This window comes from Flavobacteriales bacterium, assembly GCA_021739695.1.
In the GTDB taxonomy this organism is placed as follows: domain Bacteria; phylum Bacteroidota; class Bacteroidia; order UBA10329; family UBA10329; genus UBA10329.
Map to the genome: position 1 here is coordinate 135,343 of JAIPBM010000008.1, position 45,429 is coordinate 180,771.

General features: G+C 43.7%; 39 protein-coding genes. 9 read left to right on the top strand and 30 right to left on the bottom strand.

The window, feature by feature from the left end; all coding sequences use genetic code 11:
* Positions 1-87: 87 nt before the first annotated feature.
* Positions 88-1,545: a hypothetical protein gene (locus tag K9J17_07120; GenBank protein ID MCF8276488.1), complete on the top strand. Its 1,458-nt coding sequence runs from the start codon at positions 88-90 to the stop codon at positions 1,543-1,545.
* Positions 1,546-1,602: 57 nt separating this feature from the next.
* Here K9J17_07120 and rplI read toward each other — a convergent pair whose 3' ends face one another.
* Genes rplI through rpsF form a run of 3 tightly spaced genes read right to left on the bottom strand, consistent with a single transcriptional unit; the run spans position 1,603 to position 2,687 of the window.
* Positions 1,603-2,052: a 50S ribosomal protein L9 gene (gene rplI, locus K9J17_07125; GenBank protein ID MCF8276489.1), complete on the bottom strand. Its 450-nt coding sequence runs from the start codon at positions 2,050-2,052 to the stop codon at positions 1,603-1,605.
* A gap of 6 nt (positions 2,053-2,058) precedes the next feature.
* Positions 2,059-2,331, bottom strand: a complete 273-nt coding sequence (rpsR, locus tag K9J17_07130) for a 30S ribosomal protein S18 (GenBank protein MCF8276490.1) — start codon at positions 2,329-2,331, stop codon at positions 2,059-2,061.
* 5 nt (positions 2,332-2,336) lie between these two features.
* A complete protein-coding gene (gene rpsF / locus K9J17_07135) occupies positions 2,337-2,687 on the bottom strand; it encodes a 30S ribosomal protein S6 (GenBank protein ID MCF8276491.1) in 351 nt (116 codons plus the stop codon).
* Positions 2,688-2,923: 236 nt separating this feature from the next.
* On the opposite strand from rpsF, the gene K9J17_07140 reads away from it, so the two are divergent.
* Complete coding sequence (locus tag K9J17_07140; protein MCF8276492.1) at positions 2,924-4,129, top strand: NAD(P)-dependent oxidoreductase; 1,206 nt, start codon at positions 2,924-2,926, stop codon at positions 4,127-4,129.
* 88 nt (positions 4,130-4,217) lie between these two features.
* Here the strand turns inward: K9J17_07140 and rpe are convergent, their stop codons facing one another.
* The 6 genes from rpe to K9J17_07170 form a co-directional block, all read right to left on the bottom strand.
* Positions 4,218-4,865, bottom strand: coding sequence for a ribulose-phosphate 3-epimerase (gene rpe, locus K9J17_07145; protein MCF8276493.1), 648 nt, complete (start codon positions 4,863-4,865; stop codon positions 4,218-4,220).
* An 87-nt stretch (positions 4,866-4,952) separates the two neighbouring features.
* The gene (locus tag K9J17_07150) at positions 4,953-7,079 is read right to left on the bottom strand and encodes a polyribonucleotide nucleotidyltransferase (protein ID MCF8276494.1); all 2,127 of its coding nucleotides are present in this window, start codon (positions 7,077-7,079) and stop codon (positions 4,953-4,955) included.
* Positions 7,080-7,217: 138 nt separating this feature from the next.
* Complete coding sequence (gene rpsO / locus K9J17_07155) at positions 7,218-7,487, bottom strand: 30S ribosomal protein S15 (protein ID MCF8276495.1); 270 nt, start codon at positions 7,485-7,487, stop codon at positions 7,218-7,220.
* A gap of 105 nt (positions 7,488-7,592) precedes the next feature.
* Positions 7,593-8,444 (bottom strand): acetyl-CoA carboxylase, carboxyltransferase subunit beta, encoded by an 852-nt coding sequence (gene accD / locus K9J17_07160; GenBank protein MCF8276496.1) that lies wholly within the window; start codon positions 8,442-8,444, stop codon positions 7,593-7,595.
* An 88-nt stretch (positions 8,445-8,532) separates the two neighbouring features.
* On the bottom strand, positions 8,533-9,591 hold the full coding sequence (locus K9J17_07165) for a class I fructose-bisphosphate aldolase (protein ID MCF8276497.1): 1,059 nt from the start codon (positions 9,589-9,591) through the stop codon (positions 8,533-8,535).
* Positions 9,592-9,827: 236 nt separating this feature from the next.
* Entirely contained in the window at positions 9,828-12,230 is a 2,403-nt protein-coding gene (locus K9J17_07170; GenBank protein MCF8276498.1) for a BamA/TamA family outer membrane protein, read from the bottom strand.
* A 22-nt stretch (positions 12,231-12,252) separates the two neighbouring features.
* Here K9J17_07170 and K9J17_07175 point away from each other — a divergent pair, with 22 nt between their 5' ends.
* Together K9J17_07175 and ruvC are read left to right on the top strand one after the other, a co-directional pair.
* Positions 12,253-13,053: an RNA methyltransferase gene (locus K9J17_07175; protein MCF8276499.1), complete on the top strand. Its 801-nt coding sequence runs from the start codon at positions 12,253-12,255 to the stop codon at positions 13,051-13,053.
* Positions 13,050-13,604, top strand: a complete 555-nt coding sequence (gene ruvC, locus K9J17_07180; GenBank protein MCF8276500.1) for a crossover junction endodeoxyribonuclease RuvC — start codon at positions 13,050-13,052, stop codon at positions 13,602-13,604. The genes K9J17_07175 and ruvC overlap by 4 nt, the downstream gene beginning before the upstream one ends.
* Position 13,605: 1 nt before the next feature.
* Here the strand turns inward: ruvC and K9J17_07185 are convergent, their stop codons facing one another.
* The 7 genes from K9J17_07185 to K9J17_07215 all read right to left on the bottom strand — a co-directional run bounded on the left by K9J17_07185 (position 13,606) and on the right by K9J17_07215 (position 24,332).
* Complete coding sequence (locus K9J17_07185) at positions 13,606-14,001, bottom strand: HIT family protein (protein ID MCF8276501.1); 396 nt, start codon at positions 13,999-14,001, stop codon at positions 13,606-13,608.
* Positions 14,001-14,468 carry a transcription elongation factor GreA gene (greA, locus tag K9J17_07190; protein MCF8276502.1) on the bottom strand — a complete coding sequence of 156 codons (468 nt, stop codon included), beginning with the start codon at positions 14,466-14,468 and terminating at the stop codon, positions 14,001-14,003. The genes K9J17_07185 and greA overlap by 1 nt, the downstream gene beginning before the upstream one ends.
* An 81-nt stretch (positions 14,469-14,549) precedes the next feature.
* On the bottom strand, positions 14,550-15,635 hold the full coding sequence (locus K9J17_07195) for a PorV/PorQ family protein (GenBank protein ID MCF8276503.1): 1,086 nt from the start codon (positions 15,633-15,635) through the stop codon (positions 14,550-14,552).
* A 36-nt stretch (positions 15,636-15,671) separates the two neighbouring features.
* Entirely contained in the window at positions 15,672-19,727 is a 4,056-nt protein-coding gene (locus K9J17_07200) for a T9SS type A sorting domain-containing protein (GenBank protein MCF8276504.1), read from the bottom strand.
* A gap of 24 nt (positions 19,728-19,751) precedes the next feature.
* Positions 19,752-23,480 carry a carboxypeptidase regulatory-like domain-containing protein gene (locus tag K9J17_07205; GenBank protein ID MCF8276505.1) on the bottom strand — a complete coding sequence of 1,243 codons (3,729 nt, stop codon included), beginning with the start codon at positions 23,478-23,480 and terminating at the stop codon, positions 19,752-19,754.
* A 107-nt stretch (positions 23,481-23,587) separates the two neighbouring features.
* The gene (locus tag K9J17_07210; protein ID MCF8276506.1) at positions 23,588-24,058 is read right to left on the bottom strand and encodes a hypothetical protein; all 471 of its coding nucleotides are present in this window, start codon (positions 24,056-24,058) and stop codon (positions 23,588-23,590) included.
* Position 24,059: 1 nt separating this feature from the next.
* A complete protein-coding gene (locus tag K9J17_07215; protein MCF8276507.1) occupies positions 24,060-24,332 on the bottom strand; it encodes a hypothetical protein in 273 nt (90 codons plus the stop codon).
* Positions 24,333-24,503: 171 nt separating this feature from the next.
* Between K9J17_07215 and K9J17_07220 the strand changes: the two genes are divergently transcribed.
* On the top strand, positions 24,504-24,935 hold the full coding sequence (locus K9J17_07220) for a hypothetical protein (protein MCF8276508.1): 432 nt from the start codon (positions 24,504-24,506) through the stop codon (positions 24,933-24,935).
* On the top strand, positions 24,936-25,901 hold the full coding sequence (gene rfaD / locus K9J17_07225; GenBank protein ID MCF8276509.1) for an ADP-glyceromanno-heptose 6-epimerase: 966 nt from the start codon (positions 24,936-24,938) through the stop codon (positions 25,899-25,901).
* Between the two features lie 70 nt (positions 25,902-25,971).
* Here rfaD and K9J17_07230 read toward each other — a convergent pair whose 3' ends face one another.
* Positions 25,972-26,460, bottom strand: coding sequence for a T9SS type A sorting domain-containing protein (locus K9J17_07230; protein ID MCF8276510.1), 489 nt, complete (start codon positions 26,458-26,460; stop codon positions 25,972-25,974).
* A gap of 471 nt (positions 26,461-26,931) precedes the next feature.
* Between K9J17_07230 and K9J17_07235 the strand changes: the two genes are divergently transcribed.
* A complete protein-coding gene (locus K9J17_07235) occupies positions 26,932-28,485 on the top strand; it encodes a hypothetical protein (GenBank protein MCF8276511.1) in 1,554 nt (517 codons plus the stop codon).
* On the opposite strand, the gene K9J17_07240 is transcribed toward K9J17_07235, so the two are convergent.
* Both K9J17_07240 and K9J17_07245 read right to left on the bottom strand, forming a co-directional pair.
* Positions 28,486-28,821, bottom strand: coding sequence for a MerR family transcriptional regulator (locus K9J17_07240; protein ID MCF8276512.1), 336 nt, complete (start codon positions 28,819-28,821; stop codon positions 28,486-28,488). It abuts the gene before it with no gap.
* Between the two features lie 4 nt (positions 28,822-28,825).
* On the bottom strand, positions 28,826-29,797 hold the full coding sequence (locus K9J17_07245) for a M23 family metallopeptidase (protein MCF8276513.1): 972 nt from the start codon (positions 29,795-29,797) through the stop codon (positions 28,826-28,828).
* Positions 29,798-29,924: 127 nt separating this feature from the next.
* Here K9J17_07245 and alaS point away from each other — a divergent pair, with 127 nt between their 5' ends.
* A complete protein-coding gene (gene alaS / locus K9J17_07250) occupies positions 29,925-32,537 on the top strand; it encodes an alanine--tRNA ligase (protein ID MCF8276514.1) in 2,613 nt (870 codons plus the stop codon).
* A gap of 6 nt (positions 32,538-32,543) precedes the next feature.
* On the opposite strand, the gene K9J17_07255 is transcribed toward alaS, so the two are convergent.
* Positions 32,544-33,518, bottom strand: coding sequence for an alkaline phosphatase family protein (locus K9J17_07255; protein ID MCF8276515.1), 975 nt, complete (start codon positions 33,516-33,518; stop codon positions 32,544-32,546).
* A 50-nt stretch (positions 33,519-33,568) separates the two neighbouring features.
* Here K9J17_07255 and K9J17_07260 point away from each other — a divergent pair, with 50 nt between their 5' ends.
* On the top strand, positions 33,569-34,897 hold the full coding sequence (locus K9J17_07260; protein ID MCF8276516.1) for a dienelactone hydrolase family protein: 1,329 nt from the start codon (positions 33,569-33,571) through the stop codon (positions 34,895-34,897).
* 13 nt (positions 34,898-34,910) lie between these two features.
* On the opposite strand, the gene K9J17_07265 is transcribed toward K9J17_07260, so the two are convergent.
* The 10 genes from K9J17_07265 to K9J17_07310 form a co-directional block, all read right to left on the bottom strand.
* A complete protein-coding gene (locus tag K9J17_07265; protein ID MCF8276517.1) occupies positions 34,911-35,885 on the bottom strand; it encodes an alkaline phosphatase family protein in 975 nt (324 codons plus the stop codon).
* A 53-nt stretch (positions 35,886-35,938) separates the two neighbouring features.
* Positions 35,939-37,096: a sigma-54 dependent transcriptional regulator gene (locus K9J17_07270; protein MCF8276518.1), complete on the bottom strand. Its 1,158-nt coding sequence runs from the start codon at positions 37,094-37,096 to the stop codon at positions 35,939-35,941.
* A gap of 98 nt (positions 37,097-37,194) precedes the next feature.
* Positions 37,195-38,127, bottom strand: coding sequence for a hypothetical protein (locus K9J17_07275; GenBank protein ID MCF8276519.1), 933 nt, complete (start codon positions 38,125-38,127; stop codon positions 37,195-37,197).
* Between the two features lies 1 nt (position 38,128).
* Positions 38,129-39,469: an ABC transporter permease gene (locus K9J17_07280; protein ID MCF8276520.1), complete on the bottom strand. Its 1,341-nt coding sequence runs from the start codon at positions 39,467-39,469 to the stop codon at positions 38,129-38,131.
* Positions 39,466-40,395 (bottom strand): ATP-binding cassette domain-containing protein, encoded by a 930-nt coding sequence (locus tag K9J17_07285; protein MCF8276521.1) that lies wholly within the window; start codon positions 40,393-40,395, stop codon positions 39,466-39,468. Before K9J17_07285 ends, K9J17_07280 begins: the two co-directional genes overlap by 4 nt.
* Before the next feature lie 52 nt (positions 40,396-40,447).
* Positions 40,448-41,605, bottom strand: a complete 1,158-nt coding sequence (gene dnaJ / locus K9J17_07290) for a molecular chaperone DnaJ (GenBank protein MCF8276522.1) — start codon at positions 41,603-41,605, stop codon at positions 40,448-40,450.
* 10 nt (positions 41,606-41,615) lie between these two features.
* Positions 41,616-42,206, bottom strand: a complete 591-nt coding sequence (locus tag K9J17_07295; protein ID MCF8276523.1) for a nucleotide exchange factor GrpE — start codon at positions 42,204-42,206, stop codon at positions 41,616-41,618.
* Between the two features lie 302 nt (positions 42,207-42,508).
* Positions 42,509-42,835 (bottom strand): carboxypeptidase-like regulatory domain-containing protein, encoded by a 327-nt coding sequence (locus tag K9J17_07300; GenBank protein ID MCF8276524.1) that lies wholly within the window; start codon positions 42,833-42,835, stop codon positions 42,509-42,511.
* Between the two features lie 1,310 nt (positions 42,836-44,145).
* Positions 44,146-44,925, bottom strand: a complete 780-nt coding sequence (locus tag K9J17_07305; protein MCF8276525.1) for a DUF3050 domain-containing protein — start codon at positions 44,923-44,925, stop codon at positions 44,146-44,148.
* A gap of 12 nt (positions 44,926-44,937) precedes the next feature.
* The coding region (locus K9J17_07310) for a response regulator transcription factor (GenBank protein ID MCF8276526.1) at positions 44,938-45,429 on the bottom strand (492 nt) is incomplete at its 5' end.

Genomic DNA, 45,429 nt, shown 5'->3' on the forward strand with positions numbered 1-45,429 from the left:
TTTAATGGTTTATGTTCAGTTGCAGGCAAAATTGCGGCAGCTGCACACCTGAACACAAGGAGAAAAAACTAAACTTGTGATGAAATAATGTCAGAAAAAGGAAATAGAACCGTTGCGCTGGTCGCTTTGCTGAGCAATCAGGAAAGGAAAGCTTTCGGCAATCAGTTGCGTGATGCGAAACGGACTTCCCTCCCACTCCTTTTTGATGCTATCTGTTCAGGTCTGAAATCGTCAAGGTCTGATGGTTTCGAGAAGGAAATACTCTTCAAAAGGACATTTGCAACCAACTATTCCAAACACAAGGATTACCTGCTTCGCAATGAGTTTCGATTGTTGTCAAAAGAGCTGACAAATTTCCTCGCCATGGAGCAGACAAAAAAGGCGATTCGTGACAGTCCGCTTGAGGAAAAGCACTTGCTTTTGCAATCGTTCATCGATCGGAATGCCTTCGATCTTTTTGACCGTGAATGGGAAAAAGTGGTCAACGAAGCCAAGGGCCAATTAGAATTGGAGGTTGCTCTGGAAATTCAAAAACTCGCCATCAATCACCTGATCTCAACACGACAAGCTACAATTGAGAATTACAAGCTGATCTTAGAATTGCTGACCGATTATCAGGAAACGTTGAAACGGTACTTCACCCACCAACATCTGTTCGGGAGACATAAGCAGGCTTTTGCGGAAAGAACGCTTCAGGCGATCGGATCAGACATTCAGGTTGCTCCCTTGGAAACCGTTTCGATCGATCCTTCGGATATCGAACGGAATGATGTCTTATCAAATCACTTTGCAGCTTTGACCAAAGCCTATGCACACCGAGGTGAAGAGAAAATTGGATTACTCAAAAACGCTGCGGGATTCGTATCAGAAATCAACTCAAAGTCGTTTGATCAGAATGCTGCGCTGGCGACCGTGAACGCTTCCATCGCTTTAGAGTATTTTCTGCTTCGCGAATTGGAAACCTCCCTGCCTTATCATCAAAAAGCGTTGGAGTTCGGTACAGGTTTGGAAGATGGAAAACTCATCAGTTTCGTATTCAATTACCTAAGCACTCTTATCCGTTTAGAGCGTCACGAACAGGCCATAGAGCTAATCACTGAATATACTTCCGTTTGGGAGAATCTACCTAGGATGCGAGACCGCTTTCTGTGCTTGAAAGCAATGTGCCACATTTTCGAAAATGACCCCAAAGCTGCAGAAAACTGCATTCCCGAAGACCGAAAGGCTTGCGGCCTGGACCACTATTATTATTATCGCTTCATTCAGATCATCATTCTTTTGCAAAAAGGAAAACCCGAGTTGGCAATGAACGAGGCAGAGAATTTTGAGCACACCGTTCGGTACAACGACAAGGACGAGGATTACCTAAAGTTGATACAAGCTATCAAAAAGTTCTTATCGTTGAAATCTGAACAAGCGGTTGTTTCCGAGGAAGTCTTTTCGGAGAAAGCCTATAAGTTGAAAGAATCACTGAATCAAGCCAACGAAAGCGCCTTTGCCGACCGAGCTCTTCTGTACAAGTGGATTCTGAAAAATTTGGAATAAAAAAGGGGCGATCAGACTAAGTCTGATCGCCCCTTTTCAAAATCTATCAGTTTCAGATTACTCTCCTACCACTTCGAAATCGAACTCTCCTTCCACTTCTTTGTGAAGTCGGATAGAAGCTTTGTAAGTTCCAAGTGTTTTAACAGTAGCTTCTTTCAAACCTACTTTCTTACGGTCAACTTCAACACCTGTTGCTGCTTTGATAGCATCAGCAACTTGAATACTGTTAACCGATCCGAAGATCTTATCTCCTTCTCCAGCCTTTGCTCCAACCTTAATGGCAGAACCTTGGATCTTGGCCAACAACTTAGTTGCCTCCTCAATCAATTTAGCTTCGCGGTGTGCTCGTTGGCGTAGGTCTTCTTCTCTTACCTTTTTTGCGCTTGAAGTTGCAGCAACTGCCAAGCCTTGAGGTACAAGATAATTACGCGCATATCCGTTCTTAACCGTTACAAGATCATTCTTGTAACCTAGGTTGTCTACGTCTTTTTTAAGTATAACTTCCATGGTCTCTTACTTTAAAAGGTCAGCCACGTAAGGCATGATTGCCAAATGACGGGCGCGCTTTACAGCTTGCGCCACCTTGCGTTGATACTTAAGTGATGTTCCTGTCAATCTTCGTGGAAGCAATTTTCCTTGCTCGTTGATGAAAGCCAACAGATAATCTGGGTCTTTGTAATCAATGAACTTGATGCCATACTTCTGAAAACGGCAATACTTATCTCTCGTTACTTCTACTGTAGGTGGATTCAGATATCTGATCTCTCCTTCTTTCTTTCCTGCCATGATCCTTAAGCTTTAGCTGGTTTAGGGTTCTTTAATCGATCTCTTCTTTTCACCGCATATTCAACATGGAACTTGTCCATTTTTACGGTTAGGAATCTGATCACACGCTCGTCACGCTTGAATTGCAATTCAAGATCAGCTATCAACGAAGGGTTGGCTTGGAATTCGAAAAGGTTGTAAAAGCCATTGGATTTCTTTTGGATCGGATACGCCAATTTGCGTAGCCCCCAATCTTCCGTAGAGACAATTTTGCCTCCATCAGCTTTTATGAACTTTTCGTAATCCTTTACCGCTTCCTTCATCTGAGCTTCAGACAAAACGGGAGTTAAAATGAAAACGGTTTCGTACTGGTTCATAAATTAATTATTTGTTTGTGTTTAAATACCCGCAAAAAAGCGGACGGCAAAAGTAGTGATTCGATTCATTTTTACAAACACCTTTTGAACTCAACTTTTCAGGGCGCTCCCGCAATGCTGCGCAAAGCGGTCGGGCTGTGCGCTGTATCTTTTTCTCGTTCCTCAAAAAAGGATGCCGCTTCCATCCCTAGCGCACGCGTACCGAAACCTCAGTTCGTAAATCCTAAATTCGCGGCATGAAGATCGGCATTATCAAAGAAGGCAAAACGCCACCAGACAAGCGAGTAGCACTTACACCAGAGCATTGCAAACATCTCGAAGGAGCGTATCCAGAATTAGAAATTCGTGTTCAGCGCAGTCCGATCCGATGTTTTGCAGACCAAGAATATGAGGCCATTGGCGTCCAATTGGTTGATTCCGTAAGCGATTGCGATGTCATTTTCGGAGTAAAAGAAGTGAAGTACGAAATGCTTGCCGAAGGAAAGACAATGCTCTTCTTTTCGCATACCATTAAAAAGCAACCATACAATCGAGACCTTCTTCGTGAAGTGTTGAAAAAGAACGTCCGACTCATCGATTACGAAACACTCACTTATTCCAACGGTGCGCGAGTTCTAGGTTTCGGTCGCTATGCAGGAATTGTTGGTGCTTACAATGCGCTCATCGCCTACGGAAAACGCTATGGAACTTTCGAAATGAAACCTGCTCATCTCTGTGCCGACATGAAGGAAATGGGCCGTGAGATGAAAAAGGTTCAACTCGGAAACGCCAAGATCATCATTTCTGGAGGCGGAAAAGTGGCAAATGGCGCCAAGGAAACCTTCAAAGAAGCCGGCATTCGACAGGTTTCCATTCCAGAATTCCTAAATCAAGAATTTGACGAGCCCGTTTACTGCAATGCCGATATTCTCGATTACCATGAAAAGGACGGAAATCCGCCAGCCAATTTTGCGGAATTCGTAAAAGACAGCACCGTTTGGGAGAACACCTTTACCAAGTTCACCAACGTAGCAGATATCTTTATTTCAGCGCACTTTTGGGACAACAAATCTGCTCACTTCTTCACGGAAGAAGATGTAAAGTCCGATGATTTTAAAGTGAAAGTGATAGCGGATATCACTTGCGATATTAAAGGTTCAGTTCCAACCACACTTCGTCCATCAACAATTGCTGATCCGATCTATGGTTATGACAGAACAACAGGTGAAGAAGCAGAACCTTACGCGGAAAACAGCATCACCATCATGGCGGTTGACAATCTACCATGCGAAGTTCCGAAAGATGCTTCAGAAGGTTTCGGGCAAGATCTGATTGAAAAGATCATTCCGTTGTTTTTAGGAAAAGATTCCGAGAAGATTTTGGAACGTGCCACTATTGCACAAGACGGAAAACTGACCCAATATTTCAGGTATTTGCAGGATTATGTAGATGGTAATTCCTAATTGTCATTCCGAGTGAGGAACGAGCCGAGGAATCTAATCTCAAATACGCATAGATTTCTCCACTTCGGTCGAAATGACGAAGGGCACCTTAAGCCTTCTTCAACCCAGCAATAACTGCTTCTGGGTTTTCAGCTTTGAAGACCGCATTTCCTGCAACCAGTGCATTCGCTCCTGCAGCAACAAGCTTTGGAGCGTTGTCCAAGTTCACGCCACCATCCACCTCAATGATCAGATCTGGATTGACCTTATCAGCCATCGCTCTCAGTTTGCGAACCTTGTCGTAGGTATTCTCTATGAATTTTTGTCCTCCAAAACCAGGGTTCACAGACATTATCAGAACCATATCTAGCTCAGGAAGCACATCTTCCAAGAGTGCAACGGACGTGTGCGGATTAAGCGAAACAGCCGCTTTCATTCCCAATTCCTTGATAGCACCAATGGTTCTATGAAGATGCGTGCACGCTTCGTAATGAACCGTCAGAATATCTGCCCCGCAATCTTTGAAGTACTGCAAGTATCGATCTGGATCAACTACCATCAAATGCACATCGAAAGGCTTCGTGCAAATCTTCTTCAATGGCTTCATCACGGGTTCACCAAACGAGATGTTCGGCACAAAAACGCCATCCATCACATCCACATGAAGCCAGTCGGCCTCACTCCTATTTATCATTTCAATTTCCTCACCAAGTTTGGTGAAGTCGGCTGCTAAAAGTGATGGTGCGATGATTGGCATTTGCTGGTCGTTTTGGTGCTACGAAGTAAAACAAAAAGCCCCGTCCACAAGAAGTAAACGGGGCTTTAATATCAACGGAGATCGTAATTACGATTCTGCTTTTTCTGGCTTAGGAAGCAACACTTTACGTGAAAGTTTCAACTTTCCAGTTTTCTCATCGATAGCGATCAATTTCACCTCGATGATATCTCCTTCTTTCAAAGCTTCTTCAACTTTCTCCAGTCTTCTGTGCTCAATTTCAGAGATATGAAGCAAACCATCTTTTCCTGGCATAATCTCTACAAAGGCTCCGAAAGGCATGATATTCTTCACTTTTCCTTTATAAACCTCTCCAATTTCTGGCTGAGCAGTGATTGCCTTGATGCGAGCAACAGCTCCTTCAACAGACTCCTTGTTTGTGCCCATGATCTGGATATGTCCCATTCCATCTACTTCTTCGATATTGATGGTTGCACCAGTTACAGCTTGCATCTCTTGAATGATCTTACCTCCAGGTCCGATTACCGCTCCGATCATATCCTTAGGAATGATCATGGCAACAATACGTGGCGCGTGTGGTTTGAAATCAGATTTTGCTTCAGAAATCGTCTTGTTCATCTCGTTCAAGATGTGAAGACGACCTTCTTTTGCTTGGTTCAATGCTTCAGCAAGAACTTCGTAAGGAAGTCCATCAACCTTCATGTCCATCTGAACAGCAGTGATACCATCCTTGGTTCCCGCTACTTTGAAGTCCATATCTCCCAAGAAATCCTCGTCACCAAGAATGTCAGAAAGGATGGCATATTTTCCTTCATCGTAAATCAATCCCATGGCGATACCAGAAACACCGCCTTTGATCTTCACACCAGCATCCATCAACGCAAGTGAACCTGCGCAAACTGTTGCCATTGATGATGAACCGTTTGATTCGAGAATTTCAGACACAACACGAACTGTGTAAGCATTATCTTTTGGAAGTGCTTTTTTCAAAGCTCTTTCTGCTAAGTTTCCGTGTCCTACTTCTCTACGACCAACTCCTCTAAGGAATTTAGCTTCTCCTGTTGAAAACGGAGGGAAGTTGTAGTGTAAATAGAAGTTATCGAAACCTTCGTGCGTAACGCTATCAACGCGTTGCTCATCCAATTTACCACCAAGTGTAACGGTAGTTAACGATTGCGTTTCACCTCGTGTGAAAACAGAAGAACCATGAGCTGAAGGGATGTAATCGATCTCAGACCAGATTCCACGGACTTCATTCGTTTTTCTTCCATCCAAACGAACTCTTTCTGTCAGAATACACGCACGAACGGCTTTCTTCTGAGCATACTTGAAATATCCGCCCAACAATGGAAGCAATTCTTTTTCTTCCTCAGACAAGGTTTCAACAAACGCAGCTTTGATCTCGCTCAATTTATCAGAACGCTCTTGCTTTGCAGAACCTGATTTTGCCATTTCGTAAACCAACGGATAGCAGAAATCATATACTTTTTGTTTGAACGCTTCATCATTCTTCTCGTGAGAATATTCGCGCTTCACCTTTGATTTTTCAACCATAGAAGCCAGTTCGATCTGACCAGCAATTTGCTTTTTGATCGCTTCATGTCCAATACGGATGGCTTCCAACATCTGGTCTTCTGAACATTCGTTCATTTCGCCCTCAACCATGCTGATATCAGATGCTGTCCCTGCGATGATCATATCCATGTCGGCCGTTGCCAACGCACTTTTTGACGGGTTAACTATGAATTTACCATCAATCAAAGCCACTCGTACTTCAGAAATAGGTCCTCCGAAAGGAATGTCCGATATAGAGATGGCAGCACTTGCAGCCAATCCGGCCAAGGCATCAGGCATAACGTTATCATCATGAGATATCAGATTAATGATAACTTGAACTTCGGAGTGATAATCTGATGGGAACATTGGTCGCAAAGCACGGTCAACCAAACGGCTAACCAAGATCTCGGCATTCGATGGTCTTGCTTCTCTTTTAAAGAATCCGCCAGGGAATTTTCCTGCGGCATAATATTTTTCTTGATAATCAACTGATAGTGGAAGGAAGTCTGTTCCTTCTTTAGCACCTACGTTAGATACTACGGTTGCCATCAACATACAGTCTCCTGCACGAACGATAACGGCACCATCGGCCTGCTTGGCCAATCGGCCAGTTTCAATGGTAACGGGTACGCCATTACCTACATCAATTGTTGTTTTAATTGCTTCTGGAGCTTTCATTTTCCTCTTTATTTACGTCTATTTATTTTTCTTACAATCCGTCTTTTGCTTCACGCTGAGTTCGCCTAGAACCAAACATCTAAATACGCGAAAAGGCAACCATACAATTGCCTTTTCAACTTATACTTAACGATATGATTACTTTCTGAGGTCGAGTTCCTTGATCAACGCACGATATTTCTCAATATCCTGGTTCTTAAGGTAGGTCAGCAAGCTTCTTCTTTTTCCTACAAGGTCAAGAAGTGCTTTTTGAGTTCCGAAATCTTTTCGGTTCTTTTTCAAGTGCTCAGTCAAATGGCTGATGCGGTGAGAGAACAAAGCAATTTGTCCTTCTGTGCTGCCGGTATTGGTTTCAGAACCACCGTGCTGCTTGAATATTCCTTTCTTTACTTCTGATGTCAAATACATCTGCTTCTTTATTATAGTCTACAAAAATCGAGGCGCAAAGATAGAAATTGCTTTTAGTTCTGCAATCTACTCGGCCTGAAGTTTTTTATTGCTGTTTCAAACAGCTTAATTACCGAGCAACTGAAGCACCTGAGCCAACTTGGCTTTAAGGTTTTTCCGTTCGATGATCATGTCTAAAAAACCATGTTCGAGAACAAACTCAGAGGTCTGAAATCCAACTGGCAGTTCTTTCCCGATTGTTTCTTTGATCACTCGTGGGCCTGCAAAACCGATCAACGCACCTGGTTCGGCAATGTTCAGATCGCCAAGCATGGCATACGATGCGGTAACTCCACCTGTGGTCGGATCGGTCAGTAATGAGATGAACGGCAACTTGGCATTGGACAATTGAGCCAGTTTGGCTGAGGTCTTAGCCAACTGCATCAAACTGAAAGCAGCTTCCATCATGCGCGCACCACCAGATTTGGAGATGATCAATAATGGCAACTTCTCTTCCAAACAGCGGTCAACTGCTCTGGCAATTCTCTCACCAACCACTGAACCCATTGAACCACCGATGAACGAGAAATCCATACAGGCAACTACCGTACGTTGTCCTTCAATTGCGCCCACAGCTGTTCTAATAGCATCAGTGAGTTTCGTTTTCTCGATGGTTTCTTTCAGCCGCTGCGGATAAGGCTTGCTATCAACAAATTTAAGCGGGTCTGCAGATGTCAGGTTCTCACCGAAGATCTCAAACCTGCCTTCATCAAATAAAATGTGGAAATATTCTCGAGAGCCAATACGCTGATGATGACCACAGCTACTGCATACCCAAAGGTTGTCTTCGTTTTCGGCCGTAGGAATGATCTTTCCGCATTCCTTGCCTGGACATTTCACCCAAAGACCTTCAGGAGTTTCCTTCTTGTTTTTGGTTGAAGTGGTAATTCCTCCCTTGATGCGTTTAAACCAGCTCATCTTAAATCAATGAAAAATTAGGAATTAAGAACGTTGCAGCAATAGAGAAGAAGAAATCAATTCATAATCTCTAATTCCTCATTCCTAACTAGGCGATAGTGACCTTGTCTTCCAGATATACATCTTGGATGGCGTTCAACAACTCGATGCCTTGTGCCATCGGTTTTTGGAACGCTTTTCTACCTGAAATAAGTCCGTGACCACCAGCGCGCTTATTGATAACCGCTGTTTCCACTGCTTCTGCAAGGTCGGTTGCACCAGATGATGCGCCACCAGAATTGATAAGGCCGATTTTTCCCATATAGCAGTTAGCTGCTTGATAACGGCATAGATCGATCGGATTGTCAGTTGATAGTTCAGAATAAACCTTCGGATGTGTTTTTCCGAAACCAATAGCGTTAAAACCTCCGTTGTTCTCCGGTAGTTTCTGCTTGATGATATCAGCCTGAATGGTAACTCCAATATGATTGGCCTGACCAGTAAGATCTGCAGCTGTATGGTAATCTACTCCATCTTTCTTGAATCCAGGATTTCTGAGGTAGCACCAAAGCACGGTTGCCATTCCCAGCTCATGAGCACGCTCAAATGCTTTGGCTACTTCAACGATTTGACGACCGCTTTCTTCTGAACCGAAATAGATGGTTGCTCCGACAGCCTTCGCTCCCATGTTCCAAGCGCTTTCTACAGTACCGAACATGATTTGATCGAAGGTATTGGGATACGTCATCAACTCATTATGATTGATCTTCACGATGAAAGGGATCTGGTGTGCGTACTTTCTAGAACATGCAGCAAGAACTCCGTATGTAGATGCCACCGCATTGCAACCTCCTTCTATTGCCAACTTCACAATATTCTCTGGATCAAAATAGATAGGGTTTGGCGCAAAACTAGCTCCAGCAGAATGTTCGATTCCTTGATCGACCGGAAGAATGGAAACATATCCAGTTCCTCCCAATCGGCCATGACCGTAAATGGATTGCATGCTTCCCAACACTTGATTGTTTCGGTTGGTATCTGAAAATACGCGTCCAACAAAATCTCCTCCAGGAAGGGTAAGCGATTCTTTAGGAATAGCGGTGCTTTTGTGGTTCAGCAGTAAATCTGCATTCTTTCCAAGTAATTCTGCGATCTTATCGTAAGCCATTTTGCATTTTTTAAGCGTGCAAAGCTAAAAAATTCTGAAACGGTTTTTTCTCCGCGAACTGTGCTCAAAAATTGACAGCTCGTAGACCAGCTAGATATCGGAAAGCTTCGTAATGCAGTTGTGGCCTGATGATGCTTCGCGTTAAGGATGGTAGCGGCATCCCCCGATTTTTCATCGGGGATATAGCGGACAGCCTGACCCCGATCTTTTATCGGGGGAACGCCCAAATGATTTGTCTAGAACGGATAACCGATTCCGAGATTGAGGTTGACATCGGACCATTTGAAATACTTGATGGCCCAGCGGTCGTCTTCGGGCCGACCTGGATCGTGGAATGGCGTGGCAGCATCTACACGGATGATGAAAAAGCTAAAATCGAGTCGGATTCCGACCCCTGCACCAAGGGCGAATTCCTTGTAGAAGTTCTTAAAGGTGAAAAGCCCGCCCGGTCTGTCTTTGTCGTTTTTGACGAGCCAAACGTTGCCAGCATCGGCAAATAATGCGCCCTTGAACCAGCGATAGATATCAAAACGATATTCGAGATTGAATTCGATTTTCATGTCTCCGAACTGATCGAGAAGGTTGAGCGAATCTGGCAACGAACCCGGACCCAAGGAGCGCGCAGACCACGCTCTGATACCGTTGGCTCCTCCTCCAAAAAAACTGGCCTCGAAAGGAAGCGCACCTAAATTGAGCAGCGGATAACCGAAACCCTGATTGAGACGCACCACCAACTGACTGAAATTGGTGACCTGCCAATACCTTCGGAAATCGACCTCGTACTTTAAATACTGCGAAAATGGAATATTGAGAATACGGTAACTGTTATTGGTGTCTTTTTTGGCTCCAACCATGGCCATAACGCCTCGCAGAATGTTTCCTGAGCTTTCTATCCTAGCCTTGAAATAGCTGAAGTTTCCTTTCTTATTGAGCCGCTGATTGGAGAAGATGTAGGTATAATTGGTGGTTGTGGTTAAGTGAGATGCAAATGTGTTGGACAGCAATTTATCTCGAAGGCTACTTATCCGCACGAGGAATGAATCTGACTCGTTGTAGATGTTCACGAAATTGACCTCGATGGGATTGAGAAAGTGCTGCGCATTCTGGCTTTGCAACCATTGGTACCCAAACTTGGCATTGAAAATAGACCGCGTATAATCGGGTCTTTGCTGATAGTTGTATCCTAATGTGATCGTGGATTTTGGGTCGCCATACCTTATTACACGGAACGGCTTGAAAGGGACAAGCAATTTTGGAAAGCTGAGACTCAACTCCGGATTGATCTCAACAGTATTGAAAGGCAATACCTTATTGATGTTGTTGTCTTGAATGTTGCTTGCCACCACTTGAGACTCGAGACCTCCTGTAAACTTGAATTGAAGTATCTCTGCACCTCTGAACAGGTTTTTGTTCCTATAAGTGAACGAACCAGAAATACCCAGATTCCCCTCTGTATTTGTACCCTGCAATTCCACCGCATAAGATTGTCGTAATCCTGGTGTGAGGTTAATATGACAGTCTAAGACGTATTGTCCATCATCTTCAATGTCTTCTGTGTAAGAGATGTTGATGAACTTGTAGGCTCGCAGGCTCGAAAGATATCGGTAAGTGAGTTCACCCCGTTTTACCCGATAGATATCGCCCGATTTGAAGAAGACCTTATCGATCAGCATTTCTGGACGATACTTGAACTGCCCTTTGTAGATGAAATGAACTCCGTTGTAAACGAGCGTATCGTAATCCATCGTCCGGACCAATTTCGGGTCGTAATCTGTGTGCAGATAAATATTTCGAATGGTGTATATCTGATGCCCCACAGTCTTCACCAATGAGGTGTCTTTGATCTCGGGGTCCGTGATGAAAAGTTTCAGATCAACCTGATTAGATCCTAAATTGGAATCTATTTCAAAGCGCACATAATCATCCGTAAATGCGTAATAGCCGTTGCTTTTCAGAATCCGCTCAATCCGATCACGTTCTGCCTGAAACTTATCGACATCGTAGTCCATTCCGTCTTTCAATATCCGGTCTCTACCACGTGCTGGTTTGGTCAACCGTTCCAATCGATGATCGTTGATTGCATAGCTCACTTTCCGCACCGAGTATGGCTCTCCACTTACGATTGTGTATTGAACTTTTGCTTTTTTCTTCTTCTCATTCAGACGAACGGTGTCTGAAACCGCAGCATGAAAATGTCCTTTCCCTCGCAGGTATATTTCCAGTTGCTCAGAAGATTTATGAGTCATCAGCGCATCATATAAGACTGGCTCTTCCCCAATATCAGCAAGCCATTCCCAAAATGACCTTCTTCGTTCTTTTAATGTTTTGCCTTTTGCCTTCCTTCGGATGTTTCTCTGCTTGTTTTTCTCTTCTAGAACAAGAGCTCGTTCTTCCAATTTCTCCTGATTCACAAGGTTGTTTACCTGGAGATGGAACCGATAAAAGCCAAAAATCCTCCTATTCGGCTTCTGCCTAATAAAAGCTTCAAGATCTCCTTTAGACACCTTTTTACTATCGTTCTGAATCGCGTTTTTGGTCAGCAAATACTGTCCATCAGAAAGTTTGCGCGTAGGCGAACAGGACACCGCTAAAACGGAAAAGGCCAGTAAGAAATACCGTGCAGCGTTTTTGATGATCAATATTATTTTGAATTTCTGACCTTTGGCAAAGTTAGAACAGCTTTTCAACCCTTCACAAACATTACACCAACCATTGAATCTCTCTGCATCCGACATGAAGCGTATTCGTGCTTTGCAGCAGAAAAAATTCAGAAAGGAAACAGGTCTTTTTGTGGTTGAAGGTGTGAAAACCGTTCAGGAACTCGTTCATTCAGGCATTGAAATCGAGAGTATTTACAGCACAGAATCATTTGATTTCTTAAATGGATTAGCTCCAGAATCAGTGTTTCTGATTAAGGAAAATGAACTTGCTCGTATTTCAGGCCTATCCACACCGAATCGGATATTAGCTGTTGCTAAAATCCCAAAACAACCGTCCATTGACTGGAACTGTTCGTTGATAATTGTTCTCGATGGCATTAATGACCCAGGCAACTTGGGCACGATCATCCGCAGTGCAAAATGGTTTGGGGTAAACACAATTGTTTGTTCTGAAGATTGTGTTGATGCATTCGACCGAAAAGTGGTTCAGAGCACAATGGGCGCTCTCTTCCATGTGAACGTTCAATACAAAAGCCTTATTCCTTTCATTGAAGATTGTAAACGGAACGGATTTGTGGTGATTGGAGCTGCGATGAATGGTGAATCCATGTACCACCTTTCAAGGCCAGTAAAAACAGCGTTGGTCATCGGAAGTGAATCTCATGGAATAAGTGAATCTGTACTTAAATGTTGTGATCAGTTACTGACGATTCCAAATAATGAATCGCAGCAAAGAGTTGAATCGTTGAACGCTGGCGTGGCCACGTCCATTATACTATCTGAACTCACACGCCCAATATGACCACTGACAAAGTAATATTGGGAATCGACCCTGGCACGGTGATAATGGGTTACGGACTCATTCACATTCAGGGAAAGGAAATGAAGGTGCTGACGATGGGTGTGATCAAATTGGATAAGATGAAAGATCATCCAACTCGATTGAAGAAAATCTTTGACCGAACAGTGGAGATCATAAGAGAATATCATCCAGATGAAATGTCGATTGAAGCTCCGTTTTTTGGAAAGAATGTTCAATCCATGCTTAAACTAGGACGCGCGCAAGGAGTAGCCATTGCAGCAGCCCTTTCGCAGAATATTCCAATTGCTGAGTATTCGCCTCGAAAAATCAAGCAGTCTGTAACAGGCAATGGAAATGCAAGTAAAGAGCAAGTAAGCAGTATGCTCGAAACGCTTTTGAATACTAAACTGGATGGAATCACCTTAGATGCGACCGATGGATTGGCGGCAGCCGTTTGTCACCATTTCAACAGCTCCGGAAGATCGTCTAGCTCAAAAGCATATTCAGGGTGGGCTTCCTTTTTAAAGGAAAATCCAGACAGAAAGGCTTGAGCTAAGCTAGCTTGGAAGCAATCTTGCGGGCCAAAGCAGCAAGTTCATCTGGTGTCAAATCCAACTTTGGCTGCATGAAATTCATATCACTCAAACTATTGATAGGAATGAGATGCACATGAGCATGCGGTACTTCAAGACCAATTACCGTAACACCTATGCGTTTGCAGTCAACGACTTGTTCAATGGCTGCACTAACCTTCTTTGCAAAAAGCATCAGATCTGCATAAACTGCATCGTTCAGGTCAAAAATATAATCCACTTCCAACTTAGGAACAACCAAAGTATGCCCTTGTGCAAGTGGATTGATATCTAGGAAAGCAATGCAGGTTTCAGACTCGGCAACCTTATAGCAAGGAATTTCTCCGCTGATGATCCGTGTGAAAATGCTTGGCATTATCTACCTATTTCAACCACTTCAAACATCACGGTGCCGTTTGGCACTTGTATTTCAGCAATATCGCCCAACTTCTTTCCTAAAAGACCTTTTCCGATAGGCGACTCCACCGAAATCTTCTTTGCCTTCAGATCCGCTTCAGTTTCAGGAACCAAAGTATATTCCACAACCATTCCGTTGCCTTGATTCTTCAATTTCACCCTACTCAAGATCAAGACTTTATCCGTGTCCAGTTTCGATTCGTCAATAACAACAGCATCACTGAGCGTTGCCTCCATCTTTGAGATCTTCAATTCTAAGAGCCCTTGAGCTTCCTTGGCAGCATCATACTCCGCGTTCTCAGAAAGATCTCCCTTGTCTCTTGCTTCAGCTATCTGCGCTGAAATGGAAGGACGCTCAACCCGTTTCAAATGATCCAACTCTTTTTTAAGCTTATTTAAACCTTCCTGTGTTAAATATGTACTCATGGTACGTGATGTTTAGTAGTGTATAAAACAAAAGAATCCCGAATGAATCGGGACTCTTTGAACGAAGATATGATTTTTTACTTAGAGCGCCAGTCGGATGCCAATAGCATGTACACCAGAAAATGGATTGGTGGCACGGAACGAATAATCGATGCCCAATTTGGTTTTCTTATCCGCTCCTTTCTTTCCAAGACCAACCTCTACAGTTGCTCCAGCAGTTGGACCTGCCAAAGCAGACGTTGCAATATCATTTCCGCCTTTTCCGAACAACAATTGGTATCCTCCACGAAGCATGAACATCTCTTTGAATGAATACTCAACACCAAAGTTGAATTGGTCTTTCGAAAAACTATTTGAAGCGAAATTTCCCGCGGCAGTTATGCGATTCATTAACTTGTTATCTCTCCAATGATAAGTAACACCAATGTTAAGAGAAGACGGCATTTCGTATTTAGCTGAACGATATTCAAGCGTCAAGCTATTATCACTTCCAGGAACAGTTCCTCGCACAGAAAGACCATCGCCTTTATACTTCATTGGCGGTCCGACATTCTTAAGTGAGATACCAAATTGCAGGTTGTCCTTATTCTTTTCCTTGTCTCGGTTACCCAATCGTGTGGTATAGGAAATACCTGCATCGAAAGCGACTCCAGATGCGTGAAGGTTAGAAATACTCTGATTGATCACTCTTACTGTAATACCACCGTTGATGCTATTCGAAAAGTTCTTCGCATACGAGATACCGATGTTCAAATAGTTTGGAGAGAATGTTCCAATACCCCCGTCAGGAAGATCTGATGTGGTAATGTCGATATCTCCAAAATTCATATTCATGATTCCAACCCCGATAACACCTGCTTCTCCGATCTTTTGAGAAAGACCAAATGAATTGATCATCACCCCAGAGCCGACAAGCCACTGCGTATTGCTAAAAAGAATTTCCGTCTTCGTAGTGAATGCCAAACCAGCAACGTTCAAATACTGTGCTTCCAGGCCTCTAGCTGAGGCGGTATTGGCACTTGCGAACCCAGAACTACGGGCCCATGGATTGATCAGTAATTCGGTAGCACCAGCCTGACCAGCTCTATCTGAATTACCTCCGTGCGTATTAGCAACGGTCAATCCGCTGATCATCGCCACTAAACCTATCTTTAAAACTCTTCTCATATTTCCTTTATTCAATAGAATCAATCAGATTTAATCTTAGAACGAATTCAAGTCAAGCTGACGAACAGTTCCGAACCATTTGATGACCTTCTCTCCGATGCCAGGTGCATCCACATGAATCAGATAAACACCACTTGCAACTGGGATTCTCATGTGGTTATTCAAGTCCCAATCCAACGAAGTAATTGGGGAATCTTTCTTGAATTGACGCACAAGGATTCCATTCACACTATAGATGCTGACAGTACACGTCTGTGGTAAATTAATGATCTTAACCACATTGTCCAACTGAGTATCCTCATACCCAGAATGAGCATAGTACGGATTTGGAACCGCTCTGATCAGATCAAGCGCGTTTTCAGCCGTTGGGTTATCACCTCGCACTGTAGCAAAATCTCCTGTAGAGAAGGTGTACATCGGCAAATTATCATTCTCTGGCTGACCAGCTGCCCATCCTGGAGCGTAGCTCTGACGATATGGTTTGGTCACTCTTAAGTTGATGTTCACCACATTTTCAAGAAGATTTGAATTCGGTGCAAGCAATGGCACCCCTACCCACATAGCATCTTTGAAAATGCGTCTCTTCGAAGTAGTTGATGGATCAAAATTGTTCTCAGACAATTTGCTATAAATGAATGCTCCTTGATCGTATGCTGGAACATCATCATTAGGGCTGTCTCCATTGTGTCCAAAGACATAGATGTAGTGTCCACCACCGAAAATCGGATTCACAAACGGAGTTGCAAGGTCTGGATCGAAATTCCCATCAAACACTTCAGTGGTAGGATTCCAGATCATATCTGCACCATTGCTTTGTTGTAACCAAGAATTCTCTCCGAATGCCATGTTCAATCTTTCTCCAGTTTCCACATTTATTGCAAAACCAGGGAACCATCCCATTCCTGTGGTGCCTGAACCATCAGGCTTGCCGTCTTTTCCAACAGAAGGACTCATGCGAAGGTTAAACCTTTGAGCATCTCCAATTCTTGGAACGTAATCATCCCCGATTTCCAACACAGGACAACGAGTCCATTTGTCTTGATCGGCAGTAATCTCAATGTCAACACTAGCAAGTTCTGACAGCTTTACCAACGCTTTGAACTTATCCCAAGAAGGCGACATAACGCTATCTCGATGGCTGGCCAATTTATATGGAGCCCACGTTCCATTCAAAACAGTTTCATATACCTGTTCATCATCACCCACATAATCACTATTGGCAGGTACATTTTGATCGACAAGTGTTCCCGAACGAATCCAGTTTAAAGGAGATGTTCCATCCACATCTGGAATACCGGTCAACCAGAATTTCGAACCAGAGTATGAGATTCTACCATCAATAAATCCGTTTCCGCTTGCCTCATCTCCTGGGTCGATTGTTTGCTCCACGAAAACAGATAATCCCCATTCCGGAATCAATTGCTCATTCCCATTAGATAATCCCAACGACTTGGAAGACCAAACAGTATTATCTGTGAACGCTTGAACATCTGGACAACCATCACCAATACACTGTAGCGACCAATAAGCATCTGAAAGGTCATTTACATCAGTACTATCGTGCATTTTAAACACAAAATCAGCATTTGGAAGGTTCTTCGGGTTAATCACCTTAATGTCTACTGGTCCTTGACCGTATTCATACGTAATGGTATCGATACGACCCGTTGAACTAGCTAGGATATCTCGGATACTTTGACGCACCAAAGAAAGATCTCGCCCTCCATTTCCTTGACCTTCAATCCTTTTTAATCTTGGGCCATCACCATAAGCTGCAGCAAGAACAGTTCCTTCTTGTTCAGGCTCAGTTTTGTGCGGTATCCCGATGACTGGAACAATTGCTCCTCCAAAAGCATTCTTACGTCCTGCCAAGTATGGGTTCTTCTGACCATCCAATTGAAGTGGGTCATTCTGATCGTAAGGCTTGTAGTTGTTGTACGAGTAGGCAACTGCCATGTAGTAGTACTTCTTGTGATTTACTAAAGCTCTATCTGTTGTGGCAAATTGATCCTGAGTTATTTTAAAGGAGTGCTGTAAACCATCATTTGCACCATTCACCATTTCCACAGGAATACTAGCATTCAATTCGTCTGAGAATGTAAAGTTTATGAGTTGCGATATTGATGCACCAGTGGTAGAATCAGTGTTCTCGATGTCGCACTGTGCAACCAAACGAGCAACATCAGGATTAGTCAACTCAGACGAAGAAACACTTGAATTCTTCAATTGGAATATCTGATAACCTTCGAATCGAAAAACGTTTCTGCCGTCTCCACTGAATGCTGGCGGAATAAACGGATCAATCTGAGCATAATCTTCGTTCGCGTTATTGGAAGAAGAAGGATTCGAAAGAGTCAAAATAAGCTCCTTGTCCAACTCAACAATACCTAGTTCTGGGGCATCTGGACCATCAATTAGGACAAAGCAGTTGTCAAATAACGACTGTGCCTTATCGTCAACTACTCTCACTTTTTCAACTGATTCAAAAGGGTCTGTAGAATTACTCGCTCGAGCCCAAACCACCCCCACAGTGATATCATTTACTGCACCTGGTTCCAATGTAAAAGGACCTGCTGACTGCATAAACCTTCTATCAAACGGAACGTTGTTTGAGGTTTGCTCAGTCCAAATAGGTTGTGGTGTTCCTCCAGTTCCCCAACCACAAGGGTCAGAATCTCCAGGGAACATATATCCAGATAACGTTCCCACATCGCAACCACCACTTGGGTGACCGTTTTGTCCATAACACATTGGCGAACCATCTTTCCAAATACCACGCATATAGTTGTAATAATCAGCACCTGTTCGCGGATCCTGTGTGGCTTGATTTCCTTGACCTGAATTATTGTGGTAAACAAATCGTCTCATACCAAAACGCTCATTGTCAACTCGACCATCTCCATACCCTACCCCAATGCCACCGTAGACGATTCCTCCTTCACTTATTGCTTGAGCAACCTCACAGTTTGTGTAAAGCGGGTTGTCCATTCCATCGTTATCTTGATAAGGACCTTGGAAAAAGTCAACTCCAACTGCAGGGGGATTTGCTCCATATTGCTGAGGTCCGCCAGTTCCATCAATGGCAAAACCATTGTAGCAGTATCCAAGTCCTCTTCTAACATCACATCCGACATAGTCGTCTTGTGAATATCCAAGGTCCGGATCTACCCACTGCGCGAAATAAGTATTTGTAAGCGTAAACGAACCACGATTAATAAGCTCATAATTGTAAAAGGTCATGTCATTAATCTCATCGTTGGTTGAGAACGCAAAGGCCTGCCCACGAATTTCCATACCGATTGGATTTGCTCCTGTTTCGGTGTGAATATTTCCTTTATCATTGAAAACCCACCACAAAGTTTCATCACCGAAAAGCTTTACTTCTCGTTCTAAAAGACAGTTGAACTCAGTAGGATTAAGATCGTAGTAAGGGTAATCTCCACCATCCTCTGGATTGTAGTTTCCACTTCCATCAGCATCGTAATACGGTGCAAGATTATAATCCTGCCCCATGGATATGTCTCCGTGTGCAGGCCAATTCAGAATGGAGGCTGGAATGGAATATCCCGCATATTCTGTAGCCTCATCACAATCTGGATCATTAGTGCACAAGTACCAAGCTACAAACTCATCTACTTCGGTGCGGGTAATCTGGAAAAACCGATCATATTCCGAACAAGTAGCGGGGTCAATTTCAGCCGTAGTGGTATTTAATGGTCCAGGCCAAAAGTCATATCCAGTTTGACGAAATTGAATGGCCGCTACCTTAAGTTGATTATTAACGTCAACTCCTCCCATCCAAAGCGATCCTCTATAGAGCGCATGAACACCACCATCTTTTGGAACTTCATAAGCGGCAATATTGGTGGATAAATTCCCCCACATATCGCCTCCCGAATGAACCAACGTCCGAACATTGTTCAAATCGAGCTGTATAGACGTGCTTGGAGGCGCACAGTCGGCAGCAAGATCTTTTGGGCCTGCTGTTTTGTTGCTCGAATTTTCGAGTCCTTTAGTTTTCTCAGCGAAGGACAAATCGGAAATTCCGATAAGTACTGCTGCAATTGTGAATAATCTAACTTGTTTTAACATGACCTTAATTTTTTTCTATTCCAATCAGAAGTTTAACATTAGCCCCACTCTAAATCTCCTTGGACGGGAGTAGTTGAATGGATTGTTTACTGCCACTGCGTACAGGTCACGGAATGATTGTTCGTCAGTTTGGGATTGTATAGAGGTTTGGAATTCAGCTGCAGCCAAATATCCATCATCATCTGGATTTCCTGTTTTACGATAAACGCTCAGGATATTTTGGGTATTCAAGAGGTTTTGAAGATCGAGGTAGATATTGAGCATAGACGTCTTAGCCGGCTTTCCATCCTTTGGCTTGTTCCACTTGATCATTACGTCTTTGTCAATTCTCATATCAATCCTAAACTGCCATGGTTTGTTCGAACCATTAATGGATCCATCCAGGAACGAAGCTGTGCCTCCCAATGCTGTTGGAGTGGTGTTTCTTTGTCTCGTGTAAGGATTACCAGAACCAGCACGAATTATGGCATTCACCCCAAAGCTTTGCAACCAGTTGATTGTTTTTCCTCCTTTGGTGACCGTCTTAGGGCCGTTGTAATTATTACCTACTCCGAATCGATAATCAGCAGAAACGACAATATTGTGTCGCTGATCAAAATCCAAAGGCTGAATAACACGAAGATTTGGAAACCCTGAATTGACCAAGTTTACTCCAGTTTCGACACTAGAACCTGTTCCATCCGCGAATTGAAGGGTATAAGCCACACGAAGTTGCAAATTCTTGGTCCTTCTCATGTCATAAGAAACTGTTAATCCTTTTACCGTTCCAAAATCGATATTACCGAAAGTGGTATAAGTTCTTGGATATGCTTCAGCAACTCTAATCGTGGCAATCTGATTCCTCATTTCACGATAGAATCCGTTGAACTCAATCGCAGATCGTTTTCCGATGGTTTGCTTGAAACCGATTGCATATTCTATAGTTGTAGTAGGCTTCAAATCAGGATTGTTGACACGGTCGGTTCTATTGTTCAAGTACAAATAGTCTATGAGATCCAAACGGTTTCCGCTCAATGGTCGCTGGGTTAAAACATCATAGTTTGCGTAAAAGAGTGCATTATCTGATATCGGGAACGAAAATGAAATCCTTGGCATCACATTCACTTGTGGAACGTAATCCTTAAAAGCCGATGAAGAGATGACATTTTGGTCTGGATTCACCAAATAGGGCGCTATTCCATTTCCAGTTGCTAGTATAGAAGGGTCAGTTATTTCTGTTCCTTGAGCATTATACCAAACAGTTCCTTCACGATATCCAACAATTGCAGTAGGACTTGCAACATCGTTAACGTAGACAACTGCAGAATTACTGATGTTTCCAGGATGAGTGATTTCCTCTCCCCCTAAATTCGTCACATCTCCAGCAGTATAAGCCTCATACAGCAAGAACGGATCCTTTAGCACTTTTTGATTAGCATCATATCGGTCTACACGAACACCAACACGGAAGATAAGATCCTTGAAGGTAAACTCATCTTGAATGTAACCTGCCATGTATATAGGCTGAAACGCTCCGATCTTACGAGTGAGGTTTCCGTATGAATCTCTTTCAGTAAAAAAATCATCAAACGTAGGCTTGCTTTTGAGCTTCTTACCAGTATGGTCGAAACCATAATACTGAACAAGATTATTTCCGTTGTTCAATAGTTCATCTGCGCTAAACCAACTAACATCAAAGAAATCAGGATTATAAGAGTCAATGTCAATCCAATCTGTCCCTGTAGGATCAAGGCCAAGCGCCTCGCGGATGTTGTAGTCGATGTAGTATTGGCCTTCCCCGTGGATAGGATATTCATTATCAGCGGTATACAACTGATTGTAAGAAATCGTGTCAGTGTAATTTCCGTTTGAATCGAAATGAACAATCGGATTATCAGTATCCTGTTGTGAAAGGTGACTGTTCGCATACTGGCGAGTCAAAGTCCATAGTGAATATGGTGAATAGCCCACGTATGCATCACTTCGTTGCTCATACTCAAAACCTAATTGGATAGAGTGGTTTCCAATATCAAAAGAACCAGTAGCCATTACCCGAAATTGAGTTTGATCCAATTTACTGTAGCTGTTATACTGAGTTCCAGTGTTATCCCAAATCCCGTAAACAGATCTTGGAGAATCACCATTACGAAGAGCTCCACGGTCTTGCGATATCTGGGTCAAGTTCTCGTATTTTTCAGTTGGGTCAGGGTTTTGGTCATAAAACTGAGTCGTGTATGCAGAAAGGTACGGGTTAATGTCTGAGGATTCGAAACTCACCAACGTGTCACGGTCAGGTCCTTGAATAAAACCAGGCAATCCGGTAACACCATCAATACCAAAACCATAGGTTTTCTCTCGGTAAGTTGTGAATTTCCCTACATATCCATAACGGAACAATTCGTCCTTATGCTCATTATCCTGCGTGTTCTGTTGAAAGCTGGAATAATCAGCTTGGATACTATAGAACGCGTTACCGATTCCACTCTTTTTAGGCGTTTCGCCTTCTGCTGGAGCTTTTGGAGTGAACCGCTGCGTGAAACGCCCATACACCCTCCATGTCTTATTGATGATCTCTCCGTTATTGTCATAATTAAAGAGTGAACCTTCATAGTCATAGTTTCGCGCATCGTTGAAATCGATCGAACCACCAACCTTAAGAGTTACATCTGCCGGAAGATAGAAATCGAGGTTTCCAGAGGCCACAACACCACGGCTACGAACGTTCTTACGTTGAGCTGTCCATTCAAGATCGCTCTTTCTAATCAACTCTGATCTGAGAATTGAAGCACCGGATGATGACTGAACAATTGGGTTAGTCCGAAGGTCATTCAACACATCATCCTTCACGTAGTACGAACCAATTGCAGACGGACGTGGATCTTTAACATAATTAACCTCGCCAGCCAAAAAGTAACCCATGATAGGCTTTTTAGTATTTCCAGTAGGATCAGATTTATCCTTGATACTGATGAGAGGACCTGAAACGTTTCCTGCTACCAGTTGATATCCCTGAGGATCCAGAAAATACTGATTCTTACTATTTATTTTAAAACCACCAGAACTGACGACCTCTAATCCACCGTAGGTTTTACTTGAGGCGCCTTTAGTTGTAATTGAGATTACACCACCAGTAGCATCTCCATACTGAGCAGGTATACCTCCGGTGAGTACGCTCACTTGTTCGTACGCTGCCTGAGGCAAACTGGCAGAGCCTCTTACTTTCACACCATCGATGAAAGTATTGGTAGAGCCTTCTCTGGTACCACGGATACTACCTACGGCCCCATCATTATCTTGAACACCAGCTACTGTTGTTACCGCAGTTGAAGCTCCCCTACTTGGCATCTTTTCAATATCTGCTCCTGAAACAGTGGTCTTTGAGCCTCCGTCTTTTTCAATCAACGGAATGACATAAGCCACAACCTGTACTTCATCAAGTTTAACTCCAGCAGACATTTCGAACTTGACTTCAATGTTCTGCTCTGCCTTAATGATAACCCCGGTTCTTTCCTGAGCTGTAAAACCCACTACAGAAGCTTTCAAAACATAATTGTTGCCTGGTTTAATCGATTTTATCTTGTATCGACCATCAAAATCAGTGGTACTACCTGTAACCACCTGACCAGCTTGCATAACGGCAACGTTGGCAAATGGAATCGGTTCGCCCTTGTCGTCCACAACGGTTCCATACACACCACCAGTTCCGATTTGGGCTCTGGATACGCCTACTGCACTTATTATCAGTAAACTAAGAAGTAGAAGTCTTTTTGTCATACTTATTACGTTTCAATTGTGCTTCGCAAAAAGCGCGGCTAAAGTAGCAAAGATCAATTCGCGTGTCAAAATTTGTTAAACAATTGTTAAAGCCTGTTAATTCAGGTTCATTTATACGGTCTTTCTAGGATAGCATTCAACACTACGGCTTGCCTTAAATCGAATCCATTTGGCAGTATTTTATCTATCAAATTCTCTGTCTCTTCCTCAACCATTTCAGCACGTTTCACCTGCCTTTCTACCCGATGTCCTTGCATTTCTGTAACTGACATTCTGTAATCTTCCTTCAAATGTGAATGAGTAAGATCGCTATGCAGGAACTTATCTGCGTTATTTTGGCGTTCAGATTTAACTTTCAGAGGTTGTGGTTCTGGCTTTCCCGAAACCTGCTCGCGCATCATCTTTTCCAGCGACTCGAACGGATCGAGCTGACCTGTTGTAGATTCCATCTTCGGTCTTTTTCCAGAGCTTCCAGCAGGTTGTGGATTCGCACCCTTTTCCTGAGATTTTCTGTAAGCATTCCAGAAAAACCAGCCAATGGCTATCACTACGTAAACGATATTTCCTAGATCATCCATGTTATTCTTTCTTTCTCTTAACCGACCATTTTTTAGAACGTTGGTTCCTGGTTGATTTCTTCTTTGTTTGTTTCATTCGTTTCCTCGTCTCCTTATCCTGCCCTTTCCAATGCCGTTTGATGGCTTTATCTTGGGCTGCTTGAGACTCTTTTTTGAGAGCCTCCTGCTTTTTATCCGCCTCTTTTTGTGCTTTAGTTGCTGAACTTTGCGCTAAAGCCACATTGGCGATTACTGATAAGAAGAACAAAAAGATAAAATGCTTGACGTTTTTCATGGACGCTAAAAATGAATCGTGGATAACGGACCTAATGTATCTGAGCAGACAATTATCTAAACTCAATTTAAAAGGTTCTGAATTACGCAAAATACATCATCTGCAGGCATCGGACACAAACCATCGCAATAAAACCCTGACCAAACGAGTTGTATCCCCTAACTTTGAGGCATGAATTCAACACGAATTTCTCTTTTAACCACAGTTCTCGGTTGCATAGTAACGTTGAACGCTTGTACACGCGACAATCCGAGCGGAATCCCGTATGTACCTGTAAACTATCAACTTACGGTTTCCAATCCTCAATTTTCCCCGTTGCTTGCCGTTGGCGGTTGGGTCTATATCAACGGTGGTTCGAAGGGAATTATCGTTTATCGGTTTTCGCCAGAGGAATTCCGAGCTTACGATAGGCATTGCACGTTTCAGATCAATGATGGTTGTAGAGTAACGATGGACAATACTGCCATTACAGCTGTTGATAGCGAATGTTGTCACTCGAAATTTTTGATCATCGATGGTGCACCAATTGATGGACCTGCTGCTATTGGACTTCAGCAATACAACGCTCAGTTTGATGGAAATACGCTTCTCATTTTCAACTAGATGATCGTAGTTACCGGTGCAGCTGGGTTTATTGGAAGTTGCCTATTGGCAGGATTAAAGGATGCCGGATACAGCGACCTTGTTGCTGTTGATGACTTCAGCAATCCGACCAAAAACCTGAACCTCAATGGAAAAAAGCTTACGGCAACAGTTGACCGCAAAGACTTTTTCCGATGGGCTGAACAGAACCATCGATTCATCCAGTTTGTGTTTCATTTGGGTGCGAGAACAGACACCACCGAATTCGACAAGCAGATATTCCAGGAACTGAATGTCGATTACTCGAAACAAGTGTGGAAACTGTGTGCCGAATTCGGCCTTCCTTTAGTCTATGCTTCATCGGCAGCGACCTACGGTTTGGGAGAACTTGGATTTGAGGACAATCATTCCGTGATACAAAACCTCAAACCCTTAAACCCTTACGGAGAATCGAAAAACGAATTCGATCGATGGGCCGTTGACCAGAGAACCAAACCATACTTCTGGTCAGGGCTGAAATTCTTCAACGTGTACGGCCCAAACGAATATCATAAAGGAAGAATGGCATCTGTCATCCTTCACGCTTTCAACCAGATCTGCAGAACTGGCGAAATGAGACTTTTCCGCTCGCACAATTCGAACTACCAAGATGGCGAGCAGCTTCGCGATTTCATTTACGTGAAAGACATTATTGCAACCTGCATCTTTCTAATGGAAAACAGAAAGCATTCTGGCATCTACAATTTGGGAACTGGCACAGCCAGAACATTTCTTGATCTTACCAAAGCCACTTTTAAGGCAATGGGTAAAACAGAATCAATCCAATTCGTAGATACTCCAGAAGATATCAGAGACAAATACCAGTACTTCACTGAAGCCAATATGTCCAAACTGCGCGCTATCGGCTTTACCAAACCTTTCTACACGTTAGAAGAAGGTGTGGCCGATTACGTAGGCAACTATTTGTTGCACGGCAATTATCTCTGATTCTGAATAAACAGGCTACTGAATATTCTTCTTATCAGTATGTCAAAGAACGAGGTGTACGCAATACTTTTTATTTCTTGATGACCCGTTGGACCTTCGTCTTGTCTCCAATATGAAGTCGAACGATGTACATTCCAGCATCAAATCCCGAAAAGTCTATTGACTGAGAGCTAATGTTGGGCTCAAATGTGCCTTGCTTAGACAATCGTCCGAGCGGATCGAATACTTCGAACGGAATCGCTTGTCTTACAGTGAATTCGAAATCGAATACAAGCAGATCTTCTACAGGATTTGGCTTGACAACGAATTCATCTCCACCACCATCTTCTGTGGGAAGCCCATCATCTCCTTTACTTCCGTCTCCGGTTCTTAGAAGTGGCGCTTGTTGCTGACTATTTAATGATTGTAGCGATTGGAACTTGGCACTCATGGCATTCTGACCATAGATATTGCCTTTGTCTATAAGTATCCAAACCATTACTAATATAACGATGGCGGATACCCTGACCAGTCTATGAACCAATTTTCCGTCTTTGGACTCTTTGTAAATGTTGTTCATGATTTCTTGTTTTAAACGGTTTAACTAATGGTACTGCTCAATCTCTAGGCTAAAGTTAGGTAGGGTGTTCCGGATCGGCAAACCACGTGATAGGCCATTCTATACATCTCAAAACACCGATATTTCCAACTAAAAAATCATATCTATTTGATTAACAATCATTTAAAACCATTTTAAAGAAGCCTTGAGATTACATTTCCAAGGCTTTTCAACAAATCATCCAATTATTACACATCAAAGCTCCAAACTGGCAATCGACATTTGATTAATTACATGTCTAAGCAATGGTTTTGATGCATTACCTTAAAAGTAACGAAATGAACCCGTAGATGAAAACACTTTTACATACTGTATTCAGTTCAATCAAAGCAACGAAGGCAAGGAGGTCGGATAACGGCTTGGATGGGACTTTCGATAATTTATTACTTCTCTAAGCGATTTATTGGATACAAAACCGTTAATTTAAATTACATGTCTAAGACCTCTTCAGATAAAGTATTTCAGCTGATCAAGTCGCTGAGCAAGGCCGAGAAACGGTACTTCAAGGTCTACACGTCCAAACAGGCGGGAGACAAGAACAATCATCAGGTTTTGTTCGATGCCGTGGACAAACAGGACGATTATGACGAGGCCTTGATGAAGAAAAATCTCAAAAATCCTGCGCTGGTCAAGGCACTTCCCATTGCCAAAACACGGCTATATGACGTGATTCTGAGAGCCCTCGATTCTTACCACTCTAACAGTTCCATTGACGCTCAACTCAAACGCTCGCTTCACTGCGCAGAGATACTTTACAAGAAGGGTCTTTACGAACAAAGCCAAAAGCTTTTGGACGGTGCAAAAAAATTAGCCTATACCTACGACAAACACACTTCTCTGCTCGAAATTTTCATGTGGGAGAAACTGTTGATCGAAAAAGACAACTACGAAAACATCGGAGACCAGGAGTTGGAAGCCATGATGCACGAAAACACGCGCATCACCAAGATGATTGAGGTATATAATGACTTCTGGGGCATCAAGAGCCGACTGTTCAATATCCTGAACAAGCGCGGAAAGGCCAGAACAGAGGAAGGTCTGACCAAGTTGAAGTCAATCATTGATGATACACTCCTTAACCGGGATGCAGAGCACATCTTCCATCAATCGGAATACCTCTACAATCATATATACAGCGCCTACTATTTTGGGGTGGGCGATTACGCCAACTCATTCAAGTATCTGAAGGCGAATGTAGATCACATTGAGGCCAATCTTGAGAAATTCCAAGAGGAGCCGAACATCTATTTCTCCATTCTGACCAATATCGTGTATGTGGCCAGTCAGATGAAGGATTTCAAAGCGGTATTCTTCTATCTGAAGAAGCTGCGGGAGTTGCCTGAGACCATGGAGATCAAGAACAACGAAGATCTGGAGATCAAGCTTTTCTCCAGTGCCAACAGTATTGAGCTTACCATCTATTTCCTCACCGGTGAGTTTGAAAAAGGACTAGAGATCATCCCACAGATTGAAACTGGGCTGATGCTCTACGAGAACCAACTGAACAGCGTACGGAAAGCCTTCTTCTATTTCAACATTGCCATAATCTACTTTGGAGCTAAGAAGTACAACGATGCGCTGAAATGGACCAACCGCCTGCTGAACGACATCGACATCTCGAAGAGTTTGGACATCTACTGCTTCGGTCAATTACTGAACCTACTCATACACATTGAACTGAACAACAAGAACCTCCTCCCCTATGCGCTCCGTTCTACGCAGCGTTATTTGAGTACACGTAACCGCTACTTCAAGTTTGAGACCTCGTTCTTAGATCTTATTGGCAAGTTGCTGAAATCGCCCGATCAGATATCTGAAAATGAGCAATATGAAGTGTTCTTAGAGAAGATGCGTGAATTGAAGGACGACCAACTCGAAAGCAGTGCTTTCGAATATTTTGATTTCATCTCTTGGGCAGAAGCCAAAACTTCTGGACGGGAATTCGGTGTGGTGGTGAGGGAAAAGGCTACGATGCCGCAGGTGTAATCAAAGATTATCCCGCAACTCCACCAGAAACCCGCGTATCTCCTTCAAGCGTTCCACGATTTCTTCGTTGGGAGTGGAGTCGGACTTATTCTCGCGCAGTTTCTTCTTGGCGCCATCAAGGGTAAAACCGCGCTCCTTGACCAAGTGAAAGATGATCTTCAGATTATCAACATCCTTTTGGGTGAACAATCGATTGCCTTTGGCATTCTTCTTCGGTTTCAGAATATCAAATTCCTTCTCCCAAAAACGAACCAACGATGCATTTACATCGAACATTTTCGCTACTTCTCCGATAGAGTAATACAGCTTGGTTATTGGTTTTTCCTTGTAAGCCATAACATCAATCAAAAGATTGGTTGGACTGAGACGAAAGCTCAAGTACCTTTTCGTATTCCTCTGGAGAAAGATCATTGAAGAAGAAATTCATTGGATTGATCTTCTCTCCATTTTTAATCACTTCGTAATGACAATGCGGAGCAGTACTTGTTCCCGTGCTTCCAACGTAGCCGATCACATCGCCACGTTTTACTTTATCTCCTTTTTTCACCTTGAACTTGCTCATGTGAGCATACAACGTTTCATAGCCGAATCCATGGTCAATAACCACATGGTTTCCGTAGCCGCGACCTTTGACGATCACGTCTTCAACCACGCCATCACCAGTTGCATAGATTTCAGTTCCACGAGGTGCCGTAAAATCAATTCCCGTATGAAAATGACGCACTTTGTATATCGGATGGATTCGAAAATTGAATCCAGACGCTACTCGGGTCAGTTTATCATTTGAAATAGGTTGAATGGCCGGAATGCTCGCCAACATGGCTTCTTTATTCTTTGCCAACGCAATTACCTCATCAAACGACCGTGATTGAACCACCAACTTTTTGGTCAATTCATCCAAACGTTTTGTTGTTCCGATCACAATTTCAGAATTGGTCAATTGCTCCAAGTCTCTATATCGGTTTACTCCACCAAAGCCAGCATCTCGAACGGAATTCGGAATTGGTTCTGCCTCAAAGATCACACGATAAATATCATCGTCTTTTTCCTGCAATTCAGCCAACACTTGATCAACCCGAGCCATTCGGTTTCCGAGCAGTTTATATTGCAATTCCAGCTGCGCGATCTCGCGTTTCAGCTGCTTCTCCTTCGGGCTGTCAAAAAAGGTGGTAAACAGAACAATCACGATTACTGCAAAAACAGAAGCCGCAGCCAAATAGCCGAATACGCGAACCATGATCTGCTTGGTTCCGATCTCGACCTTTCTATAGGTAAGTGTACGTTTATCAAACTGGAATTTGACCTTAGACATTCCTCTTCTAATCCTTAATTTTGGCGGCCTTCAAACAAAGACTGAGGTGCGAATTTAACAAAATTGCTCAACGAGCTATTTTACAAGAACTTAAGGTAACTAACCTGACCAACAGATCAAACCGAACATGACCAGTAAGGACATCCGCCAGAAATTCCTCGATTTCTTCCAAGAAAAGCAGCATCGTATTGTGCCATCGGCACCGATGGTGGTAAAAGATGACCCAACGTTGATGTTCACCAACGCGGGCATGAACCAGTTCAAGGATATTTTCCTAGGAAACCGTCCTGCTAAAGATGTGCGTATTGCCGACACTCAAAAATGCTTACGCGTTTCGGGAAAGCACAATGACCTTGAGGAAGTTGGTGTTGACACTTACCATCACACCATGTTCGAAATGTTGGGCAACTGGAGTTTTGGCGACTATTTCAAAGTTGAAGCGATTGAATGGGCTTGGGAACTTTTGGTTGATGTTTATGGATTAGATCCAGAACGACTTTACGCAACCGTTTTTGAAGGTGATGAAGCCGACAAATTGGAAGCAGATACTGAAGCCGAAAACCTATGGAAAAAATTCCTTCCAGCCGATAGAATTCTGCGTGCCAACAAGAAGGATAATTTCTGGGAAATGGGCGATCAAGGGCCCTGCGGTCCGTGTTCTGAAATCCATGTTGACCTTCGTTCTGAGGCAGAACGTATCGCGAAGCCTGGCAGAGAACTCGTAAATAATGACCATCCGCAGGTTGTGGAAATCTGGAATCTGGTCTTCATTCAATTCAACCGAAAAGCTGATGGTTCGTTAGAGAATCTTCCTGCAAAACATGTTGACACAGGAATGGGTTTCGAACGACTTTGCATGGCTTTGCAAGGCAAGACATCCAATTACGATACGGACGTTTTCGGACCAATGATCTCTAAGATATCAGAACTCAGTGGTGTTAAATACAGTGCTTCAGATAGTCAAACTGACATTGCGATTCGAGTAATTGCCGACCATATTAGAGCGGTTTCATTCGCCATTTCAGACGGACAGATCCCTAGCAATTCCGGAGCTGGTTATGTGATCAAACGCATTCTGAGAAGAGCGATCAGATATGGTTATAGTTTCCTTGGCTTCAAAGAAGGATTCATTTACAAGTTGGTGCCAACATTGGCAGACCAAATGGGCGATGCTTTTCCAGAACTGAAAAAACAGCAGGAACTGATCACACGCGTTATTCAGGAAGAAGAAGCTTCTTTCTTGCGTACGCTCGAAAAGGGAATTGAGCGTTTCAACAACTATGTTGATTCACTTCACAGCAAAACCATCGATGGTGGATTCGCTTTTGAGCTATACGACACGTTCGGATTTCCGATTGACCTGACAGAATTGATGGCCCGCGAAAAAGGCCTTCATGTTGACATTCAAGGTTTCAACGAAGGACTAAACCAGCAGAAGGAACGTTCGCGTGCAGCCACCGTGACCGAAAGCTCAGATTGGACCGTTCTACGCCAAGATGACCGCGAAGAATTTGTCGGTTACGACCTTCTGGAAACGGACATTTTCATTACCCGCTACCGAAAAGTTTCTACCAAAGGCAAAGAGTTCTACCAACTCGTATTCAATATCACGCCTTTTTATGCCGAGAGTGGCGGACAGGTTGGCGATACTGGGTTTATCGAAGCTGGAGGAGAAAAAACCTACATCATCGACACCAAAAAGGAGAACGATCTGATTGTCCATTTCGCGGAGAAAATCCCAACAGACCCAAAAGCCACTTTCCGTGCAGTTGTAAATGCGGAGAAGCGAAAAGCCACGGCATTGAATCATTCAGCCACTCACCTACTTCATGCAGTGCTACGAGAAGTTCTCGGTACGCATGTGGAGCAAAAAGGCTCGTTGGTGAATTCTGATTATCTGCGTTTCGACTTTTCGCATTTCAGCAAAGTTTCTGATGAAGAATTGGTTGAAATTGAAACCAAGGTGAACGCGAAGATCCGTGAGAACATCGTTCTAGATGAGCAACGAAATGTCCCCATCAACAACGCCAAGGAAATGGGCGCGATGGCGCTTTTCGGAGAAAAGTATGGCGACCTTGTTCGGGTAATTACGTTTGACAGGAATTTTTCGGTTGAGCTTTGCGGTGGAATTCACGTGAATGCAACAGGAGACATTGGTCTGTTGAAAATCACTTCAGAAGGCTCCGTTGCTGCGGGAATCAGGAGGATTGAAGCCGTAACCGGCACCTCGGCCTTCAATGAGCTCAACTCGGCTTATTCTCAAGTAAACGAACTGAAAGGACTGCTGAAGACCAAAGATCCGTTGAAAATCGTGTTGCAATTGCAAACGCAGATCAAAGAATTGGAGCGAAAAATTGAAAGTCTAAATGCTCAGGCTGCGTCTGGAATAAAGGATGAATTAATTGCAAAAGCTGCTGATAAAGGTGGTTATAGATTGATTGCGGAGCGCATCTCAATGGACGATGCGAATGCCATCAAAAATCTCTGCTTCGATCTTAAAAAGGAAAGCGGATTGGTTGCACTTCTTGGAGTCATTTCCAATGGAAAACCTGGATTGCACTTGGTGATTTCTCAAGACCTAGTCGATACAAAAGGATGGAAAGCAGGGGAAATGATCAGACCATTGGCCGCAAATATCAATGGCGGTGGCGGTGGTCAACCAACGTATTCTTCTGCTGGTGGAACAGATTCGAATGGGATTGAAAAAGCGTTGAGCTCAATAAGCACTTTCCTGGTTTAAATCGCACTACCACCCCAATTCCGTAAACGGAATGGTGTGCTCAAAGCTCACCTTCTGATTCACCTTTCGATTTTGAAGAGTGATGGTTTCATTCTGCCAATCGAAAAGAATCATTCCGAAGTTGCGGTGATAATAGGTTTTACCACGCATCCGATGCGGATTCTTCTCAACCATCACGTTATTAGCGTGGGTTAGTCCGCTGCACATATAATCATATATCGGATATGGCAAATCGTCCCTTTTCAGCTTTGATAGCTCTGCAAAATGACGATCACCTGAAATGAATATCACTCCTTTCACTCCTGTGTCCTTAATGAGTTGGAGCATTCGCTCTCTCGCAGAAGGAAAATGTCCCCAAGTTTCGAATGGATGTTGATCTGAGATGAACTGAAAACTCGCTCCAACAAGAACAATTTTCGCAGTAGAAGATCTGAACTGATCCTCCAACCATTTCCATTGTGCTTCACCAAGTACATCTCCATCAGTATCTGGCTCATCGCGATGGTAACGCTGATCCAGCAATATCACTTTCACCTGTTTGTCGGCTGTACCATAATCGTAACTGGTATAAATACCTTCTTGTTTCCATCTAGGACTATTGCTTGGCTCTTCAAAGAAATCGAGAAACACTTTCTGACTTTCCGCTTTTCTTGGATATTCTTTTCCACCATCATTCACACCGTAATCGTGATCATCCCAAGTGGCAATGATCGGGCATTTAGCCTTTAACAACTGATAATTATAATTATCGCCCAATTGCTGATACTTTCTGCGGAGCACATCCATATCTTCCGTATCGCCATAGATATTATCGCCTAACCAAATCCATAATTCAGGGTTTGTAGCGATAACCGAATTCCAGATGAACTGTTCTCCTATCTGATGACCGCATGAGCCAAAAGCAATCCGTTCAATGGGGTTCTGACCATTTACGATTGAGGAAAAGCAGATAAAAATTAGACCAAGAATCAATTGTTTCATGAAACAAAGTTGGAGTTATTTGCTTAGGTTCGAGCCACAATCATATCATCATGAACAGACTATTACCCCTTTTATTCCTTTGTGCCACATCTAATGTATTTGCTCAGTTCTCTATCGGACACAGGTCAATAACCTACAACGATCCAGCCCGAAGCAACAGAGCCATTGCCTGCGAAGTTTATTATCCAGGCGTTTCAACGGGAGACGATGTGGCCGTAGCCAACGGAGAATTTCCGTTAGTTGTTTTAGGACATGGTTTTTCAATGACCGTAGGCGCTTACCAGAATTGGTGGGAAGAGTTTGTGCCAGACGGTTACATTTTTGTACTACCGACTACCGAAGGAGGTCTTTTTACGGTTAGTCATGGAGATTTTGGATTAGACATCGCTTTTGTAGCAGATCAAATGCAAGCCGCAAATTCCGACAACGGATCTCCATTCTTCGGCAAGGTAAAACCTCGTACCGCTTTGATGGGTCACAGTATGGGCGGAGGAGCAACCATATTAGCTGCTGCAAACAATACTTCAATCGACTGTATTGTCGGTCTGGCGCCAGCAGAGACCAATCCTTCCGCAGCTGCCGCAGGTGCCAATGTGAGTGTTCCTGCTCTGATCTTACATGGTACGGAAGACCAAGTAACTCCAGAGGCCGATCACGCACTCCTGATATACAATGGATTGACATCTTCTTGCAAATATTACGCACGACTTGACGAAGGCGCACACTGCTTTTTTGCCAACTACAATTTTTTCTGCGCTACGGGCGAAATGAACATTGGAACACTGACGCGTGAACAACAACAGGCGCTGAGCTACACCATTGTCAGCCCGTGGTTGGAGTACTTTCTTAAAGATGTTTGTCCAAGCTATGGCATGTTCACCGATGAATTCAACACGAATGCACAATTAGGTCCTAACTTGGAAAGTTGTTCGAATGATGCACCTGTGATTTCTGAAAACAACGGAACACTGGAAAGTGATGCGCAGAACAACTATCAGTGGTATTTGGACGGGAATGAGATTCCGAATGCTGATCAACAGACCTATGCGTACTCACAATCTGGAACGTATCAAGTAGGAACAGTGACTTTGGGTAATTGCCCAAGCTTATCGAACGAAATTGCGGTTCAAGTAACTGGAATTGTTGAAGCAGAAATTGGCATTCAGATTTTTGGAAATGATGTTCGTCTTCGAACCAGAGACCAACTGCAAAACGTGGCAATCGAATGGTTTGATCTTTCGGGAAGGCTGATTGATGCAAAGACCATTTCCTCCGTTGCCAGTAACGGAATCATCAGTCTTTCAAAACCAACATTTGAAGGAGTGAAGTTGCTTCGACTGAGAAGTGACGAGGCTTCTAAAGTTTGGAAGGTTTACTAAAAAGAGTTCTTCTTTACCAACCCAATTCTGAGAAAGGCACGTCTTGTTTAAATCTGGCTTTGCCTTTCGTATCAAACCCCGAAAAGGTTAGTTTATCCGCTTCCCAATCAATATCAATGAAACCGAAGTTGTGGCGACCATAACGCGAACCCTTGATACGATACGGATTCCGATTGATTCCGATCGTATTGTTACCATGCGTAAGTCCGCTTGATGTAAAATCGTAGATCGGATAATCCACCTGATCGTATTTACGCTTGGAGGCTTCCGTAAAATGCACATCACCGCTTATAAAGACCACTCCTTTTGCGTTGGTTTTTCCAATGAGATCTAGCATACGATTCTGTGCCGAAGGGAATTTATCCCAGTTCTCAAAACTTGGTACATCAGCCACAAACTGAATACTCGACCCAATAACGTTCAGTCTTGCATCTGAAGCGATAAGCTCCTTCTCAAGCCATTCCCATTGCGCATCTCCTAACATATCCGCCTCTGCGCTCGGATGTTGGCAACAGTACCGTGTATCAAGCAGAATCACTTTCACCTTTCGCTGTCCTTCACCATAGGTGTAGCTCGTATAAACTCCTTCCTGATTTCTGCGTGGGTCATCTTCCGGTGCTTTCAAAAAATCGAGAAAGATCTGTTTGTTCTCCTTCTTGTTCGCAAAATCTCCTAGCGAATTATTCCCACCGTAATCGTGGTCGTCCCACGTAGCAATGATGGGACAGGCCTGCTTGAGAAGGCCATAGTTAGGGTTGGAATCGGCCTGCTCAAATTTTTCGCTGAAGCTTTTCCCTGGGCCACCTATATCAGAATAAATGATGTCGCCAAGCCAAACCCAAAGCTGTGGATCCTTTGCCACCACGCTTTTCCAAATTTTTTGCTTCGCAAACTGAAAACTACATGAACCGAACGCCAAGCGATCGACCTGCTGCCCAAAAACAGATGAAACGATAACAATAAGAGGAAAGAGAAGCCAATTTTTCATACGGACAAATGTATTGTCCACTTGTGGATGCCAAAGTCAAAAAGTCGAATTCTTTACAATTTCACAAACTGCTCAACATCTCTTTTGGTGATGGTCTTTCCTGAAAGGATCACCAAGCGTTCAACCACGTTTCGAAGCTCACGGATATTTCCTGTCCAATTATAATCCTGTAGTTCTTTGATAGCATCCGCATCAATCACTTTTTTGGCAACGCCTTGCTCATCGCAGATCATTCCAAGGAAATGTTCAATCAAAAGCGGAATGTCATCTTTACGATCGTTCAAAGCAGGAACGTGGATAAGAATGACTCCTAAACGATGGTAAAGGTCTTCGCGGAAATTCCCTGCTTCAATCTCCTTTCGTAGGTCTTTGTTTGTTGCAGCTATTACGCGAACATCCACCACAATTTCCTTCTCTCCTCCTACTCTAGTGATCTTGTTTTCCTGCAACGCACGCAGCACTTTTGCTTGCGCGGAAAGGCTCATGTCACCAATCTCATCTAAGAAAAGTGTTCCACCTGTGGCTGTTTCAAAATTTCCTTTTTTCTGCTTGATGGCTGAGGTAAAAGCACCTTTCTCGTGACCGAACAATTCGCTTTCTATCAACTCTGATGGAATTGCCGCACAGTTCACTTCAATCAACGCGTTATCCGAACGCTCACTCTTTTCGTGAATGGCTCGTGCCACCAATTCCTTTCCCGTTCCATTCGGTCCGGTTACGAGCACGCGTGCATCAGTCGGAGCGACCTTTTCAATCATCTCTCGCACCTTATTGATACCAGCCGATTCTCCGATCATCTCGTAGCTCTTGCTCACTTTCTTACGGAGCTTTTTAGTCTCAGCAACAATTTCGGTCCGATCAAGTGCATTCCGCACAGAAACCAACAATCGGTTCAAATCGAGCGGCTTAGGGATGTAATCGTAAGCGCCCTCTTTTAGAAGATGAACAGCCGTTTCAATATCTCCATGACCAGAGATCATCACAACGGGAGTGTCGGGCGCCAAAAGCATGATACGCTCCAACACTTCCATGCCGTCCATTTTTGGCATTTTGATGTCGCAAAGAATGACGTCATATTTTCCGCCTTTCACTTTCACAACACCCGAAAGACCATCTTCGGCCTCATCTACCTGAAATTTCTCATACTCAAGTATTTCGCGGATCGCGTTGCGGATACTTCTCTCATCATCAATTATCAGAATCTTAGCCATTTTCTTCAGGTATGTGGTTTTAGGTATGAGGTTTTAGCAAATAACCGCTTACCAATTCAACAGATTTCGAATTTAACTTTTTCGTGCTTCGGAACTCTCTAAATGCGATTTTCCATCACTCGATGAAGTACGCCTTCCTTCAACGCATAGCTCGAAAGCAATAACCTTTCCAAAGCACAATTGCTCAGAACCCATTGCACCATGTAAGATGCCAAATGGATGGTATCAACACGCATTTCAACCAACCCGGGAATAGCTTTCCGAGTATCATAATCGTAGATGATCAATCTTTCATGCAGCTGTTTCAGATCATTCAAATCGAATTCTTCGCGAACAACTGAACTCGCCAATTTCGAACTGCCTTTCTCGGACCAGATCATCTCAATGAAGCTATCGAAACTGCCAGAAGACCCAATGAGTGTTTTGACGTTGAACTCTTGGCATTTTTCGAGCAACTCGGTAAGCTGCTCCGTAAAAAGCTGATTTAAATTCTGAATATCCAATTCTGTCACAGGGTCTTGAGGCTCCAGCATTTGTAAAATACGAGAGATTCCCAGTCGATAGCTTTTCATCCAAAGCACGCCTGTTTTGTCAGCAATAATGAATTCGGTGCTTCCTCCTCCAATATCCATGATCAACATTGGTTCGTCTCCAAACTGAATGGCAAGATCAACGCCTTCGTAGATCAGCTTTGCTTCTTCCAATCCATCAATAACCTTTATCTCAAGGCCAAGCTCTGTCTTTACCTCTGCCACAAATTGAGCTCCATTTGAAGTACTTCGAATACCCGAAGTGGCAAACGCCAAGGTCTTCTCGCAATCGTGTTCAGCGATGATGCCAAGATATTCTGAAAGTGCATTTTTAGCACGTTGCATTGGTTCTGGGAGCAAAACCCCCGCAATCATAGCGCCTTCACCGATTTTGACTGCCAACTTCGTATTGAACACCGCTTTGTATGTTCCCGAAGTCGATACATCTACAATAAGTAGGTTGAACGTGTTCGTTCCAAGATCGATGACTGCTACGCGCATCTCAATGATATCGCAGCCATTTCCACAATTCCTTGTAGCTGATCTTCTTACCATACATCAGAATTCCGGTGCGGTAAATACGACCAGCCAACCATGTTGTAGCTAGAAATCCTACGACCAACAGGAACATTGACAAGGCCAATTCCCAAGCTGGCACTCCAAACGGAATACGCACCATCATGATGATCGGTGATGTGAACGGAATCATGGAAAGCCAGAATGACATCGGACTTTCAGGATTGTTGATTACCACTTGTGCCATTACAAATGAAAAGATGATCGGAGCTGTGATCGGTAGCATGAACTGCTGCGAATCTGCTTCATTATCAACAGCAGAACCGACAGCGGCAAATAGCGCACTATAGATCAGGTATCCGCCCAAAAAGTAGAACAAAAAGCTTCCAAGGATCAATGGGAAATTGATCTGCCGAATGCTCGCAAAAACATCATCAATTGCTGCTTGATTGAGTTCTGCCGAAGCTGCTTCTTCCACTTCTGGCGCAACGTCTCCAGCAGAAGACATCGCCTGTTCGATACTGGTTGGAGTATCATTTGAGAACTGATCTTGAACCAATGCCTTTCCCCCTGAAACGAAAGCCGTAGAAAGTACGATCCAAAGCAAAAACTGCGTGAGTCCGACCAAGGCAATGCCAATGATCTTACCCATCATCAACTCAAATGGTTTAACAGACGAGATGATGACTTCGATGATGCGACTCGTTTTCTCCTCAATTACACCACGCATAACCTGCACACCATATAGGAATATGAACATGTAAATAAGAACTCCACTGAACATTCCAACGATCATGCTCAGCTCGGTGTTGCTTTTACTTTCCTCTCCTACTTCATCCAACTTGGTTGTGACGAGACGAATGTTGGTCTTTGCTGCCTCAATGGTTGCTTGATCAATGCCCGATTTGGCGAGTTTGAATTTCTCAATATCGTTCTCAATCGTGTTTTCGATGTAACGGATCACATTGATTCCCGGCTGCTTATCGTAGATGAGCTGAACACCACTTGGAGTTGACATGATATTCTTGTGGATGTAAAGCACCGCGTCAAAATCATCACTCGCCACCATCTGACTTTTGGCACTATCCAATCCATTCTCAGGAAAAAAGAAATGGATGTTTTCTGTATCCGTCATGCGATGATTGAACAGAAAGCTATCGTCAATCACAAGAATATTGGATTCGTCCTCGTCATTCATTGCCATCCAAACTGGCACGATCATCAAGGCAGCCATCAGAATTGGACCAAGAATCGTCATCACGATGAATGACTTCTTGCGAACTCGAGTTAAATACTCGCGCTGGATAATGAGACCGATCTTGTTCATAGCGTTACTTTCTCTTTGTTGTAGCGTTCAACGGCCTCAATAAAAATGTCGTTCATGCTAGGAATCACTTCGTGAAAACCTTGCACTTCCACTGTCCGCATAATGTTTCCCAGTAGCTGATTGGTTGATGCGCCATTCACAAGTCGAACAGTTGCGTCCATGTGGTCAGCTTCTGGGCCGTGACCCAACAATTCGCCATAAGTGCCGAGAGAATTTCCCAATTGCATGACCGAACCATGAAAATCGATGTTGTAAGTCTGCGTTCGGAATCGGTTTCGAACCTCCTTCACTTCTCCTTCCAGAATAACCCGTGCGTTATTGATGAGGGCAATATGATCACATAATTCCTCAACAGAACCCATATTGTGAGTAGAGAAAATGATGGTGGTTCCCTTTTTCTTCAACTCCAATATTTCGGACTTGATGAGATTGGTGTTGATCGGGTCAAAACCGCTGAAAGGTTCATCCAAGATCAACAGCTTTGGCTCATGCAAAACCGTTACGATGAACTGTACCTTTTGCGCCATACCTTTCGAAAGCTCTTCTACTTTCTTGTTCCACCACGCTTGAATTTCGAACTTCTCGAACCAATATTTCAAGCGTGCAAGGGCATCTTTTTTTGAAAGTCCTTTAAGCTGACACAGATAAAGTGCCTGCTCGCCAACCTTCATCTTTTTGTAAAGTCCGCGCTCTTCCGGTAAATAACCGATGTAACCTAAGTGTTTAGGCTGCAACCGTTCGCCATTGAACCAAAGTTCTCCAGAATCGGGACCTGTGATCTGATTGATGATGCGGATAAAAGTGGTTTTGCCAGCACCATTTGGCCCCAAAAGACCGAAAATAGAACCTGTGGGAACCGAAATGCTGATGTTTTCGATGGCCACATGACCTGCGTAGGCCTTGCTTACATTCTCAGCACGAAAAATGGGTGATTGATTCAATGGTAAATGTCAAAGTTCTAAACTCGATATCGAGTTCTCAATTGTGAAAATAGTCTTTCATCTTATCGAAAAAGCTCTTTTCACCTTTTCCTGGATCTGGTTGGAAATTCTCCGAATCGCGAAGTTTTTCCAGCGCAGCCTTTTCGTCTTTCGTCAACTTCTTCGGAATCCAAACATTGGTGTGAACCAGAATATCGCCTTTGCGGCCATAATCCAGATCAGGAATTCCTTTTCCGCGCAAGCGGAGAAGTTTGCCGCTTTGTGTGCCTGGCTCTACTTTAATGCGTGCCTTGCCTTCGATGGTCGGTACTTCAACAGAAGTTCCAAGTACGGCATCAACAAAACTCACGTACAATTCATAGTGCAAGTTGGTGCCATCGCGCTTCAGAAGTGGATGTTCTTCTTCTTCCACCAACACGATCAGATCCCCAGGAATTCCGCTTTGTGCACCAGCGTTTCCTTTACCACGAACGGATAATTGCATCTCGTTTCCAACTCCAGCAGGAATCTTCACTTCTATCACTTCCTCACCTTTCACAATTCCATCGCCATAGCAACTGGTGCATTTATGCTCAATGGTTTGTCCTTGACCGTTGCACGAAGGGCAAGTTGAAGACGTTTGCATCTGACCAAGTGGCGTGTTCATGACGCGTGTTACTTGGCCACGCCCGCCACACGTGTGACAGGTTTTCATGCTTCCACCTTCGGCACCGCTACCGCTGCATTTAGTACAACTGACGTATTTGTTGACTTTCAGCTTTTTGGTGACGCCATTGGCCACTTCTTCCAAATTCAACTTAACACGTACACGCAGGTTTGAACCTTTGTTGACGCGCGTTCTGCGACCTCCGCCACCGAAACCTCCGCCTCCGCCAAATCCACCACCGAAAATATCTCCGAACTGGCTGAAAATGTCATCCATGCTCATGCCGCCTCCGAAACCGCCTCCGCCTCCGAAACCGGCAGCACCACCCATTCCTGCATGGCCGAATTGATCGTAACGTGCTTTCTTGTCAGCATTGCTGAGCACTTCGTATGCTTCCGCAGCCTCTTTGAATTTGGATTCCGCGCTTGCATCATCCGGATTTTTGTCCGGGTGATATTTCACGGCCATCTTCCGATATGCCTTTTTTATTTCAGCAGCATCAGCGCCTTTGCTGATGCCGAGGATTTCATAATAATCTCGTTTTGCCATATTATTTCAACTATGCACCAACAACAACTTTGGCAAACCGAATCACCTTGTCGTTCATGAAATAACCTTTTTCCAATACGTCAACCACTTTGCCTTTCATGTCTTTAGAAGGTGCGGGAATCTGCGTAATGGCTTCATGAATTTCCGAATCAAACACCTCGCCCATACTTTGCATTGGCTTCAGTCCTTTGTTTTCGAGTTCCTTAACAAGTTTATGATGAATCAGTTCAACGCCAGCTTTCACACTCGGAACATCTGTAGCCGTTTCCATATTCTTGCTGGCGCGTTCAAAATCATCTACAATTGGCAACAGGATCTTGAACACATCTTCGCCTGCAGATTTCAGAAGATCCAATCTTTCTTTTGCCGTTCTTCTTCTGAAATTCTCGAAATCGGAATACAGCCTCAGGTACTTATCGTTCAATGCCCTGTAATCTTCCTGAAGCACTTCCAACGGATCAGCGCTTTCGGTCGGATCAGCTGATTCGTTCTCGTTTTCTGCCGTATCAGCATTCAAGTTATCTCCGTTTTCCATCGGTTCGTTCTGTTCCGATCCGGTCGGCCATTGAGCATTCAACTCTTCTTCCTTCGTACTTCCCATGTCAAATATGTTTTCAGCTTTAATAATTCCTATTGCCGTTTGGCACAGCCGCGCTTATCAAATAACCTGCCGTGGCCATCTTTTGGACAATTTGGCAGACACTTCCAATCTAAATGCGGCCGCAAAAGTAAAAAAGGCAGGGAGTTGCCCTGCCTTTTCCTAAAACCTAATGCCGTTCTTACCAAATCCTCTCCGCTTCTCTACACCTCTGGTAAAAGTTCTGAGCGACTATGCCGAGCTCGGTCGAAGTGTAGCGAATCTCTACACTTTCCCAACCTGCTCCATGTCCCCCTTTGGGGGATCTAGGGCGCTTGCTTCATCGGAACATCAATGGAATAGAAATGCCCTGCCGTCAGCTCGATGTCTCCCGACTCCGGCTCATAGCCATCCAGCGTGACCTCTCCTTGCAGCATCACCGTTGCATGAGGGGCATAGTCCACTATTTTCAGATTCAGCAGCCCATCGGCATTCGTCACCGCACTGATCACCGTCCCGTTGGGAGCATTCAGCACTGTGAACTGTGCGCCTTCCCGCGGCAGTTCCGTTTCTTCGTCATAGATATAGACCCCAAGCTCGATCACCGTGGAAGCCACCCCCGTTCCTGCACTTGGCCCTTTCACCAGCGCCAATATCCTATCGAAGGCGTCCGGTGGTTTATTGTATGGGGGTGTGTTAAAATGTAAGTCTCTTGGAGCCTGCCCTGAGCATGTCCATGTGTACTAGCTTATTGGCAGCTGCCGTGCGTTCCCTCCCAAAAATCAAAAGAATACATGTCAATCCTTGCCCTCACGAACACTCCTGGAAATCTATCACTGCATCATGAGAAAGTATCTACAGCACTATTTCAATGAGTTCTGGCACAAGATCAACCGCAGATATTTCGGTGAACAACTGCTCAATAGGCTCACCATCGCTGCGGCAACATGTTTTTTGCAAACAACCAGATTAGCATATTCCTTAATTCACTTACTCAGTCCCCGAAACCTACAAATTAAATGTATGAATCTGAGACCAGTAATTATTACAAAAAGCGCCCTGGTACTCTAAACGTATCGTGTAAAATTGTTTGTTATATTACTTACCTGTATGTCACAGCGTTAAATGATTAAAACGACATCAGCAAAAAAGGCTTGATACGCGGAAGGAAGAACGTTTCAGTTTCAACAGCACTTCTTAATCTGACATTATCACGTTATTGGACCAGCCTCGCTAATCATTTCTGATTACTATGTGGATTGAAATTGGTCAGTACGCATTAGTTGGATTTCAGGGATTTCTTGGATTTTTGAGACACAGCAATCTGGTAATTGGAACCGACAAATTACCGAGGTGGGATGGGAAGGTTTATTCAAACTGTTCTCATGGATGGATTTAATTACCCCGTTTTAACATATAGGGTAAATGTTTGAGTCAGACTCACCCATCCCACTTATTTTTCTTCAGCGCGAAAATCCACAAAGAGCTATTATTCGACCAAAGTCAAACATTGGTCATTAAGGCAAAACCTCGTAAGTAGGCTCTGAGCCATTAAAATATCGCAGGAAAAGCTCTAGGAATAAACGAATTCAGATGTTACGATCAAGAAGAAGGCACTTGCTGACCTCGTCAGTTGGGGTGCGCGCATGGTTAAAAAAGGGGCGAGTAGATTATGTGAACCAGAGCATGTAGAACCACCTAACCTACTCTAAATACTACCCGCCCCAAGCTCAATCTGCGTGCTAAGTTCCATAAATTGTGTATTGGCGGTATAACCAATCCGAACCAAATAATTGCAATTATATACTAATTCAAGCCGTAAGGGCATGATGAATAACACCGACACATTAACGTGGATGTTGGGTCAGCTTTGCTCCAGAAGGACAAGTACCACCGCCAAGAGCGTGTTCTTGAATAAATGCTAAGAATGATATATCACACTCCATACATCAAATTTATATTGCTATCGTAATTGAGTGTGGATGTAACTCCAGAGGTTGGCCCGGAAATGCAAGGCATTACAAGCTGTCTCTGATGCTTCTTCCCACTTCAATTCACTGTCGCCACATAAGGTTTGCAATAGGTTCCATGCTAGAGGGCCGTGATCTTCACCATCCAGTTCGATATGACGTTCGACATAATACTGGAATTTTGGTACTGGCAAGTGGAGAACATTATCGTTCAGTATTTTAGAAAACATCTTTGGTATCACGTCTTCTCTTCCCAAACTAAATGCGGCCGCCATGCAGTGTGTCTTTCCTGTTTCGATGGTTCTGAAAGTGAAGTTCAAAAATTCCTTAACGGCTGTTGGAAGATGAGAACATGATATGGCCACATGAATGGGAACGCCATTACGAATATCATTGATGAAGTTGGATATGAACGTTGTGTCTGCACCTATCTCCCTCATCGCCTCAAGATATAGCTCAAAATGCGATATGTATCGTCCTTCGGGGTCACGGTCTGTTTCTTCAGCAAGAACGATCTCCGTGATAAATCGTGATGCTTCCGAATTTCTTGGTGGTAGCCAAGGAATATCGGTATTGCAAAATTCTCGCTGCAATGCCTTTAACAACGACATGAAATCCCACACTGCGTAAACGTGAAACTCCATGAATTTCCGCACATCGGAAATGGTGTTCAATGATCCATAGACAGGATGGTTGACGACCCTTTCTGTAAACGGATTTACGTTACATAGAAGTCTATCTAACTGAGGAATGGCCTGTTGTACTTCGGTCATATCCTGCGCCTATCAGCTGAACTCAAGAGCAGGGATATTTCCAGACATGAGTTCAGCACGCGAATGCACGCCAAGTACTTTGTAAATACGCTGAACGTGTTGTCCTACGGTGTTTTTACTAACTCCTAAAGATTCGCCAATGTCTTGATAGCTTCTACCTTTCACTAGTTCGCGATACACCAGTTTTTGCGCGTTGGTAAGCTCATTGCTAACGAAAGAATGCAGTTCTGATGAATTGTTGGTGCCGGAATTCGGTGATTGCAGGTAATACACCAGACTATTTGCTGCGGCTGGACTGAGCACATGGTCAAATTTCATGCACTGATCCAAGTAACTACCCAAAGCAAGTACGGCATCTTCTTTTGCAAGGTACCCGTCTGCGCCATTCTTCAAGCACGAAATAACCGTTTTACTTGATACATCGGAAGAAAGCATCAATATCCTGTTATACGGATTTATTCGCTTCAGTTGGTTTATACTCTCAATGGTCTGTTCTCCGAAAAG

Bases quoted from the DNA above. Each gene is read 5' to 3' on its own strand.
- K9J17_07195 (MCF8276503.1), bottom strand. From the start codon at position 15,635: ATGAGAAGAGTTTTAAAGATAGGTTTAGTGGCGATGATCAGCGGATTG.
- K9J17_07245 (MCF8276513.1), bottom strand. From the start codon at position 29,797: ATGTCTAAGGTCAAATTCCAGTTTGATAAACGTACACTTACCTATAGA.
- rpsO (MCF8276495.1), bottom strand. From the start codon at position 7,487: ATGTATTTGACATCAGAAGTAAAGAAAGGAATATTCAAGCAGCACGGT.
- rpsF (MCF8276491.1), bottom strand. From the start codon at position 2,687: ATGAACCAGTACGAAACCGTTTTCATTTTAACTCCCGTTTTGTCTGAA.
- K9J17_07260 (MCF8276516.1), top strand. From the start codon at position 33,569: ATGAACAGACTATTACCCCTTTTATTCCTTTGTGCCACATCTAATGTA.
- greA (MCF8276502.1), bottom strand. From the start codon at position 14,468: ATGAGTACATATTTAACACAGGAAGGTTTAAATAAGCTTAAAAAAGAG.
- K9J17_07235 (MCF8276511.1), top strand. From the start codon at position 26,932: ATGTCTAAGACCTCTTCAGATAAAGTATTTCAGCTGATCAAGTCGCTG.
- K9J17_07240 (MCF8276512.1), bottom strand. From the start codon at position 28,821: ATGGCTTACAAGGAAAAACCAATAACCAAGCTGTATTACTCTATCGGA.
- K9J17_07165 (MCF8276497.1), bottom strand. From the start codon at position 9,591: ATGGCTTACGATAAGATCGCAGAATTACTTGGAAAGAATGCAGATTTA.
- rpe (MCF8276493.1), bottom strand. From the start codon at position 4,865: ATGCCAATCATCGCACCATCACTTTTAGCAGCCGACTTCACCAAACTT.
- K9J17_07220 (MCF8276508.1), top strand. From the start codon at position 24,504: ATGAATTCAACACGAATTTCTCTTTTAACCACAGTTCTCGGTTGCATA.
- alaS (MCF8276514.1), top strand. From the start codon at position 29,925: ATGACCAGTAAGGACATCCGCCAGAAATTCCTCGATTTCTTCCAAGAA.
- K9J17_07120 (MCF8276488.1), top strand. From the start codon at position 88: ATGTCAGAAAAAGGAAATAGAACCGTTGCGCTGGTCGCTTTGCTGAGC.
- K9J17_07210 (MCF8276506.1), bottom strand. From the start codon at position 24,058: ATGGATGATCTAGGAAATATCGTTTACGTAGTGATAGCCATTGGCTGG.
- K9J17_07150 (MCF8276494.1), bottom strand. From the start codon at position 7,079: ATGAAAGCTCCAGAAGCAATTAAAACAACAATTGATGTAGGTAATGGC.
- rfaD (MCF8276509.1), top strand. From the start codon at position 24,936: ATGATCGTAGTTACCGGTGCAGCTGGGTTTATTGGAAGTTGCCTATTG.
- ruvC (MCF8276500.1), top strand. From the start codon at position 13,050: ATGACCACTGACAAAGTAATATTGGGAATCGACCCTGGCACGGTGATA.
- K9J17_07255 (MCF8276515.1), bottom strand. From the start codon at position 33,518: ATGAAACAATTGATTCTTGGTCTAATTTTTATCTGCTTTTCCTCAATC.
- rpsR (MCF8276490.1), bottom strand. From the start codon at position 2,331: ATGGCAGGAAAGAAAGAAGGAGAGATCAGATATCTGAATCCACCTACA.
- dnaJ (MCF8276522.1), bottom strand. From the start codon at position 41,605: ATGGCAAAACGAGATTATTATGAAATCCTCGGCATCAGCAAAGGCGCT.
- K9J17_07215 (MCF8276507.1), bottom strand. From the start codon at position 24,332: ATGAAAAACGTCAAGCATTTTATCTTTTTGTTCTTCTTATCAGTAATC.
- K9J17_07280 (MCF8276520.1), bottom strand. From the start codon at position 39,469: ATGAACAAGATCGGTCTCATTATCCAGCGCGAGTATTTAACTCGAGTT.
- K9J17_07140 (MCF8276492.1), top strand. From the start codon at position 2,924: ATGAAGATCGGCATTATCAAAGAAGGCAAAACGCCACCAGACAAGCGA.
- K9J17_07185 (MCF8276501.1), bottom strand. From the start codon at position 14,001: ATGCCAAGCATTTTCACACGGATCATCAGCGGAGAAATTCCTTGCTAT.
- K9J17_07200 (MCF8276504.1), bottom strand. From the start codon at position 19,727: ATGTTAAAACAAGTTAGATTATTCACAATTGCAGCAGTACTTATCGGA.
- K9J17_07230 (MCF8276510.1), bottom strand. From the start codon at position 26,460: ATGAACAACATTTACAAAGAGTCCAAAGACGGAAAATTGGTTCATAGA.
- K9J17_07305 (MCF8276525.1), bottom strand. From the start codon at position 44,925: ATGACCGAAGTACAACAGGCCATTCCTCAGTTAGATAGACTTCTATGT.
- K9J17_07275 (MCF8276519.1), bottom strand. From the start codon at position 38,127: ATGCGCGTAGCAGTCATCGATCTTGGAACGAACACGTTCAACCTACTT.
- accD (MCF8276496.1), bottom strand. From the start codon at position 8,444: ATGAGCTGGTTTAAACGCATCAAGGGAGGAATTACCACTTCAACCAAA.
- K9J17_07270 (MCF8276518.1), bottom strand. From the start codon at position 37,096: ATGGCTAAGATTCTGATAATTGATGATGAGAGAAGTATCCGCAACGCG.
- K9J17_07265 (MCF8276517.1), bottom strand. From the start codon at position 35,885: ATGAAAAATTGGCTTCTCTTTCCTCTTATTGTTATCGTTTCATCTGTT.
- K9J17_07205 (MCF8276505.1), bottom strand. From the start codon at position 23,480: ATGACAAAAAGACTTCTACTTCTTAGTTTACTGATAATAAGTGCAGTA.
- K9J17_07295 (MCF8276523.1), bottom strand. From the start codon at position 42,206: ATGGGAAGTACGAAGGAAGAAGAGTTGAATGCTCAATGGCCGACCGGA.
- rplI (MCF8276489.1), bottom strand. From the start codon at position 2,052: ATGGAAGTTATACTTAAAAAAGACGTAGACAACCTAGGTTACAAGAAT.